At 54.8% G+C, this 57,671-nt stretch carries 48 protein-coding genes and 3 pseudogenes (2 of these 51 only partly in view); 19 read left to right on the forward strand and 32 right to left on the reverse strand.

The window, feature by feature from the left end:
- The 10 genes from ACMZ66_RS13595 to repA form a co-directional block, all read right to left on the reverse strand.
- A protein-coding gene (locus ACMZ66_RS13595; RefSeq protein WP_416937784.1) for a strawberry notch-like NTP hydrolase domain-containing protein crosses the window boundary here: on the reverse strand, window positions 1–3,448 show its 5' portion. The gene continues 818 nt to the left of window position 1, outside the view; only the first 3,448 of its 4,266 coding nucleotides appear in the window; the start codon lies at window positions 3,446–3,448; its stop codon lies off the left edge, out of view.
- A 119-nt stretch (window positions 3,449–3,567) separates the two neighbouring features.
- A complete protein-coding gene (locus ACMZ66_RS13600; protein ID WP_416937786.1) occupies window positions 3,568–4,224 on the reverse strand; it encodes a DUF6927 domain-containing protein in 657 nt (218 codons plus the stop codon).
- Entirely contained in the window at window positions 4,224–4,817 is a 594-nt protein-coding gene (locus ACMZ66_RS13605) for a hypothetical protein (protein WP_416937788.1), read from the reverse strand. The genes ACMZ66_RS13600 and ACMZ66_RS13605 overlap by 1 nt, the downstream gene beginning before the upstream one ends.
- Window positions 4,818–4,924: 107 nt before the next feature.
- The gene (locus ACMZ66_RS13610) at window positions 4,925–6,904 is read right to left on the reverse strand and encodes a ParB/RepB/Spo0J family partition protein (RefSeq protein ID WP_416937789.1); all 1,980 of its coding nucleotides are present in this window, start codon (window positions 6,902–6,904) and stop codon (window positions 4,925–4,927) included.
- Window positions 6,905–7,060: 156 nt separating this feature from the next.
- Entirely contained in the window at window positions 7,061–7,450 is a 390-nt protein-coding gene (locus ACMZ66_RS13615) for a DUF3768 domain-containing protein (protein ID WP_416937791.1), read from the reverse strand.
- A 90-nt stretch (window positions 7,451–7,540) separates the two neighbouring features.
- On the reverse strand, window positions 7,541–8,473 hold the full coding sequence (locus ACMZ66_RS13620) for an ArdC family protein (RefSeq protein WP_416937793.1): 933 nt from the start codon (window positions 8,471–8,473) through the stop codon (window positions 7,541–7,543).
- 41 nt (window positions 8,474–8,514) lie between these two features.
- Window positions 8,515–8,985, reverse strand: coding sequence for a hypothetical protein (locus ACMZ66_RS13625; RefSeq protein WP_416937795.1), 471 nt, complete (start codon window positions 8,983–8,985; stop codon window positions 8,515–8,517).
- A 148-nt stretch (window positions 8,986–9,133) separates the two neighbouring features.
- The gene (locus tag ACMZ66_RS13630; RefSeq protein WP_416937797.1) at window positions 9,134–10,213 is read right to left on the reverse strand and encodes a helix-turn-helix domain-containing protein; all 1,080 of its coding nucleotides are present in this window, start codon (window positions 10,211–10,213) and stop codon (window positions 9,134–9,136) included.
- A gap of 124 nt (window positions 10,214–10,337) precedes the next feature.
- Window positions 10,338–11,333, reverse strand: a complete 996-nt coding sequence (repB, locus tag ACMZ66_RS13635) for a plasmid partitioning protein RepB (RefSeq protein ID WP_416937799.1) — start codon at window positions 11,331–11,333, stop codon at window positions 10,338–10,340.
- On the reverse strand, window positions 11,333–12,517 hold the full coding sequence (gene repA, locus ACMZ66_RS13640) for a plasmid partitioning protein RepA (protein WP_416937801.1): 1,185 nt from the start codon (window positions 12,515–12,517) through the stop codon (window positions 11,333–11,335). Before repA ends, repB begins: the two co-directional genes overlap by 1 nt.
- 1,245 nt (window positions 12,518–13,762) lie before the next feature.
- Here repA and ACMZ66_RS13645 point away from each other — a divergent pair.
- Window positions 13,763–15,598, forward strand: a complete 1,836-nt coding sequence (locus ACMZ66_RS13645) for a type II toxin-antitoxin system HipA family toxin (protein WP_416937802.1) — start codon at window positions 13,763–13,765, stop codon at window positions 15,596–15,598.
- 195 nt (window positions 15,599–15,793) lie between these two features.
- On the opposite strand, the gene ACMZ66_RS13650 is transcribed toward ACMZ66_RS13645, so the two are convergent.
- Together ACMZ66_RS13650 and ACMZ66_RS13655 are read right to left on the reverse strand one after the other, a co-directional pair.
- Entirely contained in the window at window positions 15,794–16,687 is an 894-nt protein-coding gene (locus tag ACMZ66_RS13650) for a helix-turn-helix domain-containing protein (protein WP_416937804.1), read from the reverse strand.
- A 63-nt stretch (window positions 16,688–16,750) separates the two neighbouring features.
- Entirely contained in the window at window positions 16,751–17,638 is an 888-nt protein-coding gene (locus ACMZ66_RS13655; protein WP_416937806.1) for a helix-turn-helix domain-containing protein, read from the reverse strand.
- A gap of 156 nt (window positions 17,639–17,794) precedes the next feature.
- Between ACMZ66_RS13655 and ACMZ66_RS13660 the strand changes: the two genes are divergently transcribed.
- The 11 genes and pseudogenes from ACMZ66_RS13660 to ACMZ66_RS13710 all read left to right on the forward strand — a co-directional run bounded on the left by ACMZ66_RS13660 (window position 17,795) and on the right by ACMZ66_RS13710 (window position 30,759).
- Window positions 17,795–19,801: an ABC transporter substrate-binding protein gene (locus ACMZ66_RS13660; RefSeq protein WP_416937808.1), complete on the forward strand. Its 2,007-nt coding sequence runs from the start codon at window positions 17,795–17,797 to the stop codon at window positions 19,799–19,801.
- Window positions 19,802–19,868: 67 nt separating this feature from the next.
- On the forward strand, window positions 19,869–20,894 hold the full coding sequence (locus tag ACMZ66_RS13665; RefSeq protein WP_416937810.1) for an ABC transporter permease: 1,026 nt from the start codon (window positions 19,869–19,871) through the stop codon (window positions 20,892–20,894).
- Between the two features lies 1 nt (window position 20,895).
- A complete protein-coding gene (locus ACMZ66_RS13670; protein ID WP_416937811.1) occupies window positions 20,896–22,020 on the forward strand; it encodes an ABC transporter permease in 1,125 nt (374 codons plus the stop codon).
- Entirely contained in the window at window positions 22,013–23,626 is a 1,614-nt protein-coding gene (locus ACMZ66_RS13675; RefSeq protein ID WP_416937813.1) for an ABC transporter ATP-binding protein, read from the forward strand. The genes ACMZ66_RS13670 and ACMZ66_RS13675 overlap by 8 nt, the downstream gene beginning before the upstream one ends.
- Before the next feature lie 88 nt (window positions 23,627–23,714).
- Window positions 23,715–25,091, forward strand: coding sequence for an alpha-glucosidase/alpha-galactosidase (locus tag ACMZ66_RS13680; protein WP_416937815.1), 1,377 nt, complete (start codon window positions 23,715–23,717; stop codon window positions 25,089–25,091).
- A complete protein-coding gene (locus tag ACMZ66_RS13685; RefSeq protein ID WP_416937817.1) occupies window positions 25,092–26,675 on the forward strand; it encodes a tryptophan 7-halogenase in 1,584 nt (527 codons plus the stop codon).
- A complete protein-coding gene (locus tag ACMZ66_RS13690; protein ID WP_416937819.1) occupies window positions 26,672–27,574 on the forward strand; it encodes a 2-dehydro-3-deoxygalactonokinase in 903 nt (300 codons plus the stop codon). The genes ACMZ66_RS13685 and ACMZ66_RS13690 overlap by 4 nt, the downstream gene beginning before the upstream one ends.
- Before the next feature lie 152 nt (window positions 27,575–27,726).
- Window positions 27,727–28,382 (forward strand): annotated as a pseudogene (locus ACMZ66_RS13695) (transposase); the annotation flags it as partial.
- 51 nt (window positions 28,383–28,433) lie between these two features.
- Window positions 28,434–29,563 (forward strand): IS3 family transposase gene (locus ACMZ66_RS13700; protein ID WP_416937821.1). Its coding sequence is split into 2 segments (ribosomal slippage): window positions 28,434–28,668 and window positions 28,668–29,563, totalling 1,131 coding nucleotides; the frame shifts between segments, so codons are not numbered across the junction.
- A gap of 35 nt (window positions 29,564–29,598) precedes the next feature.
- Window positions 29,599–30,120, forward strand: a pseudogene (locus ACMZ66_RS13705) (integrase core domain-containing protein); the annotation flags it as partial.
- 276 nt (window positions 30,121–30,396) lie between these two features.
- Complete coding sequence (locus ACMZ66_RS13710; RefSeq protein ID WP_416937877.1) at window positions 30,397–30,759, forward strand: TIR domain-containing protein; 363 nt, start codon at window positions 30,397–30,399, stop codon at window positions 30,757–30,759.
- 145 nt (window positions 30,760–30,904) lie between these two features.
- On the opposite strand, the gene ACMZ66_RS13715 is transcribed toward ACMZ66_RS13710, so the two are convergent.
- The 15 genes and pseudogenes from ACMZ66_RS13715 to ACMZ66_RS13785 all read right to left on the reverse strand — a co-directional run bounded on the left by ACMZ66_RS13715 (window position 30,905) and on the right by ACMZ66_RS13785 (window position 45,236).
- A complete protein-coding gene (locus ACMZ66_RS13715; RefSeq protein ID WP_416937823.1) occupies window positions 30,905–32,305 on the reverse strand; it encodes a S8 family peptidase in 1,401 nt (466 codons plus the stop codon).
- Window positions 32,302–33,297: a S8 family serine peptidase gene (locus ACMZ66_RS13720; RefSeq protein WP_416937825.1), complete on the reverse strand. Its 996-nt coding sequence runs from the start codon at window positions 33,295–33,297 to the stop codon at window positions 32,302–32,304. The genes ACMZ66_RS13715 and ACMZ66_RS13720 overlap by 4 nt, the downstream gene beginning before the upstream one ends.
- 115 nt (window positions 33,298–33,412) lie before the next feature.
- Window positions 33,413–34,390, reverse strand: a complete 978-nt coding sequence (locus ACMZ66_RS13725) for an AAA family ATPase (RefSeq protein WP_416937827.1) — start codon at window positions 34,388–34,390, stop codon at window positions 33,413–33,415.
- A 353-nt stretch (window positions 34,391–34,743) separates the two neighbouring features.
- Window positions 34,744–35,490: a hypothetical protein gene (locus ACMZ66_RS13730; protein WP_416937829.1), complete on the reverse strand. Its 747-nt coding sequence runs from the start codon at window positions 35,488–35,490 to the stop codon at window positions 34,744–34,746.
- Between the two features lie 149 nt (window positions 35,491–35,639).
- A complete protein-coding gene (locus ACMZ66_RS13735; RefSeq protein ID WP_416937831.1) occupies window positions 35,640–36,020 on the reverse strand; it encodes a carboxymuconolactone decarboxylase family protein in 381 nt (126 codons plus the stop codon).
- A 46-nt stretch (window positions 36,021–36,066) separates the two neighbouring features.
- Window positions 36,067–37,203 (reverse strand): serine hydrolase domain-containing protein, encoded by a 1,137-nt coding sequence (locus ACMZ66_RS13740; protein WP_416937833.1) that lies wholly within the window; start codon window positions 37,201–37,203, stop codon window positions 36,067–36,069.
- Window positions 37,200–38,366: an acetate--CoA ligase family protein gene (locus ACMZ66_RS13745; protein ID WP_416937879.1), complete on the reverse strand. Its 1,167-nt coding sequence runs from the start codon at window positions 38,364–38,366 to the stop codon at window positions 37,200–37,202. Before ACMZ66_RS13745 ends, ACMZ66_RS13740 begins: the two co-directional genes overlap by 4 nt.
- Before the next feature lie 126 nt (window positions 38,367–38,492).
- Window positions 38,493–39,292: pseudogene (locus ACMZ66_RS13750) on the reverse strand (CoA-binding protein); the annotation flags it as partial.
- Entirely contained in the window at window positions 39,289–39,546 is a 258-nt protein-coding gene (locus tag ACMZ66_RS13755) for an acyl-CoA dehydrogenase family protein (protein ID WP_416937835.1), read from the reverse strand. The gene ACMZ66_RS13755 and the pseudogene ACMZ66_RS13750, both read right to left, overlap by 4 nt.
- A gap of 7 nt (window positions 39,547–39,553) precedes the next feature.
- Window positions 39,554–40,444, reverse strand: coding sequence for an acyl-CoA dehydrogenase family protein (locus ACMZ66_RS13760; protein ID WP_416937837.1), 891 nt, complete (start codon window positions 40,442–40,444; stop codon window positions 39,554–39,556).
- 17 nt (window positions 40,445–40,461) lie between these two features.
- Window positions 40,462–41,313, reverse strand: coding sequence for an ABC transporter permease (locus ACMZ66_RS13765; RefSeq protein ID WP_416937839.1), 852 nt, complete (start codon window positions 41,311–41,313; stop codon window positions 40,462–40,464).
- Window positions 41,256–42,104: an ABC transporter permease gene (locus tag ACMZ66_RS13770; RefSeq protein WP_416937841.1), complete on the reverse strand. Its 849-nt coding sequence runs from the start codon at window positions 42,102–42,104 to the stop codon at window positions 41,256–41,258. Before ACMZ66_RS13770 ends, ACMZ66_RS13765 begins: the two co-directional genes overlap by 58 nt.
- A gap of 61 nt (window positions 42,105–42,165) precedes the next feature.
- Window positions 42,166–43,272, reverse strand: coding sequence for an extracellular solute-binding protein (locus ACMZ66_RS13775; protein WP_416937843.1), 1,107 nt, complete (start codon window positions 43,270–43,272; stop codon window positions 42,166–42,168).
- Between the two features lie 79 nt (window positions 43,273–43,351).
- Window positions 43,352–44,353, reverse strand: a complete 1,002-nt coding sequence (locus ACMZ66_RS13780; protein WP_416937845.1) for an ABC transporter ATP-binding protein — start codon at window positions 44,351–44,353, stop codon at window positions 43,352–43,354.
- A complete protein-coding gene (locus ACMZ66_RS13785; protein WP_416937847.1) occupies window positions 44,346–45,236 on the reverse strand; it encodes a 3-keto-5-aminohexanoate cleavage protein in 891 nt (296 codons plus the stop codon). The genes ACMZ66_RS13780 and ACMZ66_RS13785 overlap by 8 nt, the downstream gene beginning before the upstream one ends.
- Window positions 45,237–45,355: 119 nt before the next feature.
- Between ACMZ66_RS13785 and ACMZ66_RS13790 the strand changes: the two genes are divergently transcribed.
- Entirely contained in the window at window positions 45,356–46,426 is a 1,071-nt protein-coding gene (locus tag ACMZ66_RS13790; RefSeq protein ID WP_416937849.1) for a GlxA family transcriptional regulator, read from the forward strand.
- Here the strand turns inward: ACMZ66_RS13790 and ACMZ66_RS13795 are convergent.
- The 4 genes from ACMZ66_RS13795 to ACMZ66_RS13810 are packed head-to-tail and all read right to left on the reverse strand — an operon-like array spanning window position 46,408 to window position 50,762.
- Window positions 46,408–47,358: a 3-hydroxyacyl-CoA dehydrogenase NAD-binding domain-containing protein gene (locus tag ACMZ66_RS13795; RefSeq protein ID WP_416937851.1), complete on the reverse strand. Its 951-nt coding sequence runs from the start codon at window positions 47,356–47,358 to the stop codon at window positions 46,408–46,410. The genes ACMZ66_RS13790 and ACMZ66_RS13795 overlap by 19 nt on opposite strands.
- Window positions 47,355–48,158, reverse strand: coding sequence for a carnitinyl-CoA dehydratase (locus tag ACMZ66_RS13800; RefSeq protein ID WP_416937853.1), 804 nt, complete (start codon window positions 48,156–48,158; stop codon window positions 47,355–47,357). Before ACMZ66_RS13800 ends, ACMZ66_RS13795 begins: the two co-directional genes overlap by 4 nt.
- A 22-nt stretch (window positions 48,159–48,180) precedes the next feature.
- Window positions 48,181–49,218 carry an LLM class flavin-dependent oxidoreductase gene (locus ACMZ66_RS13805; protein WP_416937854.1) on the reverse strand — a complete coding sequence of 346 codons (1,038 nt, stop codon included), beginning with the start codon at window positions 49,216–49,218 and terminating at the stop codon, window positions 48,181–48,183.
- A gap of 32 nt (window positions 49,219–49,250) precedes the next feature.
- Window positions 49,251–50,762 (reverse strand): aldehyde dehydrogenase, encoded by a 1,512-nt coding sequence (locus ACMZ66_RS13810; RefSeq protein WP_416937856.1) that lies wholly within the window; start codon window positions 50,760–50,762, stop codon window positions 49,251–49,253.
- Between the two features lie 111 nt (window positions 50,763–50,873).
- On the opposite strand from ACMZ66_RS13810, the gene ACMZ66_RS13815 reads away from it, so the two are divergent.
- The 5 genes from ACMZ66_RS13815 to ACMZ66_RS13835 all read left to right on the forward strand — a co-directional run bounded on the left by ACMZ66_RS13815 (window position 50,874) and on the right by ACMZ66_RS13835 (window position 56,257).
- Window positions 50,874–51,275 (forward strand): RidA family protein, encoded by a 402-nt coding sequence (locus ACMZ66_RS13815; RefSeq protein WP_416937857.1) that lies wholly within the window; start codon window positions 50,874–50,876, stop codon window positions 51,273–51,275.
- Window positions 51,275–52,075, forward strand: a complete 801-nt coding sequence (locus ACMZ66_RS13820) for an alpha/beta fold hydrolase (protein ID WP_416937859.1) — start codon at window positions 51,275–51,277, stop codon at window positions 52,073–52,075. Before ACMZ66_RS13815 ends, ACMZ66_RS13820 begins: the two co-directional genes overlap by 1 nt.
- On the forward strand, window positions 52,072–54,177 hold the full coding sequence (locus ACMZ66_RS13825) for a CoA transferase (protein ID WP_416937861.1): 2,106 nt from the start codon (window positions 52,072–52,074) through the stop codon (window positions 54,175–54,177). Before ACMZ66_RS13820 ends, ACMZ66_RS13825 begins: the two co-directional genes overlap by 4 nt.
- A gap of 13 nt (window positions 54,178–54,190) precedes the next feature.
- On the forward strand, window positions 54,191–54,793 hold the full coding sequence (locus ACMZ66_RS13830; protein WP_416937862.1) for an amino acid synthesis family protein: 603 nt from the start codon (window positions 54,191–54,193) through the stop codon (window positions 54,791–54,793).
- A gap of 444 nt (window positions 54,794–55,237) precedes the next feature.
- Complete coding sequence (locus tag ACMZ66_RS13835) at window positions 55,238–56,257, forward strand: IS110 family transposase (protein WP_375573243.1); 1,020 nt, start codon at window positions 55,238–55,240, stop codon at window positions 56,255–56,257.
- A gap of 375 nt (window positions 56,258–56,632) precedes the next feature.
- Here the strand turns inward: ACMZ66_RS13835 and ACMZ66_RS13840 are convergent, their stop codons facing one another.
- Window positions 56,633–57,502: a LysR family transcriptional regulator gene (locus tag ACMZ66_RS13840; protein ID WP_068359294.1), complete on the reverse strand. Its 870-nt coding sequence runs from the start codon at window positions 57,500–57,502 to the stop codon at window positions 56,633–56,635.
- A gap of 93 nt (window positions 57,503–57,595) precedes the next feature.
- Between ACMZ66_RS13840 and ACMZ66_RS13845 the strand changes: the two genes are divergently transcribed.
- Window positions 57,596–57,671, forward strand: partial view of an acyl-CoA dehydrogenase family protein gene (locus ACMZ66_RS13845; protein WP_068359296.1) — the beginning only. Its footprint extends 1,574 nt past the window's final position; 76 of the gene's 1,650 nt are visible here — the first part of the coding sequence; its start codon is at window positions 57,596–57,598; its stop codon lies beyond the right edge, outside the window.

The following is a 57,671-nucleotide window of genomic DNA, read 5'->3' on the forward strand; positions in this document are numbered from 1 at the left end:
TCGTCTCGCCCCGCAGCGTTTCCACCCCGAGATCAAGCGTACCTGCATCCCTTGCACGCTCGGTCTGATCCGCGATCCGCTGCATAAACTCTGCAAAGAGCGCATTCTGCATATGGATCGGTAGTGCCAGCACCCGATTGAGGAACCGCTGGATCGGCGGCAGCTCTTCCAGCAGCACGCCGTCCTTGTCGATCAGCCGCAATGCCGTCCAATCGGTGAAGACCTCATAGCCCATCGCCTCCGCACGCCCTGCGGCAAGATCGGCGTAGTATCCGCGCAGCGCGGACCGCGCGATCGGGCTTTCAAGATTGTCCTCCTCGCGGAACATGCCTTGCGAGCCCGTCTCTCGCTGGCCTTTGGTGAGCGCGCCAAGCTGATCGAGACGTTTGCTGATGGTCGAGGTGAAGCGTTTTTCGCCATGAACGTCCGAGGTGCAGACTTGGAAGAACGGCGCGCTGACTTGAGCGGAGCGATGCGTCCGCCCAAGTCCTTGAATGGCCGCATCCGCGCGCCACCCGGGCTCTAGCAGGTAGTGCCGCCGCCGCTTCTGGTTCTTTGCCGTTTGTGCCGCATGATAGGATCGCCCTGTGCCACCCGCATCTGAGAAGATCAGGATGTTTTTCTCACCATCCATAAACGCCTGCGTCTCGGATGAATTGCTGCTCGGGCTGCGTTTTTCGATGAAGATCGCGCCATCGCTCGATTTGAGCGGGCGGATGGACCGACCTGTGACTTCTGCGACTGCCTCATCCCCGAACGCCCAGAGGATTTGATCCAGTGCCGCAGGGATCGGGGCCAGCGCCATCAGATCCATCATCGCCTCATCGCGTAAGGCTAAGGCTTCGCGAGAGACGACCAAGGACCCTGTTTCATCCCGCAGCGGTTCGGCCACGACATTGCCGTCAATCTCGACCAACTTCAGGGTGTGGATCGGGAATGCCTGTTCAAGGTAGCCGAGCACATAGTCGCGCGGCGTCAGCGCGCCCTCCACGAGTTCATCGTCAGGGTCCATCACCTCCAATCGCCGTTTCAGAAGGCTTTCGCCCGTCGAGACCACTTGGATAACGCATGCATAGCCGTCAGATAGGTCCTGCTGAATGGCGCTGACAATCGACGGGGCCTTCATGCCCATCAGCAGATGATTGAAGAAGCGCTGCTTTGTGCTCTCGAACCGCGACTTGGCGGATGCTTTTGCAGCAGAAGCATTCGTCTCACCCGAGGCATCATTGACGCCTGTCGCGGTCAGTGCGGCCTCTAAGTTGTGATGGATCGTGCGGAACGCGCCCGCATAGGCATCGTAGATCTCTGTTTGGGCAGGTGTCAGTGCATGTTCCAGCACATCGTATTCGACCCCGTCAAAGCTCAGCGCCCGCGCGGTATAGAACCCGAGCGTCTTGAGATCGCGGGCCACAACTTCCATGGCGGCCACACCGCCCGCCTCCATCGCTGAGACAAAGCTCTCGCGGCTGGGAAACGGATATTCCGGCCCTTGGCCCCAAAGCCCGAGCCGGGACGCATAGGCGAGATTGTGGACAGATGTGGCTCCCGTCGCCGAGACATAGAAGACGCGAGCGCGCGGAGTGGCCAATTGCAGGCGCAGCCCCGCAAGACCCTGCTGGGACGGTTTTGCCCCCCTGCCCTGCTCTGATCCAGCCGCATTTTGCATCGCGTGGGCCTCGTCAAAAGCGAGCACACCATCAAAGTCGTCTCCCATCCACGCGAGCAACTGATTTAGACGAGTGGTGCCGCATTTACCGGCGGACCTCAGCGTTGCGTAGGTTACGAACAAGATGCCGTCACACATGGTGACAGGCTGGTCGGGCTTCCATTTCGAGAGCGGCTGGATATCTGCGGGCGAGCCGCCGAGATCGGTCCAATCGCGCACGGCGTCCTCAATCAGCGTTGCGGATTTTGACACCCAAACGGCCTTGCGCCGCCCGCTGAGCCAATTGACCAGAATAAGGCCTGCGCACTCGCGGCCCTTACCGCAGCCGGTGCCGTCACCGAGAAAATATCCCAAGCGGTAGGCCCGTGCCTCCGCATCCTCATCACTGCGCAGCATCTTGGTCTGGTCGTCATCGATGGTGAACTTGCCGGGCAAATCACGCCCGTGGGCATCGTTGGCCATGATGATGGTTTCCAGCTGGGCCTCAGAGAGATGACCCTCTGCAATCAAGCGGTTCGGCAAGCGCAGCCCCTTGGCGGCCTGCAAGGACGGCACAGGTGGTGCGACCGACGCCATGGCAATGCTTTCAACCAGCGGCGTCGGGTGTTCCTGTGCACCAGCGATATCGATCCGCTGCGGACGATAGCGGGCGTATATCTCGGAAATGGGGGTGTTTTCGCGCGGCGTCTCGAGCGTGGTGAACGACAGCGGTGTCGCTGCGTGTTTGGGAGTTTTGGCGGCAGATGCCTTTGAGGCACCAGGCTTGCGCGCCTTGTGAGACGCAGCATGGATCAGAGGGCGCCCAACATGCGATGAGCGTGACACCGGCACCGGCGCTTCAATCGGGCGCGTCGCAGAGATCTGGTCCACGATGTTGACCGCTGCATCCAGATCATCAACGGAAGTGCGGATCATATCGCTGGCCTCATCGACCTTGTCAAAGACCATCAGCTGGGTATCCACGCTGGTGCCGAGCTTGCGATAGACATGGCCAGGGATGGTGAGGGCAAGCCGTGGGGTCAGAAGGCTCGTCGCACGCGCCCAATGTACTGCATCCCGCTCGGGGGTGAAGCCCATTGGCATGATCACAACAAGACGCCCGCCGGGTGTCAATCGTTTGGCGGCCCCAATGAGATGTTTGGCCGCAATGTGCTTGTCGCGAGAGCGATCCACCGAAGACGCAAACGGCGGGTTCATCAAGATGACGCTGGGGGCTGTTGTTGATGTCAGCAAATCATCGATATGTTCCGCGTCCTGTCCAGTCACCTGCGCGTCGAACACCACATCGAGCAGCCGCTGGCGGAATGGGTCAACCTCGTTGAGCATCAGCTTGGCCCCTGCCCACTTGGCAAACCCCGCCAACGAGCCGGTTCCCGCAGAGGGTTCCAACACAGTCTCACCGTTGCGGATCGCCGCCGCGCGGACAGCAAGGGCCGCGTAAGGCAGCGGGGTCGAGAACTGTTGCAGGCGGATCTGTTGCTCGGAACGCCGTGTTTCGGTCAAAAGCCGCATAGCTAGGTTCTTTGCGTAACATAGTGGGTTTAACCCGCTGGCGTCCGTTAGGATCGTTTGAACAGCAGCGGTCTGCATCATGTCGTAGGCCATACGCCAGTTCCATGCACCGCTGGCATCGCTGCCGCCAAAGGTGTCGCGCATGATCTTTGCGAGTAAGGAGCTGCGCAGAGGACCGTTCGAGATCTCGGCGGCGATCAGCGACAGGGCTGTTTTGAGCTGCGTATTGGCTGGGGCTTGATCGGAGTGCTTCTGGTTGGCGTGGGCCATGATTTCTGTCCTTTGTGATCCGGGTTGAGGTTCACAGGACAAAAAGCCCCCTCTACGCTTTGCAGCGCGGAGGAGGCCCCTAGGGCCAGAATACGGCGTGGAACGCGCTGTGGGGCCTCCTATGGCGTCTGCTGGCCAAAAAACTCCGCCAACACGGCACTGCCCTCAGCTATTTCGCGACTGATAAGGGTCGATCCCGCCAGTGACGCCTTTGAGAGCCGCACAAGGCTGCCGGTTTCCTCAATGCGGTAGCAGCGCCGTTTTTGCCGTCCGCGCCTGTAATGGGTTGCTGTGACGATCTGGCAAGTGCTGCCATCGCTGAGCGTCACAGGGGAGGCGAGTTTGATCTTGTCGCCCTCTGCGTAGTCAGGGATCGCTGCCCAGTCCCGACACCGCTGCCGCCAAGCGTGGGCGTAGCTGTCGGGGTCTTTCAACTCGGACAGGAGATTGAGAAGGCTCAGCGGCGCGCGGGATTTGCAAGGACCAGCGCTTTCCTCCATGTCCTTGTAGCCCCAGCACCCGTCGTCGTACCGCGTCAGGAATACAGCACCAAAAGTGAATGATCCGTCTTTGTCGATCACATATGTTCGATCCTCCAAAGGCGCTGCACCAAGGCTCTCAACTTTTGCTGCCGCATACCACGTCGAGCCAACCTTACTGGCTTTGGCCAGTGTCGTGCGGCGCGTATCTGTCTCGAAGGTGCAGAGACGCGTGATCTCTGCTTTCTCATCGGCGTAGGTCTGAACTCGCCGGTCGGTGTAAAAGAGCCATCCCATTATGCTGCCCTCCGGTCTTCGAGCTCCATGAGTGCATCGAGCGGCACGCGATACGGCTGCATGGCATCGAAGTCTTCGCAGTTGCCGCAGTTCTGAACAATTGCGAAGGTGTCGCAGGCGTCCTTGAGCACCACTCGGAAAGTGCCACCCAAGCCTGACGGAATCTCATAGGTGCCACCAATCAGGAAGTCTGAGGCGCGACGGACGAAGACACGGATAGAATGCCCATCGGTTGCCAGCCGAATGGCCCCCTGCCTGCGATCGATAAGTGTCTGCACATCATCCAAAATGTCGGTGTAAAACTGCCCAGTCAGATCGCGGAACGCCATTTGGCGCTGTGCACTCCAATCGCTGTCGCGAAACGGATTAATGCCGTTCGCAAAGGCAAAGCTGGGATCGGACTGCTCGGTGGTGACGATGCGCGTGGTTGATCCGTCAATGCCGTTGGAGCGTAGATGCACGCCGTTCCCAACGATGAGGATCAGGGCGGGCTTATCGACTGGCCCGTTCCAGTTGGGCAGAAAGGTTGAACACGAGCGCGCATGCGTGATTTGCGCCGCAACAGCGGACGCGGTGAACTTGAGAATAGCCATGGGGATGTCTTTCATAAACGGCGGTCTGAGCCGCATGTTTCTGGGAGTTGTTGGGCAGTGGGATGACCCGCGTCTGGTTGTTCCCAAGCGCGGGTCGCCTCGGTGGATCAGGCGGCTTTTGCTAGAACCGTCTCAGCTTGAGCGGTCTCTTCCGCATCGACACCCAAACTGACGCCACCAGACGTTTGCATCATCGGCGGACACCATGCAGCGACTGCCGCGTGCTGCGCTTCTGTGAGGGTTGCAAACGGTTCGGCGAAGAGCTTGTCGCAGAATGCAACGATCTCCTTCTTGCTCATGGAGGCCAATGTCACTGCCTCCTGCGCAAGGCCGAGTTCTTCACCAAGGATTTTGAGCAACCACGCTTTCTTGAACCGATTGAACAGTGCCGCGTTTGGCGTCCAGTGCGCACGCACGTCGGGCATGACCTCGATCTCGAAGTCATGCATCAGGCTGTCGCTCTGAGCGCTGCGGGCAAAGCACGATTGCGTGGTGCTGGCCGTGGCATAGGCGACCAGCTTGGCCTTCTCGCCCGCCTCAAGGGCACGGAACGATGCAAACTGATCTGCCGGAGACTTCGCCTCATCCGCCCAGGACAGATCGAGTGCGTCATGCGCCTCGGCCACCTGTTCCAGCGATGTGTTGTCGATCTCATCCATCTTGGCGTGGCTGCGATATTCCTTGCGCGCCTCTACCTTGACGGCGTGGGTTGCGCTCATGCCGCCAAGCACGTCAGTAATCAACTTGAACAGCGTCAGATCGAGCGTGGCTTCGGGATGCAACGTCATCGCCGCCCCGAGGGCCATTGCCCGTTCAGTCTTGAGGTCTTGGGTCAGCGAGGCGGGATAGACGATTGCGTCTGTGCCCTGCACCTCTGCATCGCCAGACGTGCCGCCGGCACTAGTTGTCTGCGCTGTCGCCTCGGGCTTGTCCTCTGGCCGTACCAGACCGACATGCAGGGTAATCTTGCCGTTTGACCAGGATGCGATGACACCGCCCTGCGCAAGATCGTCTGCACTGTAAGCCTCCTGCAGATCCCGCGCATCTTCCTCGAGCGCATCCACGCGATCGTAGAGGGCGTTGTAGGCATCGGTCTCGAGGGTCTCGTCCTCCATCTCAAGTTGGAGTTTCTCGAACTCCTCGGTGATCTCATCCACGCGCTTTTGACCAGCGGCGTCAGGCTCGACCGGACCGGGATAGACGCGGCCATATTCTGCCATCGTCGCATAGTCGTAGCGCACCAATGCCTCGGCCCACGCAAACCCCAGATCAGCTCTTGCTTCTTCAGCGGCCACGGTGAGTTTTTCGACCATGATCGTCTCGACCAAGGCGATGTCTTCCAGCACCGAATGCTCCTCGAGGAGATCGGCAGCGATGGGGCCGCCCCGCGCTTCGTAGTCCTCGCGCACGAAGGCCCCGATATCGTCGCTCACCTGCACACCGCGGGTTTTGAGCGCCTGACGCACGGTGTAAGCCTGCACATAGCTGTCATCGCCTGTTAGCGCCTCGAATACCTCAAGTTGCACGGCCTGGCTTGGATGGTCCGCAAAGGCCTTCATCGTATCGAGGGTGATCTTCTTGGCGCGTGCGGCTGCGCGGATGTCTGGATGGATGAGACCATAGCGCAAGCGACCCTTCACAGCGGCGATGGTCGTCCCGAAGGTCTTGGCGATGGTGTCTGGCGATTGCCCATCGACTTCCATCATACGCGCAAACGCCTCGAATTCGTCGATAGCGTTCATCGGGGCTTGGGTGATGTTTTCTGCGAGCGAGAGCGCTGTAGTCACATCGCAGTCGTCCGGCACCAAGCGGCATTCGATCTTGGTTTTCTTGGTGAAGCCCTTGGCGGTCCTGTCGGCGACCAGTTCGTTCAAGGCTGCGCGACGCCGCCCACCTGCTAACACGCCGAACTTGCCATCGATCTTTTGCACAAGCAGGGGTTGGATGATGCCCAGGACGCCGATGCTGGCGGTTAGGTGAGCGATCGCCTCGGACTCGTAGGTTTCAGGGGAATTGCTGCGCACATTGGCGGGGTGCGATGTGAGATCACCAATGGCGACCGAGATGGATTTGAGAGCATGTGTCATGTGATATCCTTTTGAGATGTTGTGCCGCCCCAAACATTCGGAACGGCCTGACCAATCCCCAAGGCGGGGATCACATGACAAAAGGCCCGCTTTCCCTTTGGAGGGGTCAGCAGGCCTTCAGTTTGTGTTTCGTTTACGAGGTCAGGCCGCCTGCCCCTACCAGTCGGATGCCATCATGATGGTTAGGACGCGAATGGTTGTTGCAGGGTTGTCAGGGGTCTCAGCGCCGTAGCGGAAATCGCTATCCGCCTCATAAAGATCGATCTTCCAAAAGACCTTTTGCCCGCGGATATCCACCGCACCAAAGTCATGCCAACTGTCTGGATCGTTCTCAAGCTCAAAGACGCCGAACTCACCTGTTGCTTTGACCGCCTCAGCCATGAAGCCATCCTCGGCCTCTGCAAGTGATCGGGTCACGTGCATCCGGCCTGCAATCGGCTGATCCGGTGCAATGCCGAGGCAGGCAAGTTTACGGAAGGCATCATTCTGCGCCGCGATTGCTGCGATGTCGGGACCTTCGGTTTGAGAGCGTGCGGAAGTGGTCATGGGCTTGTCCTTTCGAGGAAATTGAAAACACAAATCCCAAAGCTTGCTTTTACTTTTTGAGAGCCGCCTCCGGCGACAGCACCATACCTCTCAGGCTGCCTGATCGGTGACCCCTGCCCTGCCTGCTTCTGAGCGTGCAATGAGGTAATCGCAGGCCTTCTGGGCATCGGCCGCATGTTTGAAGATTGCCGTCTTGTCAGAGCGCAGGACACGCAACCAGTGATACAAATACGACGCGTTTAGCTCGAGCGTATGAGCGGTGAACCCAAGCTCCTGCCCCAGAAAGCAGGACGTCAACTCGGCCACGATCTCTTCGCGGGAATAGGCTGTGTTGCCTAAGCGGCTGAGACCGTAGTCTCGGTTCAAGCGATGGGGCGCCTTGGTGGCATGAGCAAGCTCGTGCGCCCAGACCCCGTAAAAGTTCAGCGGGTCCTTGAAGCGCTCGATGCTTGGCATGAACACTTTATCGACGGGCGGATTGTAGCGCGCCTCGGTCCCACCAAAGACCGTCGTAATATCGATGGCATCAAAGAATGCCTGCATATGCGGGATTAGCGCAGATGGCGCATGATCGGGGACCGGACAGGCATCCGGGTGGTATGCCTCCGGTAAGCCCTCGATTTGATCTGCATTGAACACGCGATATGATTTCTGGAAACGAAAGACGCGGGCTTCATCGGTATTGCCATCGTTGGCATCCTGCTCATCATCTGACCGCGTTCGACTCTGGCCATAGTAAACAACAACAGACGAGCGTTCGCCCTTCCGGATTTTTGCTCCAAGAGTGTTCGCCTGCGGCACGGTCATCCAGAACGGAGAGGTATAACCGGCCATCACCGTGCGCATGGTCAGCAGGAAGTTATTCACGCCTTGATAGGGCTCGCTGTTGTGGCGCAATGGACGCGCGCTGCCACCGGCGGTCCACGGTTTGCGCCATGGGAGAACACCCCGTTCGATGATGCGGATAAGTTCATTGGTGATGGCTTCTGATGCGTCGAATTTGGGCGTGCGGGAACGGGCCATGGCTGGCCTCCTTTCGGTTGGGATTGATTTGGAAGGTTGGGTTAGGTCGCGCGACCTGCGCGCGGGTCGTTGACGATACGAGCGCCAAGGCGTTCGACTGCGCCGATATATATCAGGAGCGATATACGGCTGGAGGATGTCCAAGGCTCTGGATCGATCTGGCCGTCCATTGTGACCTTCGGCAGGTTTGCGAGAGCGCTGATGTCGCGGACGGGGTGGCAGTCGATCAGAGGCGTTCCAAGCCGGACAGCCAAGCTGGCGAGCGGGAACCGTTCAACGGGAGCATAGAGCGAGACTGTTGTCAGGCCCAGGTGAAGAATGGTCCCTCCCCCACCAAAGCTGACATAGGCATTGGGGTTGTTGAGGGCGGCCCGGAGATACCCAATATCGCGGAGGATGGTTTTGCGTTCTAGCTGACGCGCCTCATCATGGTCACCAGTTCTTCTTAGCTCTCGATGTCGCCACCACGACCGCGCCTCTGTGCGCAGCACGCGCAATACTTCTGTTTGCATGAGAGGTTCCTTGTCAGGACAGACAGACCGGAAACCGACCCGGACCCGTCAGGAACACCCCACAAGGGTTCCATCAGATAGTCCCAAAACAAGAAGGAAACTTTCACTTTCCCACAGCACTACTAACCAAAACAGTGTCTAACGGCCCCTACAAACTCTTTCTTCTTCTCATGGGCTGGAGCAATGTGTCCCAGGCCAAAGTCCCATTGGTAAGTCCTTGCAGTAAGTGGAATGCATAGCCACGAGGTTTCTTAATGCTTTCTATGCGCTCTAATAAGTAACCTAGGGTCATAAACGTTTTTGCTGGACCAAGTTTTTTAATATCGAACCAAAGGTTACCTAGGTCGAGATGGCTTGCGATATCGCTCATTCGACGTTCACAATCTGTTTGGCTACGTGCTGTTCTCAGTTCAGCGCAGAGTCTAGGGTATGCGCGTTCCATCTCGTCTGGCCCAACTTCAATCCTAAATAAATCTTCTTCTTTAACTGACTGATTCAAATGAGGTTCTTTGTGCCCCTCATTTTTTGGGGCTGTGTCCCTCAAATTGTCTGTCTGATCAGGAGCAACTTCTTCAATGTGAGAGGTAATATTCTTCAACAAGGCCATTAGAGCTTCTTCGGGCGAACGCCTGCGCAGGAGGTTTCGAGCAGTGTTGAATAAGGCTTCAAGATCTGGGCGGGCCGGGAGATACCTCTTGAGGCTTGCCAGCGCGATTGCACACTTGTCTCGTAAGATTGATAGATTAGCAGCGCGTTCTTTATGCGTTTGATTTATTTGAACAAATTCAGAATATCGCGCTGATAGCGGCATCAAAGAAAGTCCTGTGGCGAGCACTATACGGCCACTTGTGTCCCGTCGAGCCCATCTTTTGCCGTTGGCGCTGGAGCGGCGCGACAGGAGGCCAAGAGAGACGAGTTTGGTGATGTGCCGTTCTACGGTTTGAACACTAACATGGGTCCGCTTTGCCAAGGCAACGTTGGATGCAAAGCAGATATGCCCGTCATCTTGTGCGGCAGAAATATGATCGCCCTTGATGAAGGAGATCATGGCACGCAGGAGGGAAATTGATGTCCCCTTGAGCCCCAAGGGCTCTCGGATGTCTTCTATGACCTGCAAGAGTGACCACTTTGACGGGGCAATATCTCGCTGCCCCGCCGAATATACTGGCGAGTGGGCTCCATTTGGAGCCAGTCCTGTCATTGTTTTCATGATTTTGTCGGCAGACAAAAAATTCCCGTGCGCTCGGAAGCGTTTTTTCTTGTTCGATGATTCGGGGACTGCTACCGTTTAGGTGTCTAGTCTAACGGCGCTTACGCGCTGCAGCCCTCGAAGCTCCGGCTTCGGGGGTTTTCTATTCGCCGTCCTCCTTTCTGCTTTGGCCTCGGGTGTCATCCTGCGAGTTTACAGCTGTAAACTCCTTATAGGATTTGGTGATGATGTCTTCGAGATGGCGGTCGAGCCATGCCCCGAAGGCGGCATCCTTGCCAGTCTTTTTAACGGCAAGGGTGACGGAAGAATTGCTAGATTTGATCGTAACGCCTGGTGCGGGCGTGACCGCCCTGCCCTCTTTTGGGCGTGCACCGCGTCGGGCGATCTCTGCCAAGAGCCGCTCGAGGCGATCATCTGATGAGAGATCAGGATCCAGTTTCGAGAGAATTGCAAATGCAGCGCTTGCGGTAACCTTCTTCGCGATGAAGGCGTCTGCAAGCGCCGTCCACTTCGGACGGCCTGACTTTTGGGCAGCGCCGATGGCGTCGCCGACATCGTCTGGAACATTCTCAGTGACTTTGGTGAGATGGGACAATCCGGGCGCTGACAAGCTCAAGACTTGCCGCACCGTCTTTGTGTTGTGCCCTGCAACCTGAATAACGGCTGCGAAGCGCGCTTTTTCATAAAACGACAGATTGCGGCGTGCAGCATTCTCGAGGCCTTTGGCAAGTAAGGCTGAAGCGTCATCAAGGTCTTCGACATTGGCGCGAACCTTCAGTCCCAACTCACGACAAGCCTTGAGGCGGCGGCGGCCATAAATGATCTCGTATCGCCCGTCGCTACTCGAGCGGCGTACAAGGATGGGCACCTGTTGGCCTCCCTCTTCGATGCTGGTCTTGAGGGCTTCGAACCCGTCCCCCTCTTCATCCGAGTTTACAGCTGTAAACCCGTCAAGACGGTCTTTCGGACCCCATTCATCAATCAGCTTTGGATCAATCTCGCGGATGGCGGATAGAGAGCCTTGTAGAGCACCAAGTGCCGGAGCGCTGGTATTTGGTTTGCGCTCAGAGGTGCGTGGACCGGAATCTGCAATCGTCTTGGCGATGCCGGAGAGACCTTGAAGGGATTTACGGGCCATTAGCTACGCCCCCATGATTGGTGGATCATTGCTTCAACCTCTTTGCCGATCGCATCCATTGAGTTTTTCGCGCGATCATAGGTTGCGCGGGTCATTTCTGATTTCACGACCTCGTAGATCGATTGTTTGAGCATGGTCGCGTCGCTGATCGCAGTGCTTTTGAGGGCGGTCGCGCCCATGACGCGATCTTGAAAGAGCGCGCGCATAAAGGACGTGAGCTGTTGTGATGGGACGTCTGTCGGCTCATCGCGTGTGATCAGGAACTTGAAGTGATCGTATTGCAATTCCGCGCCTGCTTCTTCGATGACGCCCATATAAGCACCCGCCAGTTCCAAGAACTGTGCGGTTGAGGAGACGTCGAGCATGGATGGCGTGAGGGGTACAATCAAAGAGGTCGCTGCCGCCATGCCAGAAATCGTCAGGAAGCCAAGCTGAGGCGGGCTGTCCATTAAGACGACATCATACTGGTCTTCGACTTGAGCGAGCGCACTTCTTATTCGTGTGAAAAACGGCTGATCAGGGCTCGAGTTTACTGCTGATTCCGTTTCAAACTCTGACAGGAGCAAGCGGGAAGGGGCGAGAGACAGCCCTGGAAAATAGGTTTCAACGATTGTGTCGGCAAAGGGCACGGGATCGTCGTACCTAATGGCATCATAGACAGTTAGTCCGTCAAATTCGATCTCTGGGCTGATTCCGCACATGGATGTCAGTGAGCCTTGGGGGTCTAGATCAACAGCCAAGACCTTATAGCCTTGCAGTGCGAGGAAATGGGCCAAATGGATTGTCGTGGTACTCTTACTCGAGCCGCCCTTGAAGTTCATCAACTGCCAGATTTGTAGCTTATCTCCATCCCTCCGGCCGGGAAGATAACGACCCTTTTTGCGGGAGGTTTGTTCGAGGATCTGGCGGGCATTCCAGATGTCGCGCGCGGTATAGTAGCGACGTCCAGCGCGGATCTCTTGAGGCTCGGGCAGGGTGCCTTCACCGTGCACTTTGCGCATGAATTGACCCGATACACCCAAGAGTTCGGCGGCCTCGGGCGCGCTGAACAGGCGTAGGGATTTCGTGTTGTCGGGTGCGAAGGCCGACAACAAATGTTCGCGGATCGCCGTGGTGAGGCGCTCTGAAATATCGGTTGCCAGCTCCGACGGTCGGTTGGTAACGATTGGTGTCACGGGAATCATGTGGTTGCCCCAAATTGCTCAATATGGCTTTTTTCGCGCCACTTGGGGATAAAAGCTGCGATTCACAGCCTTAAGTCAATGCTTTTTTGCCTATTTAGTGTCTAATGTGCCGTCATCCGCTATATGGTGCAGCGTAGTGGATCAGTTTACAGCTGTAAACTTTGAGCGTATTTGGCTGGTTTCTCCACTTTTCCGCGAACGACTTTATCGTTGATTGGGGTTGCTATTGTACCCGGCTCGCGAAACTGGGGTAAGTAACCCGTATGATTTAGATGGTCGTATCGGAATAGGGCGGGGGGACTGCTTCGCATGCCGGTGGTCCGCGAGAGTGAAGAGGTGACGGTCCAAATTGCTCCGTTGATGGATCATCTTTCTAATTGTGAGTTCCTTTAGGTAGCGCAAAGGATCGTATCCCGAATGGGCGGAGACGCTGATTTTGCGGCTTCGGGCGCAGCCAAGAGCCTGGTCAGCGCCTAAGCGCTGATGTGCCAGTATCCGTGACTGAAGAGTCTGATCGAATCTCTTGCGGTAGCGGAATCATCAGAGACCTGTTCGCGTTTGGGGTGAAACCGGCTCGGATGAGGAGCCGTTGGGTCCGGAAGCAATCGCTCGGTCCGTGTAGTTGCCTTCTCACAATCGGAGTGTTCGGCGCAGAAAAGCGTGATCAGCGGGGAAAGCAGATTCGGAATTGGCCTTCCAAATGCCAGAGTTGCGCAGGTGCGCACGGATTTTAGATTGAGCCGAATTCTGTTGAGAGTGCTTTTCTGGTCCGGCGCGCGCTCCATTCTATTGCGGCGGGGTAGGGGGCGACTGTAGAGATGTCGGTGGCAGTTGAGCTGATCGACCGGTGCTGCTCCCAGACACAAGCTCGACCCGGCCCTTTGTTTCCGCTTATCAAGTGGTACGCTGTAGCTGATGGTTCGTGAGTTCTGGAAAGCTGCAAGAGATCCAATTTTAATGCAATCACGGCATTCTCTGCCTCTTTGGTTTGGGGCGGTTGGCCTTGATATCTTTTTCCAACTCATTTTTGACGGGCCTTCAGCAAGGTACGCGTAGCAAAATTGAACGACCACAACATGGTCTTGGTTGCGGCCTTTGTGCGCGCGGCTACGTATGAGGCCTCTTCGGAGTGGCGCTTCCGACCTAACTTTCGCGCATGTCATGTGCGGGATAGTTGGAATTTCTTGACGGGTGCCATAAAAAAATCTAACTATCTCGTATCTCAAGTGCGCGAAAGTTAGAATATTGCTCTATCTCATTGGCGAAAACCTCGACAAGGACCGTGCTCACTACCAAGCTGAGACAGGAAAACTTGTTCAACTTATGCGAGGCATCTATGCCGACGCCGACGCAGACATAGATGCAATTGTTCTGCGGAATGCGGTGCGGATTGCGCATTATCTTTATCCAAAGGCGTATCTCTCGGCAGCCAGCGCCACTCTGCTCGCACCTACGCGAGACGGTCGCTTATTCATAAGCGGGAAACGAAATCAGCGTACTCGGATCAGGTCTCTGGAGATCATCCAGAACGTAGCGCCAGATCAGCCAGCGGTCGCGACTGCCATTGTCGATGATGGGGCAGGGGAGTTCAAAGTCGCCGTCTCGTCGATGCGGCAGCGATTTCTTGAAGCCTTTCGGCAACGCAGCGAGCACGCCAGCGCGATTGATGAAGGGATGCGGACCGAGATCGCCGCGCGTCTTATTGAAGAATACGGCAGCCCGTCTGCCGCGGCGGATGCGGTTTGGGCGCTAGCGCGCGAAAACAAATGGTATCGCGAGGGGGAGCATACAGAGCGATATTTGTTGCGTTCTGCTGTTGCGGTGGATGTTCGCAACGAAGCAGCACTGACGTTCTCGGTTGCTTGGCATGGGCAAATCGTCGGTCAGCTGGGTCATGACGGTTTTGAATGGCGATGGCAGCCGCAAGACAATTTCGACTTGCCGCTCGTGCAACAGCGGGTTCCTGGCAGGCTACCCCCCTTCATCCTCTCACTGTTGCCTGAGGGATGGCTCGAGAAGGTTCTCAAAGACAATGACGAGCGTGCGGTTCTGCGCTCGGGCAAACGATATATGTCCAACATTACGATCAGCGAAGACGCAGCCGAGCTCGCATCGCTCCCCGTAGACATGCTATCCGTGTCGTTGTCCCGATATGCCCGCGACGGTTTGTTTACCGGAAACTATGCGGGTCCGGGGCGCGGAAAGCTTGAAGCAGATTTCGAGGCCGGGCTGGCGCGCCTTTATGAGCGGGCGGACACACCGCGCCTGTCTGGCGTTCAGATCAAGGCGCCAATGTATTTGGCGCGGGATGGCCAATTGTCGCCGAGCGCGGGCTTGCCGTTCACTCACATTTTGAAACCGGCGGGAACTAGCGGATTTCAGGCGCTTCCCGTGATTGAGTATCTTGCCATGACTCTTGGCCGTGCTTCAGGGTTGGAGACACCTGACATCGCTTTGGTAGCAATGCCGGATGACATGCCCCCTGCCTTACTGGTCGAGCGTTTCGATATTCGCACATCGCCAGAGGATGAACGCCGCTTTGCTTTGGAGGATCTTTGTTCGGTCCTCGATCTGCCCCCCGATGCGAAGTATGATGGAACAATTGAGAGGATAACGCGTGCTGTTCGACCGCTGTCGACATCTGCCGGGGAAGATCTTCTGTTGGTCATCAAGCGCGCCTTATTCGCTTGGTTGATCGGCGACGGCGATATGCACCTGAAGAATTTAGCGCTCCTAAAGATTGCCGGTCCTGTTGCGGATCGCTTCAGCACAATCCGCCTCGCGCCGCTCTATGATGCGGTCACGACCAGGGTCTTCCCGAGCCTTGAACATGATCGCATGGCCCTGAAGCAGAACGGCAAAGATGACCGGTTGCGGCGTCGTGATTTCATGCAGGTTGCGGCGATTGCCGGTTTAGCTGCAACCGGCGTAGGCGAAGAGATTGATCATTTCTTGCAGGGCTTCGCTGAAGCCATAGACGGCGTTTCTCTGCCTGATCTTCCTGGTGTGGACCGTGATATCGAGGAGCGGGCAGAGGCTATGATTGCCCTTTGCAGAGAGCGGGTTGCGGCATTCACCTAAGTATAGCGGCTTTGTACTTCTGTAGAGCAAGGTGAGAGCGCTGAATTTAAAAGGGAAACTGTACTTCTACCTAAGCGATAGTGATTGCATCGCAAATCACGCAATCTAGTGTGTTCCGAAAGAGGGTTTCGTTAATGTCATCAATGTAGATTTTTGATCAAAAACTGCTTCGAACCAGAGTGAATTTTTAACGTCCTATGCTGATGAACTTTGCCGATCGTTTGTTCTGAAACCAGCGGGCGAGTTGCCGGTTTGACTTTGAAAAGCTGCATAAAAAGTTGATTGAGACCCGAACCCACAGTCCAGCGCAATAGTGAGTATTTTTTTGTCCGTTTCAGCCAGGAGCACTTGTGCCTGAAAGACCCGCATGTCCGTTATATACTCCTTGATTGTCCGCTTTAGGATTTTCTTGAACAAAGACATGGCCGTGTTTTGTGTGGTTTCAGCGGCAGCTGCCACGTCTGAAAGAGATATCTGACTGGCGAAATGTTCAGCTATAAACTGAAGCATCTTTGCGACTTGGTCGATGGCGTCGCCACCAAATGATAGATCACTCTTTGCTTCTTGCGGCTTTAGTAAAACATTCCACCCATCTATCGCGAGGCGGTGTATGCGTGCCTGTAGCTCGAGAACGTGTAACCTTTGCCACTCTGGTTCAGTTTTCTCGATTTCTTTCGACCATCTAGCTGCCATTTCGTTATCACCTGCGATCTCTGACTTACTCGAAACAACTTCTCCTTGAAGGACCGCTTTTACAAAATCCTTTGGAAGAGGCCATCGGAGAAACTCGGCTAAATCAACGTATGCATTAGTGATTTTCCCTTGACCCTCGATCTTCAGAGGGCAGTGGGGTCGGGCGGCCCAAAATACACAAAAATGGCCTCGTTTCAAAAGAAACTTTTCACCTGAAAATGAGTACGTCATGTCGCAGTCGGTCAAGAAGTTTATTTCGATTGAAGGATGAAAGTGAAACGGATCGTCCAAGCGGTTTGGTGTGATATGTTCTAGCACGACAAACTGTTTGCGATGGTCGAACGCGATGGAGGCATAAGCTGCAATATCTGTTCCCCGCTTGCTATGATCTGTCATGCCAAGTTTCCTGAAGTTGCTACTAGGCACTTATTTGATGTCAAAACTTCTACTTCGATAGGGTTAGGTTTCATCAAAATGTCCCTTTCGAAAGGCGGCAGGCGAGTTCTTGGTTTGAGATTGAAACGCATCATAAAATGCAGACAAGGACCCGAACCCGCAGTCCATTGCGACTGTCACAATCCTACGGTCAGTTTCAGCCAACAGCATTTTAGCATGATGAATACGTACATCGGTGATGTGTTGTTTGATCGTTCGACCAAACACGCTTTTGAACAAGGAGATGGCGTAGTTGACAGAGATCTCTCCAGCTTCCGCGACCTGACCTACAGTCAGGCTATCGGAAAAATTCCTGCCAACAAAAAGTATCATTTTTTCAAATTGAAGAATGGCGTTGCCGCCCAAGATCTTTGTTGGAGGGACCGACATTGGTTCGAGCAATATGTTCCAGCCCTCTAGCGCAAGTCGGTATAATCGCGACTCTATTTCAAGTGCATGTAAGCTCTGGCGGCCATCAGTGACATCAACCTTTTCGATGGCCCAGCGTTCGGTTAAAAACTGGTCACTCGCTGTCTGAGATTTGTTGCAGATCACACCGCCCCCGAGAAGCACATTCCGAAACTCTGGGGGCAATGGCCAACGCAGAAACTCCGAAAGTGATATCTGCGCATTCGTGATAAGCCCTTTGCCTGAAACCGATTTGGTTCGGTGGGGGTGAGCAGCCCAAAAGACACAAAGCCTGTTTCTTTCTACGAAAACTTTCTTCCCTGAAAAGGAATAGGTCATGTCGCAGTCAGTTAAATAATTGACCTCAATTGTTGGGTGAAAGTGATAGGGCTGGGCCTCCGGTGATGGCGCATGATGTTGGAGATAAATCTCATGTTCATCTTTTGCCGTTGGGCCAGTTGCAAACTCCGGCTCCAAAGATCGTTGAGTTGCCCTGCGCTTCATAAAGTAGCTCCTATCGTGCCTGCAATGATAGCAACGGCCCGATGGATCACGCAACAGTTCGATGAGATACAGGAACAAAACCCCGCAAAGCCGGAAGAACAGAGCCGACTTCCTGATCATCTTGGGAGTTATAAAATTCCATGGGAGGAAACTAAATTGAACTATTCTCACTTAACGCGAGGACTACTGATGTCGTCCGCCGCAGCCATATCTATGGCGGGTCAAGTCGTTGCTGAAGGATTTCCGCAAGAGACTAGCCTGTCTGGGTTGGAGTATGAACTCATCGGGCGCGAAGATATCTACACATACGGCGCGCTTGAAAGTTACTCCGAAGCACCCTTCCTGACTGAGTTGGTCGCTACAGGAGCACTTCCACCTCTCGCAGATCGCCTTCCTGCAGAGCCAATTATTTTTAAAACGGGCGTCATGGTTGATGGCGTTGGCGAATATGGCGGTGTTTTCCGTCATGTTATTGGCGGTCGGCCAGAAGGCTGGAACTGGGCTGCGGGTCAACACCAAGGCTGGGGCGGCATCAATATGGCGATCCAGGAATGTCTCGTCCGTCAGGGTCCACGGTGGCAGATACGAGGTGAAGATCAATCAGGCCCATTGCCTAACCTTGCCCGTTCTTGGACATGGAACGCGGACGCGACAGAAGTGACGATGAACCTCATCGAAGGCGCTAAATGGTCTGATGGTGATATGTTCGATACCGAGGACGTGCGCTTCTGGTGGGAAGATAACGTACAAGATGCCAACGTTACATCTCGTATGGCCGCAGGCTCGTTCGGTGGTGCGGATACTACAATGGAAGTGATTGACGACTTTACGTTCAAATTCACTTTTTCATCACCACAAAGCGAAACGGTGCTTGAGAGCCTAGCCTACATCCAAGGGTGCCCAGGCCCGAGCCACGTTTTGAAAAAGTCACATCCAACATACAATTCCAATTCTACATACGAAGCTTACACAGGTGCTCTTCCGGCTGACGAACTGTCGCCCGTCGTTCTTGGCGCTTGGGTTCCCGTCGTTCACAGACCCGACGAGTTAGTGGTTTTGCGCCGCAATCCGTTCTACTTCAAGGTTGACGAAAGTGGTCAACAACTACCGTATTTCAATGAAATGCACTTCCGTCTGTCAACTTGGGGTGATCGTACAACTCAAACGGTTGCTGGAACTGGTGACTTTTCCAATATGGAAGATCCGGCGAACTTCGTTGAAGCACTGAGGCAATCGCAATCAGATGATAGCCCAGTGCGTGCTGCCTTTGGACCCCGTGTTCTTGGTTGGCGGATGGATCTCAACTACGACGTAAACACAGCTGAAGACGAATATGGCCAAGCACTACGTGCCATCTTCCGCGAAACCGATTTCCGTTTGGGTCTAAGCCATGCGCTTGATCGTGACGCAATTGGTCAAGCAGTTGCACGTGGACCGTTTGCACACCCGTACACTGGTGGATTCCAAACAGGATCACCGTACTTCGATGCTGCAAACACTGCGTATCAAGAGTTTGATCAAGACATCGCGAATGCTCTTTTCGATGGTCTTGGTTTGATTGACACCGACGGCAATGGCGTTCGCAACCTTCCGGGTGGCGAGGATATTGTGCTCGACGTTCTGTCCAATGCCAACCGCGGCGAAGACCGTAAACAGCTTGATGCTATGGCATCGCAATTGGCTGAAGTTGGCATTCGTGTTCAGCCGCGTCCGATTGACGAAACGAACTTTGACACAGTTGAAGCAAGTGGGGCATTTGATGCAAAGTTCGGGCGCATCAATTTCATCCTACCAACGTTTGAAACGTGCCGGTCATTGCCAGCAGGCGATGCATGTCCTATCTTCAACCAATCCGGAGACCGGATGCCGTTTGAGCAAGGCATTGCTGATGCTTACGAAGCATTTGTAAGCTCTGACAACCCAGCTGACAAAGCGGAAGCGGCACAAACAATGCAAACTTTGTTGACTGAAAACGCCTACTCTATTGGTACAGTTCAGTTCCCAGCTGCATTGTTGATCAACAAGCGCATTCGCAATGCTCATCCGGGAACACCAGTGTTCATGTACGAATGGGCCGAGGACGCCGTAATCCGCGAACGTTTGTGGACTGCTGCTGACCAACAAGAAGCGGAACTTTTCCCTGGCACAGTCGCCGAATACTAATTCTGCCTGTACTTTAAACTTGGGCGCGGCCTGAGAGGGCCGCGCCTTCTTACACTTTGGGGGAATTATGGGCTTCTTATTATTTATCGGGCGACGAGTGGTAATATCCATTCCTCTGCTGATCGCTATCTCTATAGCCTCATTTGCCATTATCGTAGCTGTACCCGGTGACTACGTAGATTCTTGGATCGGCCAAACAATGGCTCAAACCGGCCAGACGCGCGCGGAGTTGATGCCGCGTGCTGACGCTCTGAGAGCCGAGCTTGGATTGGACCAACCGCTGCCAGTACAATACTGGATTTGGATCAAAAATATTGTTCTCAGTGGAGATTTTGGTCAGTCCTTTGCCCAAAGCCGTCCCGTGTCCGAAGTTATTGGAACGCGTCTTCCCAGAAGTATGGCCATTGCGATCGTCAGCCTTGTACTTGGCCAAACGCTTGGTGTTCTCCTTGGTATTTATGCCGCAGTGAACCAGTATCGTTGGGGCGATACCGTCGCCACCGTGGTCGCCTTTATGGGCATAGTCATTCCTAAATTTATCATTGCCTTGATCATGTTGTACCTGCTCGCATTCGTTTGGCACTCACCCTACCTAGGTTCGTTTTATTCCCCCGAATTCCTTGTTCAAGAAAGCATGTCTTTGGCAAAGCTGTGGGACTTATTCCTTCACGTATGGCCAATACTGCTGATCTCTGTTTGGGCTGGCATGGCTTACACAACACGCATGATGCGCGGTAACCTTCTTGACGTCATGAACGCTCAATACATTGAGACAGCGCGGGCCAAGGGATTGTCGCGCCGAAAGGTGCTTTTTAAGCACGCCGTTCCAAATGCGCTGCACCCTGTTGTCATGAACATGGGGGGACGATTTGATTATATGATCAAGGGTGAGCTTGAAATTGCCATTGTATTGGGTGTGCCAACACTTGGGCCGCTGATCCTGAGTTCTGTTGCTCAGCGAGATATGTATGTCGTTTCTGCAATCTTTCTCCTCGTCGCAGTTTTGCTCGTTGTCGGTAACCTACTTGCAGACATTGTGCTTGCTTTGATTGATCCACGTGTGCGTCGCGCCACCGTTTCGGGGGGAAAATAGGATGTCAGATATTTCTCCGACTCATGATTTGAATGCTGAAGCTGTTTCCGAGCATTCTTTGTCTTATTGGCAACTTGTTCGAAAGAGATTTCGGCGCAATCGCTATGGTATGTTCGGACTCATTGGGTGTTTAATCGTTATTACGCTTGGGGTCTTCTCAGGGTTCTTTGCACCTTACGAGTCGGCAACAAAGGATCGCAGCGCGATCTATTCACCTCCGCAAGCTGTGCATTTCTTTGCCCCTGAAGGCGGGCTCGCCCGGCCATATGTGTTGGGCTTCGAAGAAATTATGGACCCGAACACCTTCGAAATCACGTTTGAACCTTCAGTCGATAAGCGTGTTCCGATTCAGTTTTTTGTCAAAGCTGAGCCTTGGAGCGTCCTTGGAATCACCTTTGAAACTCGGCTTTTCGGTGGTGCGAATGGGGAATCTGTTCATTTGATTGGCACTGACGGTGTTGGCCGCGATGTCCTATCGCGGATGATTCATGGGAGTCGCATTACGCTCATGATGGGTTTCATGGTGATGTCAGCAGCTTTGGTGATTGGCACCGTGGTAGGCGTTTCATCGGGTTACTTTGGTGGAGTTTTTGATCTTGTTGCGCAGCGCGTCATCGAGTTTGTTAAATCCTTTCCTGATCTACCGCTTTATTTGGCACTCGTAGCCATTTTACCTCGACGAGCAGATCCGATGACGATCTTTATATTGTTCGCATCAATTTTGGTTTTGCTTCAATGGGCGAACCTAGCCCGCGAACTACGCGGCAAAGTGATATCTATTCGGTCTGTGGAATACGTCCGGGCGGCCGTCGCAGTAGGTGCGAGTGACAAGCGGATCATGCTTCGTCACATTATCCCTAACGTGTCATCTCATATGATCGTTTGGGCGACGTATACCCTGCCCGAAGTGATCTTATTGGAGAGTTTCCTTTCCTTTTTGGGAGTCGGTGTGCAGGCCCCGATGGTGTCATGGGGTGTGATGCTGAACCAAGTACGGGATTTTCAGTCACTCGCTTCGGCTCCGTGGCTCATGGCTCCGGTCGGAATAATCATTTTATCCGTGCTTGCTTTTAATGCCCTTGGCGATGGCCTGCGCGACGCAATGGATCCATATTCAAATGACTAAAGATGACATTTTAGAAGTCAGAGACGTTCAGGTCTCGTTTCGCACCGCACTTGGAACAACCCATGCCGTAAAAAACGTCAGCTATTCTGTCGCACGTGGGGAAACGCTTGCTGTAGTGGGGGAGTCCGGTTCGGGAAAATCAGTGACGGCTCGTGCTGTTATGGGAATGCTTGCGCCAAACGCGATTGTGGGAGAGCAAGCAAAGATATTCTTCGATGGTGAAGATATCTCTGAGTGGCCTGAAATCAAGCTGCAGGAAATTCGCGGTGACCGCATATCGATGATCTTCCAAGAACCTCTGACCAGCCTCAATCCCGTCCACCGGATTGGGGATCAGGTGGCAGAGATTATCTCGACACATCGGCCCATGAAGAAAGCCGATTTGAAAGATGAGGTCATACGCCTTCTAACGGAAGTTCAGTTACCTGAACCTGCTTCACGCTATTCGCAATATCCCCATGAGATGTCAGGTGGTCAACGGCAGCGCGTCATGATTGCGATGGCGTTGGCCAATAATCCCGATCTTCTGATAGCAGATGAACCAACGACTGCTTTGGACGTTACTGTCCAAGCTGAGATTCTTGGCCTGTTAAGGGATCTGCAGAAGAAGCATGGCATGGCTGTTGTGTTGATCACGCACGATCTCACTGTCGTGGAAAACGTTTCTGACAAAGTGGTTGTGATGCGTCGCGGTGAGGTTGTTGAACGCGGCGCAACCGCCGAAGTCTTTAAGAATCCACAGCACGAATATACGCGTCACCTGATCAACTCAGAACCCAAGGGCCTTCCAGATCCCGTTGATGGCAACGCCGAGGTCGTCATGAGGGGAGACAAGCTACGCATATCTTTTCACCTCAAAGAGGGCAGTTTTTTCAGACCAAAGAAAAGAGAATTAGTAGCAGTCAATGACGTTTCTGCGCTTATTCGTCGAGGAGAAACCCTTGGAGTTGTTGGGGAAAGCGGATCGGGGAAAACGACATTTGGGATGTCACTTATACGGTTGGGCGAGTCGCAGCAGGGTGAGATATACTTTAAAGATGACCGCATCGATGGCTTAAGCCGCAAAGAGATGCGCCCCTATCGTCCCAAGATTCAAGTTGTTTTCCAAGATCCTTTTTCCTCACTGAATCCTAGAATGATTGTGAGACAAATCCTTGAAGAAGGCTTGGTCGTTAATGGTCTTGGCGATACGCGAGACGAGCGTGATCAGATGGTGCGTCAAGCGCTCGATGATGTGCAAATGCCGCAAAGCTGTTTGGATAGGTTCCCCCATGAATTTTCTGGGGGACAACGCCAACGTATCGCAATCGCTAGGGCAATTGTGCTGAAACCAGAGTTTATTCTTCTGGATGAACCAACCTCAGCCCTAGATTTGTCGATCCAGGCACAAATCATCGACCTGTTGAGAGATCTAAGGCGCAAGCATGGGCTCAGCTACTTGTTCATTAGTCATGATCTGAAAGTTGTGAAGGCTCTGTGTCACAACACGATCGTTATGCAACACGGCAAAGTGGTTGAATTGGGCCCGACGGATCAAGTGCTCAACAGGCCTGAGACTGAATATACACAACGATTGGTAAAGGCTGCGTTTGACGTAATTGCGTGAGATTCAGGAGCTTAGCCTTGGAAACAAGGAAGCTTAAAAATTCGGAAATTCGTATCGTTGTTCAAACGATATTCAATGAGGTTTGAAGATGTCTAAATCACCCAAAATTGCCTTCATCGGTGCCGGTTCAACTATCTTTATGAAGCATATCATCGGTGATGTATTGCAACGCGACGCTATGAGTGGAGCGCATGTTGCACTTGTGGACATCGATCCAGTGCGGCTTGCTCAGTCGGTTAAGATTGCAGATCGGATGGTCACTACGCTCGATGTGCCAGCAAAAATTACGTCTCACTTGAAGCAGCGTGAAGCGCTTGACGGTGCTGATTTTGTGATCGTTACTTTTCAGATCGGTGGCTATGACCCTTGCACCATAACCGACTTTGAAATCCCTAAGAAATTTGGCCTTGAGCAAACCATAGCCGATACTCTTGGGATCGGTGGGATCATGCGAGGCGTCCGTACTGTACCGCATCTTTGGTCAATCTGTGATGACATGATGGACCTGTGCCCAGAAGCGACGCTCCTTCAATACGTTAACCCAATGTCGATCAATATTTGGGCGATTACTGAGAAGTACCCCGAGATAAAAGTCGTCGGCCTTTGCCATTCAATTCAGCATACGGTTAAGGCTCTTGCGACGGATCTGGGTCTTGAAGAGAGTGAAATTCGTTTCGACTGCTCTGGTATCAACCACATAGCGTTCTTCTCGAAATTTGAGCAGATCATGGAAGATGGCAGTTACCGTGATCTGTACCCTGCGCTTCAGGCTGGCTATGCGGAGGGGCGGTTCCCGACCGATGAGAGCATGGAAATGCCTCGTTGCAAGAATTTCGTGCGGTACGAAATGATGAAGCGCCTTGGCTACTTTGTGACTGAAAGCTCAGAGCACTTTGCCGAATATGTGCCGTGGTTTATCAAGAAAGGCCGCGAAGACCTCATTGAAAAATTTCAGATCCCTATCGATGAGTACCCGAAGCGTTGTATTGAACAAGCTGCTGGGTGGGACCAACAGGCAAAAGACCTTGAGGGCGGGGCACCCATGGATCTTGAGCCAAGCAATGAATTTGCGTCTGACATCATCGAGTCCATTTGGACAGGAAAGCCGTCAGTCATCTATGGAAATGTTGCGAACAAGGGCATGATCGAAAATCTGCCGGATGGTTGTGCAGTTGAGGTCGCATGTCTTGTCGACCGCAACGGTGTTCAGCCGGTCGCAGTTGGTAAAGTCGAGCCACACCTAGCTGCAATTATGCAATCTCATGTTTCGGTACACGGTCTGGTTGTTGATGCGTTGATGACCGAAAACCCAGATCGCATTTACCATGCTGCGATCATGGACCCGCATACAGCGGCCGAGCTTGATCTCGAACAAATAGAGCAAATGGTCAATGAAATGAGAGCGGCTCATGGTGAATGGCTTCCAAAATGGGCGCAGTTGCCAGCTGTCTCGAAAGAGGTCTAGTTGCCGCAACAAGGCGGCCATATTGCCATTGTAGGTGGAGGGACTGCGGGTTGGCTCGCAGCCCTCGTGCTTAAGAATGGTTATGAACAACAGGCTCTTCGAAACTCAGCACACACTGTTCCAAAGATATCAGTTGTAGAGTCGCCAAATATCCCAACGGTTGGGGTAGGAGAGGGGTCTACGTCGATCTTTAGGCAGGTTCTTTTAGATCTCGGCATTGACGAAGCAGAGTTCCTTAAAGAGACAGGTGCCACCTTCAAGTTTGGTATCCATCACAAAGGGTGGCGGAAGGATCGCGGTGATTACTATGGGCCGATTGATGATCCCAATCAGTTGTTTCCTGCTCCAAGCGGGGCCAAAGGATCTTGGATTCACACAGCACGGATAGCATCTCAAAAACCAGTTGAAGATATACACCTGTTTACACATCTAATGCGCGGCCAAAAGTCGCCGTATATGATGAGTAAGACTGGTAAGATGGTTCATATTAGCCAGTTCCACTATGCCTATCATTTTGATCAGGCCAAGTTAGGCAAGTATCTTGCTCGCAAGGCGGTGGGTGTCGAGCATATTCTGGCAGAAGTATCTGGGTTAGAACGCAACTCGGAAACAGGCGATGTCACCGCATTGAAGCTCCTCGATGCGGAACCTCTGAATGTCGATTTTGTCATCGATTGCACAGGGTTTCGCCGCGAGATCATCAGTGAGCTCGGTGGCAAGTGGCATTCATATGGTGATTTCTTACCGTTGAACCGAGCCATGCCGTTCTGGTTAGATCACGACCCAGAACAAGACATTCCTTCATGTACGTTAGCGCATGCACAGTCGTCTGGATGGATGTGGGGGATTCCGACCCGCGATCGAATGGGTTGCGGATACGTCTATTCAGGCTCTCACATCACCGATGATCAAGCCCAGCGAGAAATTGAAACGACTCTTGGCCATAAAATTGAACCACGAGGCGTACTTACAATCGATCCAGGTCGCCAAGAAAAGGCATGGATATCCAACTGCGTATCTATTGGTTTGTCCCAGAGCTTTCTAGAACCTCTGGAGGCAACTTCCATCCATGGATCGCTTGTTCAGCTTATTTTATTGAGCCAAACTAAGGCGAGCAACCTTACAAGAGGTGCGTACGGGCTCGCACGTGAGCTGTACAACGATACAGTCGCTGGACAGGTTGATGACTTCGCACAGTTCATAAACTTGCACTACGCGGGTGGTCGCGAAGACAGCCCTTTTTGGCGTGAAATGACAGAAAAAGGCATCACTAGGAGTGTGCGGGAACGATTGTCGGTTTGGGCTAATGAGCCAGTGAACCGCGGTCACTTTCCCAACTTTCCCGCGAACCTTCCTCATGTAGAAGAACAACTTCATTTGCCGGTTTTGGCAGGCTTGGGAATTCTGCCTCGCGGACCATCCAAAGCTGAGATGGATGCTTTTCCAAAGGTGAGAGCACATGCGCGAAAGACACTTCTTCGCGCTGTTCCAGAATTCAAAAGTGCTGCCAGCAAAGCGATGGGACATCGGGCCTATCTTGATTGGGTTCACGCGGGCTCAAAAATTACAGGGATAACGTTATGATTTCATGGATAGGGGTTGACTGGGGAACGACAAACCTGCGTGCGTTCGCAATAGATGACAATGGCCTCGCAATGGAAGAGAAGAGCTCTCCAAAGGGTATGTCCAGTTTGAAGCCCGAAGAGTTCGAAGCAACTCTTGTTGAACTTATTGACGATTGGTTGGACAATGAACGTTGTATCCCCGTCTTCGCTTGCGGCATGGTTGGAGCACGTCAAGGTTGGGTTGAGGCTCAATATAGGGCTGTCCCATGCACCCCAGTTTCCAGTTCTCAACTGACTAATGTAAAAACAACTGATCGCCGGATCGACGTTAAGATACTTCCAGGCCTTTGCCAGTCATCGCCTGCTGATGTTATGCGCGGCGAAGAAACACAGATCGCTGGCTTTTTGGCTCACAATCCAAAGTTCGATGGCTCAATTTGTTTACCGGGAACTCATTCGAAATGGGTCCGCGTAAAGAACGGGAATGTAGTCTCTTTTCGGACGTTTATGACGGGGGAGATGTTTGCGCTTTTGTCGGAGCAGTCAGTACTTCGCCACTCAGTTTCTGAGGTGGGGACTGATGTCGGCGAGTTTCTTAAGGCAGTTTCTATAGCGAGCGAAGATCCCAACAGTACAACCGAAACCATGTTTAGCATTCGTGCAGGTTCCCTATTGGCTGATGTCGAACCTACATCTGCTCGTGCAAATCTGTCCGGAATGCTTGTCGGTCAAGAGCTTGGCGTAGCAAAAAAATTCTGGGACGGGTTGCCTGTCATTGTGGTCGGTGCTCAAGACCTTTCAAAATTGTATGTTCGCGCGCTCAAACAACTTAGTGTCAAAGTTACGGTTGAGAGCGGAAATACTGCAGTTTTGGACGGTTTAATGCGCGTTGCTTCTGAAGAAATTGCGACTGCATAGCCATCCCACACTAATCCGAATTCGTGAGATGCCGGAATTTTTTGTGGTTTTTTACGAAGACTGCCGGGAGGCGAACATTGATAGTGACCTGCCCCCCGAAACTTCCCTCGTTCTGATGTAGAGTTTGCTCAACCTTTTGAAGGAGCAAACAGATGCGAAAGAGCCGTTTCACGGAGGCCCAAATCATTGGGATGATCAAAGAGCAGGAAGCCGGAATGCCAACGGCGGAGGTGTGCCGCAAGCATGGCCTCAGCCAGGGCACGTTCTACAAATTCAAGTCGAAGTATGGCGGCATGGAGGTGTCGGATGCCACCAAGCTGAAGTCGTTGGTGGATGAGAATGCGAAGCTCAAGCGGCTTCTGGCGGACACGATGCTGGATAACGTTGTTCTGAAGGACTTGCTGGGAAAGAACTGACGACACCGGCCGAGCGGCGGGATGCAGCGTTCAGAGCGATGCGGGATCACGACATCTCGCAGCGCCGGGCGTGCAGGCTCGTTGGTGTCGATCCTAAAACCGTCAGGCGCGACCGTCCGCCTGACAATCCTGACATACGCAAAGAGATGAAGGCCATCGCGCATAAGCGCCGCCGGTTTGGTTATCGGCGGATCGGCGTGATGCTGGAGCGCAAGGGAATGATCATGAACCACAAGAAGCTCTATCGGCTTTATACGGATGAGAAGCTGGGCGTCAGGCGGCGAAGAGGCCGCAAACGGGCCCGTGGTTCGCGGACACCGATGCCGGAGGCTCTGAGACCTGGTGAACGCTGGTCGCTGGACTTCCTGTCGGACACGTTTTGGACCTGTCGCGGTTTGGTGCCGCTCCTTTGATAGCATAATGTGCAGCAAAGGAGACGAACTATGGGCACAGGAAGAACGGATGAATTTCGCAAAGATGCGGTGCGAATTGCACTCACCAGCGGGCTAACACGGCGTCAGGTTGCCGACGATCTTGGTGTTGGGCTTTCGACCCTGAACAAATGGGTGACGGCTCACCGCGACACGGATGTGGTATCGCCCGAGGATCGCGAGCTTGCGCGGGAGAACGAACGACTTCGGCGCGAGAACCGCATCCTCAAGGAGGAGAGGGATATCCTAAAAAAAGCCACCCAGTTCTTCGCGAGCCAAAAGCCATGAGGTTTCGGTTTGTCGAAGAACAGCGTGGGGCCTTCCCGATCGACCGGCTGTGCCAGGTTTTGAATGTCAGCTCGCGTGGCTTGCGGGCTTTCCGGAACCGTCCCGCCAGCCGCAGGCAACGCACTGATTTGGTCGTTCTGGCCCACATCAAGGAACAGTCGCGTCTGAGCTTGGGCAGCTACGGCCGCCCACGAATGACCGAAGAACTGAAGGAGGTTGGTGTCGATGTCGGACACCGGCGCGTCGGTCGCCTGATGCGCGAAAACGGGATCACCGTTGAAAGAACGCGCAAGTTCAAGGCGACCACGGACAGCAATCACACGTTCAACATCGCCCCGAACCTGCTGGATCGCGACTTCAAAGCAGATCAGCCGAACCAGAAATGGGCGGGCGACATCAGCTACATCTGGACCCGAGAGGGTTGGCTGTATCTGGCAGTGATCCTCGATCTGCATTCCCGGCGTATCATTGGTTGGGCTGTCAGCAATCGCATGAAGCGTGACCTGGCGATCCGGGCCCTGAAAATGGCCATCGCTTTCCGAGCGCCACCCAAATGCTGCATCTTCCACAGCGATCGCGGCAGCCAATACTGTTCGCATGACTACCAGAAGATCCTACGCCAGCACGGCTTCCGGGTCTCCATGAGCGGCAAAGGTAATTGTTATGACAATGCGGCCGTCGAGACATTCTTCAAAACCATCAAGGCCGAGCTGATCTGGCGGCGGTCATGGGCAACCAGGCGGCAAGCTGAGATGGCAATCTTCGAATACATCAATGGCTTCTATAATCCGCGGCGGCGGCACTCAGCACTGGGCTGGAAAAGCCCGGTCGCCTTCGAACGGAAAGTGGCTTAAACGAGCACTTGGAGCGGCACAAATACGCGACAGGTCCATTTGGGGCATCGCGCCGGTTCCGCATCCTGGCGGTGAACGATGATTGCTGCCGAGAAAACCTTTGCCTGATGGCAGATACAAGCATCTCGGGCGCAAGGGTGGCACGGGAGCTGGATGCACTGGTCCGTGTCTACGGAAAGCCTGCCAGCATTGTCAGCGAAAACGGGACAGAGTTCACCAGTCGCGCGATCCTAAAATGGGCCAACGACAATGGCGTGGACTGGCATTACATCGACCCGGGTAAGCCGCAGCAGAATGCCTTCATCGAATCATTCAACGGCAGCCTGCGCGACGAGCTCTTGAATGAGGAGATGTTCGACAGTTTGGACGATGCCAGGCGCAAACTGGCGCTTTGGCGATACGACTACAACCATGTCAGACCGCACTCATCGCTCGGAAATCAAACGCCCGCAGAAGCGCGCCGGACGCTTGAGCAACTTGACGGCTCCGCGCCCGGCGCGCTTGCCCAAACCAACGACGACGATTATGAAAACCAGACCCGCAGACTCTCGTTATGAATGAGGGAGCCTCGGGGGGCAGGTCAATAGTTATCACATCGTAAAAGGGTGTCCTCCCGCCAGTTTACTGGATGCGATCAGGACGAAGCCGCCAGTTGATCTTGTTGATTGACTGGTTGTTTCGTCAGTTTGTCGTGAACTGTTCGCCTCAATCGATCCGAAGGTTGAAGAACGTATCTCGAGAAAGTTGCCCGTCACAAAGCCAGGAGCAGTCATGCAGACTTCGGTCACTCTAAAAGATGTCGCGAGAGCTGCGGGTGTATCAGTATCAAAAGTATCGGCGCTTCTGCGGCAGGTTTTACCGATCGGTCGCTATGGGAGGACGCCAAAAAGAGCGAGACGCGCATCAAAAAAATGATTGACGACGCGCTCAAAGGAACATCGGTTACAGTTGTTTGCATTACCCACGGTATCAGCAACAGAGAATGGATAAATTACGAAATGGACCAGTCCCTTGAGCGGGGAAATGGGCTTGTCGGCATCCAATTACATCACCTTACTGATCCAAGCTTTCCTGATGATCGTGTTGGCGCAGCGCCTACCCAAATCGCGAAGAATGGCTTTAAGACCTACAAGTATTCAAACAAAGAAAACCTAGCGAAGCACATCGAAGAAGCTGCTAAATTGGCGGGTCGTTAGCGGTGCAATCAAGATCACGCATGAGAGCTTCGATTGCCCAATCTCCTTATGTTGTTGAGCTTAGCGCATGCGGTAAGTGATCATATACGCGATTTCGGTTGATGAAGAACCACTATTTGCTTTCGCACTCGCAAATCAACTGGCGCTAAAGACCAATGTCGATATCCAATTCTGTCCCGACCTTTAGCGTCCCGTCGATTATGGCCGAGATATCTGTATGGAATGTCACATCCTGATCATCGGTCTTGAGCGAAACCACGAGGGCATATCTTGCCTGCTTATTACAAACTTTCGTATCGGCACGGCCACGCCACCACCCGCCGACTGGTTTGATGCAAACAAGGTCGCGCGTTAACAGGTGTGCGGCTGGCCCTGACCATTCATCGCAATGCAAAGATCCACAAGATACAGCGTCCGGGCCAAACCGCCACTTGCCATCATCACTGCTTGGAGGTGGCTTATCGAACTTGTCGCTGCGTTCGGCCATGTTCACGCGCTTCTTGAAGTTTTTGGCGGACTCGTTGCGCCGCCTGAGATCAAAGCGCAGACCAAAGGACTGGTACCGGTAAGGGTCCAAAGTGGAAAGGGCACCGGGGTTAGGCTCAACGAAATAAGACAAAGTGATTTTAAGTTTCACCTCTTGGTCCCCAAGCTGTTCCAACGCAGCTACCGGCCATGGCAGATCGTAATAGTGGCAGTCGAAAAAGCTGCGCCCACCTCTTGAAGTGTAGGGTTGGATTTCGGATTGAGCGACAAGCGCAAGGTGGTTCTCGGCAGATGCGGACGCACGCTCAAATGTAGGCACGCCGTATCCATAATGACGAAGTAGAGCTGCCGCGTCGGTTTTACCAAGAGGATCAAGCGCATAGCGCATTTTGTCGGTCCATTCCGCGCCATGAACCATCAATGCCCGGATCGTCTCAGGCCAGTAAGCGCTGTGCGCTGCCATGAGCCGCGCGGACAGTCGTGCAGCTTCGGCCGTCGCAGCACTTGTTGCGCGAAACGCAACGAGGGGATTGCCGTCAACATCGGGCCCTGAGGTGAGCACTGACAGAGAATTCGTGTCCACGACGGTTTGCGCCATCGGATCAACTGCTCTGTTCCCAGCTTCCATGACGATATCGGGTTTGTAGGGCGCACGTCCTTTTGTCCAAAGGGTGGATGTGCGCGTAAAGGGGCTTAGATCTCCAGCATCTGCCATAGGGGTGTGGTCAGAAAGGTCTGGTTCCTGAATATCGATCTTGTCGGTGTAGCCGCCCACGACCAGAGCGTTCCATGCTTGGGCTGGATCCTCAATCGGCAATACATCACGTGGTTGCACATCCCGCATCATGATTGGATTTGGTGCGTTTCCGGCAGAGATGACAAACAGGCGTTTAGGCGCATCGGTACCGTCAAATGTGACACCTGCTGCTTCTTGGTCTATCGCGGCGCTCCAGGTGGTTGGTTGTGCACCGGACACACCTTCATTTGTGACAGCCATGCAGAAAACACGCCGTCGTTGCGGATTATTGATCTCGGCAATGCTGACAGCCGATTTTGTCACCGACCCGTAGAACCGCTCTTCGGTTGGATCTGCTCCTGGGGAGGTAGTATCTTGACAGATTCCAACCTGTGCGAAAGCGTATAGGGCAGGGTGGCAGCAAGACGGTAGGTCAAATCACCATGCAGCGCGAGCCCGGCCATTTGGGTGCCATGTCCCGGAAATGGCCCTGAATCGTCCACACCCCACACGCGCACAACGCTGTCCAGCTCGTCTGGTGCAAGGGCTGGTTCGATAAGGTGGTGTGCGCGGTTGACGCCAGTATCAAACAAACAGATGCTAGGCGCGTCCGTACCCGGCCAGGTGACGCGTTCGGCGAGATCTTGGGTCCATTCGATTTGCTCGTCCCGATCCAGGGTGTCGAGAAAGAACGATGGGTTATCCGTGGCGCGTCGCAACTCCATGATGGCAAAGCGCGCAAATAGCATGATCTCAATCGTCGCCCTATTTGCATAAATGGGGACGACGATGTGTTCGGGGAACTCCAGCCGATGCTCCGCTGCGGCACATCTTGCATCTAGGGTCTCAGCCAGATGTTCGAGATCAGGCTCCGCTGATTTCGTGCACCAAACCTCCCACCAGATGAACTGCGCGGGGTCTGTAGGCAGAAATTGCGGATCATCAGTCCAGAATGTCTCTAGCCGGGCTTGTCGGAAGCTTTCGATGGGTTCGACAAAGCTCTTTTGTGGTGGGTTGTCAGTTGTCTCCGACAAGGGCCCCGTGTGGTAGTCTTCCAGGATTTGCGCGAGAGCGGGTCGTGCGTCGTCAGGGACGAAGAGACCGACGATGCGGCTTTCTGATTCGTCAAGATTTGCCGCGAGAGGTTTGACACCGCTAGTCTTACGCTCAAGCTTGTCTGCCGAAGCCCCACGTTGCAATTCAACTTCCAGAAAAGCTCCTTTGACAGGCTCCACGCGTGGGTCAACGGGGCGATCGGCATCGAATGCGCTAAAGGCAGATTGCAGGTCGCCACGTAAACGTTCCCCGTGTGCCACGCGGTCCCGTGGCTGTTTGCCACCCGGAAAGCGGTCATTTGTAGATTTATACGCCGTACGAGATCTGCGACCGATCAAATCGATATGGGGTAACGAATACCTTGTCGTCATGGTTTTACGAAAGCGCCTTGTTCGGGCGGAATGCGTCACGCATCGCGCGGCGTTCTTTAAGGCGGTTGGTCAGGTCTTGCGTCGTTACAACATTTCGCTCGTCCAAGATTGCAGATTTTACGGCGTCCTCAACGGCCCGCGCGATCTCAGACTGGCTGAACCCTTGCGCGTCAGCTAGGATTTGCTTCCAAGCGAGACGCGGGTACTTCATCGGGCGCAGATTATCTTTAATAATTGCGCGCACTTCGTCGTCGGATGGCGGTTGGAATTCGAGAACAAGGTCGAACCGCCGCAGCAGGGCTGGATCGAGCAATTCGGGATAGTTCGTCGCCCCAACAATCGGGCTGTCAGTTGCGTTTGGCTCTTCCATGAACTGGAGAAATGAGTTCAGGACGCGCCGCATTTCGGCCACGTCGTTGCTAGCCCCACGGTGGCCACCCACTGCATCAAATTCGTCAAAAAGATAGACTCCCCGATGGCGCGCAGTCTCATCAAACGCCAGACGCAGCTTTGCGGCCGTCTCGCCCATGTAGCGCGTGATCAAGCTTTCCAATCGGATGACGAACAATGGCAGATGAAGAGCGCCCGCCAGCGCTTCGGCCGTCATTGTCTTTCCTGACCCCGGAGGCCCTACAAGCAAGGCACGCCTGCTCGGGGTCTTGCCATGTTCGCGAAGCCAATCGCGTTTGCTTTGCTGGCGAACAAAATCATCAAGGCGTCCCCGGAGTGTTGCGTTTAACGTGACATGGTCCAGATCAAAACGCGGCGCGCGGAGCTCAATTAGATCGGCGAGATCTCCTCGGGGTGTCGCGAAAGGGACAGCGACGCTGGGGCCACGGGAAACATTTTCACGCGCTTTCTCAACGGCGGATCTCAACTGCTCTGCGGTTGTTCTGTGACCGGAACGGGCCTCGGAAGCCGCGATCTGCAACGCTATTGCATAAAACTGCTCATCATCGCCATCCGCGCGGCTTTCAAGCATGGCGAGGATTTGCTTGGTGTTTGACATGCGCGTCCCTCCCTTTTTCAAAAGCACCCGCGAAAGGCGCATTTCAGCGTAATTTTATGTGTTCGTACCATGTATTTCTAACTTGTTGTCGCAAAAACTGGTGCTCTTGTCGATTGAAATGATCCGCCTCGGCAGCCGCTCGCATTCCAAACATGATCTGTGTCATAATCGAAATGATCATGTGTAGGTGCTGAACTACAAAATAACGGGAAAGTGAGGAAAGGCTGCGCGCCGACAATAACATTTATTGCACTATCGATCTAAGGCTGGACATCAAACTTGCAGCATTGCTCTTAGCAATATGTTACATAATAACCTACAAACCGTCAGTAATTGACCTGTTCGAAGCCGTAGTTTCCTTCGTAATCACGCCAATCAACGAAGACCGATCGATGGTAAATGCTCGGGCAATTGTATCCCCATCTTTCAAGGCCAGTATGTGCCTCGGGTAGAGCTGCTGGAGCAGACCGAGCCCATGAAAAATCACCTTGGGTTCCATAGGTACCGAGGTAAATGGTAGCAGATCGGTTGCAATCTCCGTCACGGCCAGACTTGTTTTGGCGTGCGTATCGGACATCATAGACGCGGATTGAGCGTACAAAGTTGAATTCGGGCCCACTGATGTCGATGTCAGCGCGGTCTTGGACCAACTGGAGCACAAATCCTTCCGGAAGCAGGTGAGACTTTAGTCCGGCAAGATTTAAAATGGCATTTTCAGAAGACAGAGGTTCGGTTGCAGGCGACAAAAGCGGTCGCGGTCGATCCTGACTAGTGAACAAAATATCGTAAAAACGATCTCGATTATCCGACGGGGTAACCGGATCATAGGATGCGCCCATCGGGCACCGCCAAATCTGCAATGGCGGTTCAACGGGCCAAGGCGTGATCCGGCGGATGAATTCGGCGCGTGCACGGGCACATGGAACTGATGTTGGCCAGCCGCCAGAGAGGCACAGTAATATTGCGCAGTCGATCTGATACGTTTGAGCCTGAACACGATTGGCAAGGCCCACAGACGAACCAACAAGTGCAAGTACGGCGACAATTGAGTATTTTCGAAATGTGCGAAGCATGTGAAGCATCCTATCGAGTAGGGTGTAAGCAGCATGACTCCGTTAGTATATTATTGCAACATTAAATATATTATTGATAAAATACGCATAATCTATCTTATGTTAAATAATCAGCATTCCAATTAGAAAACGCCCTGCGCCGCATTCCATCATCCCTCTTCGATCACCCTGCGCGCAACGCGAAAACACTCCAGCGCCTGTGGCACACCGCAATAAATACCGATTACGTGGATGATCGCTCGAATTTCATCGATACTGACGCCATTGCTGATCGCACCTCGACAATGGATTTCCCATTCGGTCATTTTCCCCAAGGCGCCGATCATTGACAGGTTCATCATGGATCTCGTCTTTGCATCAATGACATCGTCACCCCAGCCAAAACCCCAGCACCACGCGGTCATCGCTTCTTGGAAGGGCCGGGTGAAATCATCCGCCGCCGCGAGGTTTTTCTCAACATATTCAGCGCCCAGCGTGGCTTTGCGTTGCTCAAGCCCTTTCAGGAACAGGTCTTCATCAAATGCGCTCATCTCTTCGCCTCTCTATTTCGTTGTTAATATCGGCCCTATGGGCGCATCATTGGTCGCACAGCTCTCGCAGGGTTTGGGCAACAAGGCCCATATAGGCATCGTCATAACCTGCTTCGTTTTCCAAGACACTGAGAAAGGCGCAGGACGTCCCCGACAGCGTGTCGACCATCAGAAACTGCCCGCCGTAACCAGCATGCCCAACAAATCGCCCGTCTGTCATCAGGTGGTTTGAATACCGAAGCCAGTCCTTTGGAGGGGTGAGTTTGGGGGCATCGCGCGACAGGCTATGGGCGATGAAAGCTTCATTCGCAAAGGGTTTACCCAGTATGTCGCTTCCTGCCCGCGCAAACAACAATCCAAATCGCGCAAGGTCACGCGCACTCAGGCAGCCCCCGCCGGAAAAGGCGGGAAAACCGTCAGGGCTGCGGCTGATGTGAAACGCGCCCTCATATCCGACGGCATCGGCGATATCTTCGATATGCAGCGCCAAGGGCCGTGGCGAAACCGCGGCCGCAATGCGGGTCAGGACGTCGGTATTGGCAGATTTATATGCGGCGTATTCTTGCGGGACCGGCGGGGTAAAACCCGTGATCGCGTTGGTGAAATCGACCAAAGTGGTCTCTGCCAGATCATCTGCGGGCAACCGCCAGCCCAAGGCGACTTCCTCAGTATAACAATCCGACTGCGGGTCACTGTAGTCCTCGGAAAAATCGTTGCTGACGGCCATATCCAACAGCGATTGTACCGTGGCTTGCGCATACCCTGTTCCGATGTCTGGCAGATAGTCTGCAACCTTGGCCTCTAGCGACATAAGACCCTGTTCCAGAAGTTGCCCGACAATCAGATGGATGTGCAGCTTGGAGACAGATTGAATGGAATGCGGTGTCGTTGTTGTGAAGTCATCCGCCGCCGCTTCCATCACGATACGGTTGCCCTGAATGCAGCAGAGCGACGAGAATGCAAGATGGTTCAACAGGTGTTGCAAGCGCGCTGGCTGATCGGGCAGCCTTCCCTTTGGCGGTTCCAACACCAAAACATTGCGCGACCGCACCATTAGCGTGCGGCGAAACAGATGGTGCGCATTGTGAAACCCGTGACGGCGATGTGCAGGCTGGTTCCAGCGTTGTTTGTTGTCTGCACTCACGGTCAGATCGGGGTTCGGAATGATCCGCGCGCCGCTCATGATGCAACCATGCGGTGCAGCAATGCATCTACCGCGCAGACATGGTCGGAATAGACAAACAGTGGGTTGATCTCAATCTCGGCAATGGTGTCACGCTCTTGCAGGTAAGCTTGGCAAAGGGTGTGGATTTGCGCCGCGATTTTGGAAAGGTCTGCCTTTGGCCGGCCCCTGAACCCCGCAAGTAACATTGCGACGCGCAAGCTTTGCAAAGCGTCCTCAATCTCATCAGGGGATGCGGGTAAAAGCAGGGTCACCGCGTCACCTACCAACTCAACCAGAACGCCACCGCTGCCCAACACCAATGCAGCGCCAAACTGCGGATCACTGCGCAAGGTGACGATAAGTTCGGCCAAAGGCGGCAGCGACATGGCTTCGACTAAAAACTGGTCTGTGACGGCTTTGGAGCTGTGACTTGCAACATCTGCGGACATTTGTGTTGCGGCGGCACGCACTGCTTCGGCGGAACCGAGGCTTAGTGCGACCGCCCCCGCTTCGGTCTTATGCGACAAAAGCGAGCTCATCATCTTGAGCGCCACAGGAAAGCCAATTTCGCACGCAGCCTCTGCGACCTTTTCGCCAGACACGGTCTTGCCCTTTGGCACCGCAACGCCTTTGCCGGACAGCCAGTCTTTGCCCTGGTCTTCGGTCAGCATTTCCAGCGGACCGAATTGCCCCGCAGGCAGCAACGTTGCTGGCATCCGCAAGGAAATGCGCGCACGGGCCTTTGCCCAAGTGGCCGCCTGAGCAATCGCATTCAACGCCTCATGTATCCCCTGCATCGGGGCTAACTCCTCAGCGATCAGGAACTGACGGGTCTCAACGTCCATATTCTCAGGCAAAGTCGCACAAATCGCGGCAGGCAGGCCCTGTTCTTTGGCCGCCCGCCCAAAGGCGGCTGCATCCTGTTGATAGTATCCTTTGGAGGCATCCAGCCCTGCAGCGGGATAATCCTGAACAAGGACAGCGGCATCCGCATTTACTGCTGCGATGGCCTGCGCAAAGACGGGATAGGTCAAATCACCCTGCCCCCAGATCGGCGTGGTATAATCCAACGGGTTCGACACAGTCGCGATCTCGGGCAACAACGCGATCAGTGCGGCTTCCTGCACAGGATCAACCGGCGGAAACTCCAACCCGATCTTTTCGGCGTAATCCGCCAGCATCGTGGCACCCCCACCTGAGCAGGTGAATCCCGCCACATTCCGCCCCTTGGGGGCACCGACCACGCATAGAAACTTGAGCGTCTCGAGAAATTGCGAGGGGTTCGTCACGCTGATGACACCGGTACGCGCGAACAGCGCCTCGTAAAGCTCGGTCGCGCCTGACAATGATCCGGTATGACTAACGGTCAATGCCGACCCGATTTCGGAACTGCCGGTCTTGAGCGCTACAACGGGAATGCCCTTGGACAATGCCTTGAGTGCAGCGCGTTCAAAACGGGGATGTCTTGCAACCCTTCGATGTGCAGACCAATGGCCCGCACCGCAGGGTCATCGGCAAAGACATCCAGAAAGTCCTCTTGGCCCAGCACCGCCTGATTGCCCGCAGACACCATATAGGCCAGCGGCAAGGAGCGTTGGCTCATGGTGATGTCCGATGAAAACATGCCCGATTGCGTGATGATCGCCGCCCCATATCCAGGGGACCAGCCGCCGTGTTCGAACGACCAAAGGGCGGCATTGTCGATGTAGTTGATAACCCCGTAGCAATTGGGCCCGATCAGCGCCATGTCACCTGTGGCATCAATCAGCGCTTGTTCGGCGGCCGTATCGCCAGTTTCCTTGAACCCCGCCGAGAAACACACAACCCCTCCTGCGCCCATCTGCTCGAGGGTTTGCAACGCCCCAACCACACCGTCCGCCGGAATTGCGAGGTAGACCGCATCGGGGGCCTCGGGCAGATCATTGATCGAGGCAACACATGGCAGCCCATCAAGCTCAGTCCTCTTGGGGTTCACGGCCCACATTTGTCCGGCAAAGCCACGCCTGCGCGCTTCGTTGATCGCAATAGTTGCATCGCGCCCGCCGACAAAAGCGATGTGGCGCGGCCTCAACAGGCGTTGGAAATTTGCGCGGCGTTCAGGGGTCATGCACCAAGCGGCCGCAAGATGGAGCGTGTAATGATGTGACGCTGGATTTCGCTTGTGCCGTCCCAGATACGCTCTAGCCTGCTATCGCGCCAGAAGCGTTGGATCGGCATTTCCTCCATCAACCCCATACCGCCAAAGATTTGCACCGCATCATCAGCAATCTTGCCCAGCATTTCCGCGCAATAGACTTTGACCATCGCCGCATCGGCATCACTCATCACACCTTTTTCAGCGCGGGCAACAGCGTCATTCACCAGCAGATCAGCAGCGCGCAGATTTCATCGCGCCATCCGCCAAACGAAAGCCCGTGGCCTGAAACGTGCCAATCGGCTTGCCAAATTGCTTACGCGTTGCCGCCCAATCGGTCGCCATCTCCAAAATGCGCTCAGCCTTGCCACAACAGGTAGCACCAACCCAGATGCGCCCCATCCCAAGCCACTTGCCGGACAGCTCCAGCCCATGCCCCTCTTGGCCCAAGACTTGCTCGGGCCCGAGGCGCACATTATCGAAATGCAACTCAAACGTCTTGTAGCCGCGATAGCTGACGCAGCGCGTGCCTTCGCGGCAGTCAAACCCAGCCATGCCGACGTCCACCAGAAACGCGGTCACCCGTTTGCGCGGCCCACGAGGCGTTTCATCGACCCCCGTTGCGGCAAAAACAATTGCGAAATCAGGCATGCAGGGGCCAGAGATAAAATGCTTGGAACCATTGAGGATCCAATCATCCCCCTCGCGGCGTGCATTGGTTTTCATACCCATCACATCCGATCCCGCGTCGGGTTCGGTCAGGGCAAACAATTCACGCTTTTCACCACGAACGGCAGGGAAAAGGTAACGCTCGCGTTGCTCTGCATCGCAGGCCATGAGCAGCTCGGTGGGTCGCGCCGCCCAGCTTTGCAGGGCATGGCTGGTCTTGCCATACTCCCGTTCAATGAGCGCCATTTGCGAGATACCCAAACCGCCGCCACCAACCTCTTCGGGTAAGTTGCAGGCATACAGACCCAGCTCTTTGGATTTTGCTTCAATCGCGCGCCCAATCTCTTCGGGGACATAGCCCAGACGGTCTACTTCGTCCTCATAAGGGAACATTTCGCTTTCGACAAAGCGGCGGACCGTGTTGATCAACAGGTCGCTTTCAACGGATGTTTCCATGTTCATAAGGTCCTCGCTTAAGATGCGCTATTGTTGGCGTTTCTGCGCGATTGGATCGCAAAGATCACAAAGGCGATGAAGGTGATGGCGATCAACACTACAGCGGCGGCTGCCACGGTAGGATCAGTGTTTTCACGGATGCCGTTCCACATGCGGCGCGGCAGGGTGTAGACGCTGAATTTCGAGATGAAAAGTGTCACGACAATCTCGTCCCAGCTGAGGATGAAGGCAAAGAGCGCGCCCGCAAACACCCCCGGTTTGATGGAGGGCAGGATCACCCGGCGCATGGTCGTCCAATTCGAAGCGCCAAGGTTTTTTGACGCCTGTTCGAGCTTGGGATCAAAGGTGGCCAGCGATGCGCTGACCGTGATCAGCACCATGGGGGCGGCAAGGATCGTATGGGCAAGGATCAGTCCCGCATAGCTGTCCAGCAGGCCCAGCGGTATCCAAAGGCGGTAGAACGCCATGGCCGAAATGATCTGTGGAATGATCAGCGGCAGCAGCAGAAAAGCGCGCACCAACTCGCTGTATTTAGATGACACCCGCCACAAGCCGATGGCGCAAAGCGTGCCAAGCGTTGTGGCCAACACCGACGTGGAGATAGCGATGACACCGCTTTGGAAAAAGCTCGACAGCCATTCTTCGCTTGTGAACAGTTTTTCAAAATGGCGCAGGGAGAATTCACCCTTTGGCATCGACAAAAACCGTTTTGGCGTCAGGGAAACGGGAATAGCGATCAGCGCAGGTGTCACCAGAAACAACAGCAGAACCCAAGCGCCCACACGGTTGAAAAGCGAGAACAGCCCGACCTTCATCGCCCTGCCCCCCCGAACACAGTGCTGAGTTTCATAAACCGCGACATGATCCACAGCATCGCCAGCACGCCAAACAGCATGCAGGCGGCCAGCATCGCAGCCGTCCCCCATTTCAGCGTCACCAGAAGCTGGACCGAAATATATTCAGCCACCATCAACACTTTGCCGCCGCCGAGCACGGCGGGTGTCACGTAAAACCCAAGGCTCAGGATGAACACCAACAAGGTGGAGGCTACCACCCCCGGCGTCGTCAGCGGCAGGTAAATCCGCCAAAATGTCTGGCTGCCCGATGCGCCCAGATTGCGCGAGGCATCCATCACGCGGCTGTCAATCGCCTGCATTGACACCAACAAAGGCAGCACCGCATAGGGGATCATGTAGTGGATCATGCCGATCAGCACGCCAAGTTCATTGCGCATAAACGCTATCGGTTCGGCAATCAGCCCGATGTCCTCAAGTGCAACGTTCACCAGCCCTTTGCGCCCCAGCAGCATCAACCATGAAAAGGTCCGCACAAGGATGGAAATCCAAAAGGACACAAGCAGCAACGTCAGCATATAATTCTTCTGGCGCTGGTGGCAGTGCACCATAGCGTAGGCAATCGAATAGCCCAGCGTGACGCTGAACATCGTCGTGATGATACAGATGCGAACCGTGGTCCAAAGAATGCGAACCAACGCATCGCTTTCGCCCAGCTTGGCATAGTTGCCAAACCCCGGTTCAGGGTCTGTGACACTGAGCCAAAGGATGTTCAGGATCGGACCCAAATAGAGGGCCACCACCAGCACCAACAAAGGCGCGATGATCAACCAGCCGGGATGTATGTGTTTGCGCAGGGCGTGCATTTGGGGTTCGTTTCAAAAAGGCCGCCCAACACCGAAGTGTCGGGCGGCAGGTCAGGAAGAATTAGCTTATCGCGTCGAGGAATGCGTTTACTGCATCACCGCCATTTTTGCCCCACCAATCGGGATCGTTATAGACGATCCTGTCGATATTCTTGGCAGATGTGATCGCATAATCCTGCTGATCTTCGGGGATTTCGCCAAAGGCCGCTGGGTTGGACGGCGTCATGCCAAGGCAATCAAGCAGAGCCAGTTGTGCTGGCACCTCCTGCGCGGTTGCGATGAACTGCATGACGGCGGCACCCGCCGGATTTCCCTTCGGCACAATGTAAGCACCCGGCATCGCCATGGCCTGATTGTTGACCAGTTTGTAACGCCCGTCAGTGTCATTCTCAATGTTCCGGCCCCGGTTTTGCCAGATCATCCCCATGGAGACTTCACCATTGACGCACATCGAATGTGCTTCAGATCCTGAGCCCCAATAGAGGCTGTCGTCTTTGATGGATTTAATCTTGGCAAGTGCACGGTCCATATCGAGGGGATAGAGCGCATCACCGGCCACACCGTCCGCCATCAACGCGGCCTCAAGTGATCCGTTGGCCCATTTATAAAGCGAGCGCATGCCGGGGAACTTGGCAGTGTCAAAGAAATCAGCCCAGCTTTGCGGTGGGTTATCGCCGTAGGCTTCGGTGTCGTAGACAAAAGCATAGCCATACAGGATGACCGAAACGCCATATTCAAGCGCATAACCGGGCAGGGTTTTGTCCTTGGAGACAACGGAATAATCAATCGGCTCAAGGTGTCCTGTTGGCCCAAGCGATACCGCGTTGAACAGGTCCGCGTCTGCCACGTCTGCGGTGACATTACCGCTGTCGACCATCTCTTTGATCTTGCCTTCCAGCGGGCCGGAGGTGTCGAACTTCAGTCCCTTGCCGGTGGACGCAGTGAACGCGTCACCAATGGCCGAACCGTGGCATTCCTCGGACTGACCACCCCAGTTCCACATAACCACGTGGTCTGCCGCAGCTTCGGCATCACCCGCCATTACAGCACTGAGTGCCACGCCAGACGCCCCGCAAAGGGCGAGGAATGTACGGCGATCCATGCGCCCTTCTTTGTAGGCAAGAGCACCATCGGTGAGCATTTCTTTCATGAACTGTTTGTCTTGCATTTTTAGTCCTCCTTATTGGTGCGCCGGAGTGTTTCCGGCTATTGTGTTGTGACGCCTTTTCGGCGCTCTGTTTTGAACTCTAAGTATCCTTTAATGCGACGGCGGCATCATCCTGCCAGAGCAGATCAACGACCGCGCCTTCGCTCAGCGTTTCCTGATTGCGCCAGACGTCGATATCGACTTCGATTTCGTCACCCTTAACGGTGTCGACAATGATCCGCTGCATGGAGCCGAAATAGGTGATGGTGCGGATAGTCCCACTGGTGCGGGCATCCACGCCACCTTGCCCCAAACGTAGGTCGATTTTTTCCGGCCGCAGCGCGTACATCTTGCCGCCTTGCGTGATGAAATTTGATTTCCCCAGAAAGCTGGCCGCAAACTTGGTGGCAGGGCGTTCGTACAATTCTTTGGGTGTGCCCACCTGCTCAACAGCACCGTCGCGCATGATCACAATGCGATCCGACATCGACAGCGCTTCTTCTTGGTCGTGGGTGACGTAGATAAATGTCGTGCCGACCCGTTTGTGAATGTCCTTGAGCTGTTCTTGCACCTCGACCCGCAGCTTTTTGTCCAACGCGCCAAGGGGTTCATCCAGCAACAGAACAGGCGGTGCAAAACACAAGGCCCGCGCCAAAGCGACGCGTTGTTGCTGGCCGCCCGAAAGTTGCGTTGGTTTGCGGTCAGCGAAATCCTGCAACTGCACCAGCTCCAGCATCTCATCGACACGGGCTTTGATCTCGGAGGCGGGGCGTTTGCGCACGCTCAACGCATAGCCAATGTTGTCGCGCACTGACATGTGCGGGAACAACGCATAACCCTGAAACACCATGCCGAAGTTGCGTTTTTCGGCGGGCACCTGCGCGATGGAGGCACCATCCAGCGCGATGTCGCCATTGGTGATGTCCAAGAACCCCGCGATCATCATCAGCAACGTTGTCTTGCCTGACCCCGAAGGGCCAAGCAGCGTCAAAAATTCGCCCTTTTCGATGTCCAGCGTGACACCGTCGACCGCTTGAAACGTCCCGAACATCTTGGTCACATCACGGATTTGTAGGCTTCCGGTTTTGGAGGGATCAGTCATCCGCGCCCCTCAGGCCCAACTTATTGCGCGCTTCCTGCGGTGTGACGATCCGACCGCCCATGCGTTCGATAATCTCGCGCGCACGGGTAACAAGCTGCCCGTTCGTCGCCAGCACTCCACGATCAAGATAGATGTTGTCCTCAAGGCCAACCCGCACATTGCCACCCAAGGCTACAGCAGCTGCCATCATTGGCATCTGGCCACGGCTGATCCCGAAACTGGCCCAGCTTGCGCCCTGCGGCAGTTGCGCTTTCATTGCGGCCATCGTCTCAACCGTCTGGTCCGCACCCCATGGGATGCCAAGGCACAATTGGAACATCGGCGGCGCGTTGATCAGCCCTTCTTCCACCATCGCCTTGGCAAAGCGGATATGGCCCAAGTCAAATACTTCCAATTCAGGCTTCACACCCCATTCCTGCACCAGCGCCGCCATTTTGCGCAAGCTAGGCGGGGTCGAGATATAAATCATATCGGTGTCGGAAAAATTCAGCGTGCCGCAATCCAGCGAACAAATCTCGGGCATGCATTCTTTGACATGGGCAAGCCGCTCTTCAGGGCCGATCATATCAGTGCCGGGGCCGGGCATCGCAGGGTCACTAGCGTCAGATATCCAATCGCCACCCATCCCAGCTGTGATGTTGATCACCACATCTGTGCCGCTGTCTCGTATACGGTCGACGATTTCCTTGAACAATTTCGGATCGCGCGACCCCTGCCCCGTTTCAGGATCACGGGCATGGATATGCGCAATAGAAGCGCCCGCTTTGGCCGCTTCGATCGCCGCATCTGCGACCTCTTTGGGTGTGACCGGGACATGTGGGCTTTTGCCGGTGGTATCCCCGGCCCCGGTGACCGCGCAGGTCAAGACGACGTCGTAGTTCATTCAAACAGGCTCCCCTTTTCCTCAGCTTGGCGCGCAGAGGTGCAAGATTTTTGTCGATTATTCGCCATATATTTTGCTATAGTGACGAAAAATTGCACCCCATCAAAAGGCAGTTACCCGTGGAAATCGATATCTCGCCCAAATTGGCACCTGCGCAAATTCACGTGGTCTTTATAGTTGTGCCAAGGTTCAACATCACCACGTTGATCACGATGATCGAGACGTTGCGAATCGCGAACTATCTCGCGCCTGTGCCTATCTTTTCGTGGGAAATCGCCTCCTTTGATGGCGCTAAAATTACCGCTAGCAACGGAATGACCACGACGGTCGAAGCTGCGGACGACACGTTGCAACCCGCCAAGTTTGCATTTGTTCTAGGCAGTTGGGGCACCGAACACTATGCGAACAAACTCCTCATAGCTTGGCTGCGCAAACGTGCCCGTACCGGCACCCGCGTCTGCGGGGTCGAGTTGGGTTGCTACATCGTTGCCCGCGCCGGTTTGTTGGACGGAAAGCCTGCGACGATCCACTGGTCATGGCTGAATGGGTTCCGCGAGACGTTCGACCGTATCGATGTGCGCGAGGGATTGTTTACGCTTGATAGCAAAGTGATGACCTGCGCGGGAGGATTGGCGGGCGTGGATCTGATGCTGCGCTTGATTGAGGAGCTTCAGGGCAGCAGTTTTTCCGGCGAGATTGCCGACCAGATGTTACACCACCCGATCCGCAATGCCGCAACGCCGCAACGAAGTACAATGGGGCGCAGCACAGAAACGATGTTGCCGCTGGTGCGCGAAGCGATGACATTGATCGAGAACAACATCGAAGAACCGCTGACCGTACCTGCAATCGCGAGCCTACTGGAGGTGTCACAGCGCCAGTTGGAGCGGCAGTTCAAAAAACATGTGGGGTGTACGGTAGTGCAATTCGGGTTGCTCAGGAGGCTGCAAAATGCGCGGCTTTTGCTGATCTCAACCCAGCTCAGCATCCGCCAGATCGCGACCGCCTCGGGCTTCAACACCCTGTCACATTTCGCCTATTCCTTCGGCAAGTTCTTTGACCGCCGCCCGTCCGACTATCGTGAGGCTTGGCCGGAAAACGAGCCTGCGCCCAGCTGGCCCGGTTCGCTTTCGGATTTTCTCAATACGCTCAATGGCAAGCAAGACAAAAATCAGGTGGACCGCGCCTGACGAAGCGCGTTTAACACGCCAACAATTTCGCGATCGCGCTGTGCGGCCATGTCCTCGAAATGGCGGTCCCCCGCAACAGCATTGCAGCCCTCTACCATCCGGTCGCGCAATTCTTTGGTCAATTCGGGGGCTTCCAGACGGGTCCAAGGCAGTTTCAACGCAGGGCCAAACTGATCCAGATTGGTCGCCATGCCGCCCGCGCCGCAGGCCACGTGAAACGCCATACATTGCCCTTGGGACACCATGCGCGGGGCGGGACCATTCATCAGCGCGATGTCGATGTCCTCCGGCGTGGCTTCGCCATTCGCCACCATATGCAGGGCCTCGCGCCAGAGCGCTTCTTGCAGGCGGGTGGCCACGAAACCGGGGATTTCTTTTTTCATCATCAGCGGCGCTTTGCCCGCGATTTTATAGAATTCACCGGCCCATGCCACCGCTTCGGGCGCGGTCTTTTTCCCGCCCACAATCTCGACCAATGGCAAGAGATACGGCGGGTTGAACGGGTGGCCGATCACCGTGCGTTCGGGCGTTGGGCAATCGGCCTGAATATCGCTCATCATCAGGCCCGATGTCGACGATCCGATCACAACCGACGGCGGCAGGATCGCTCCCATCTGCGCATAGAGCGCCTGTTTGATCTCCAACCGTTCTGGCCCGCTTTCCTGCACAAACTCGGCACCCTTCAGCGCCTGTTCCAGATCAGTGACAATGCGCAACCGGTCCAGCGATGCGCCTTCTGCTAATCCCAATTCAGTCAGACTGATCCAAGCAGTTTTGAGGATCGACATGAAAGCGTCGGTCTCGGCTACATTATGCAGATATGCGGTTACGTCATAGCCACGTGCCAGAAAATGCGCGGTCCAACCGCCGCCAATGGGGCCCGCGCCCAGACTGGTCACACGCGTCACGGAGTGAGGATCAGGATACATCATTCACCTTTGAAATTCGGTTCGCGTTTTTCCATGAAGGCCGCAACGCCTTCTTTGGCATCCGCAGATTTCAACATCTTGCGGTAGACTGGCATCGGGTCCGTGCGCATTTTGTGAAATGCTTGTTCCAGCGGCACACATTCTATTTCGCGCTGCACTTCCTTGACGGTTTGCATAGCCAAAGGGGCGGACCATGCGATCGACGCCGCCCATTCACGCGCGGCATCCATCAGCTGTTCTTTGGGCACAACCTTGTTGACCAGCCCGTAATGCGCAGCCTCAGTAGCCGACATACGACGCCCTAACAAAAACATCTCCATCGCGATGTTATGTGGGATGCGGCGTGGCAGGCGCTGCAAGGCGCCTGCATCCGGCACAATCCCCAAGGGCATTTCAGGAAGGCCGAATTCCACATGATCCGCCGCGATCAGCAAATCGCAGCCCATCGCCATTTCGAACCCTCCGCCAATCGCCAACCCGTTAATGGCGGCAATCACCGGTTTGTTCAGCGCCCAGTTTTCTGTCAATCCGGTGAAGCCGCCAAAGCCGTATTCATCGGCCTCCCACCAGTTATCAAGGCTCATCTCGCCATCATTCAGCGCCTTAAGGTCCCATCCCGCTGAAAAGATCTTGTCTCCGCCGCCTGTCAGAATAGCGCAGCGCAGGTCTTTGTCTTCATGCAATTCCTGAAAAGCAGCGGCCAAGGCCTGCGAGGTTGACACGTCTATTGCGTTCACCTTGCCGCGTTCCAGCGTCACTTCAAGCACATGGCCGTCGCGATGTGTCGTTACACCTGTCGACATAAGGGTGTCTCCTTCTTCAAATTCAGGACTTAAATTCTGGCATGACTTCTTTACAGAACATCCGCAGCGAGCGTTTTTGCGCATCATGGCTTAGCCCCATCGAGGCGTAGTAGATGAACTCGTTCACCCCCAAGGCCTGATACTTTTTCAACTTTTGGATGACCGTGTCGGGGGAGCCGAACATCAGGTTTTCCTCCAGCATCGCGGGGTCATATTGCTCGCGGCCTTCCAATTCGTCCAACGGCAGCGCAGCAGGAAAACCGTTGACCACATTGCCCGCGTTACGAAACAGGTTTTCGAATTGGCTGAGCAACCTGCGGATGGCTTTCAGCCCCTCTTGGCGGTCAGCCTCGTTGTCGTAAAGGCACGCATGGCGCATCAATGCAAAGCGCGGGATCCAGCCATTGTCGGCTTTCACAATCGCCTCGTTCAGCTGCTGCATGTAAAGCTCGGCTTCGGCAAAAGGACGGGTTAGCGGCCAGCAATTGACATGACATTTCTCGCGCATGGCATAGTCGTATGTAATGGGCGAGCGGGCCGAGACCCAAACAGGCACATCCGGCTGCACCGGTTTGGGTACCGACGTCGATGTCGGGAAGTTCCAGAATTCGCCCTCATGGGCATAATCACCACCCCAAAGCGCGCGCACCGCTGGCAGCATTTCTTGCATATAGCGCCAGGCATCTGACTGTTTCAGCCCCGGTTTCATCCGGTCAAATTCCCGCTGGTACGCGCCCGATCCAATACCAAACTCCAGCCGTCCACCGCTGATCAGATCAACAAACGCCGCCTCGCCTGCCAGATTGATCGGATGCCAATAGGCCGCTGTCGCCACCGCAGTGCCCAACCGGATGCTGCTGGTTTCGGTGGACCACCACGTCAGCAATTGAAAGGGATTGGGCGCAATCGTCATCTCAAGCGCGTGATGTTCGGCGGACCAAACGATGTCAAACCCGCCCTCTTCGGCAATCTGCACCATCTCAAGCGTATGGCGGGCGACGTCTTGCATATCAAGACTGTCGTCGATCCGCTCCATGTTCACAGCCAGTTGGAATTTCATCTTAATTCTCCTTCATCGGGTCTTGGGTCGCCTTAGCGCATCACAAACGGGTTCGAGATTGGTTCATCCGAGGTATTCACCCAGATCGTCTTGGGGCGGGTGTAATCATAGATCGCCTGAAACCCGCTTTCGCGGCCATAGCCCGACCCCTTGACGCCCCCAAATTCCGCAATTGGAGACACCACCCGGTAGGTGTTCACCCAGACAATGCCCGCCTGAACGGCATTGGCCATGCGCAGCGAACGCGCAGAGTTTTGCGTAAAGATGCCCGCCGCCAACCCATGTTCGGAATTGTTGGCCAGCTCCAGCACCTCTTCTTCCGTCTTGAAACGCTGCACCGACAGAACAGGCCCAAACAATTCGGTATCCACGATCCGCAAATCCTGACGAGGGCAATCAATGATCGTGGGTTCGTAAAACAAGCCACCCATGCCATCCGGTTGCTTGCCCCCCGCAAGGATTGTTGCGCCCTGCTCTTGTGCATGGGTCACCTCGCGCTGGATATTCTCCAACTGGCCTTGCGTGCACAGCGGGCCCATCTGAGTTTCCTCCGCCAGCGGATCGCCGATCACAATCTGGCGGGTCAGCGCTGTCATCTTCTCCAGAAATTCATCTGCGATATCTTCGTGCAGATATAGTCGCGACCCCGCGACACAGCTTTGCCCCGTCGCCCCGAATATCCCCGCGATCGAGGCGTTGACCGCGCTTTCGATATTGGCATCATCAAAAACAATGAACGGGGATTTCCCGCCCAGCTCCAACGACACTTCGGCAAAGTTGCGTTTCACGTTTTCGAGCACATGCCGCGCAGCATTTGGCCCGCCGGTAAACGACACACGCGCCACCAAAGGGTGCCCCGTCAATGCGCGACCACAAGGTTCACCATGCCCCGTGACAATGTTCACAACACCCGGTGGTATGCCTGCTTCTTCAATCAGTTTTCCAAATTCCAGCATTGCGGCACTTGCGTGTTCCGACGCCTTGAGCACCACGGTATTGCCCGCCGCCAAGGCCGGCCCCAGTTTGACCGCCACCAAAAACAGTTGCGAGTTCCACGGCACCACCGCGGCCACCACGCCCAGCGGTTCACGCTTGGTGAACACAAACATGTCGGGCTTGTCGATGGGCAGGGTCTCGCCACTGACCTTGTCGGCGCAACCGGCGAAAAAGTGGAAAAACTCGGCGATGTACTTGGCCTGCCAGCGGGTTTCCTTGAGCATCTTGCCGGTATCAAGAGATTCCGTACGCCCCAAACCCTCTGACTGATCCGCCAGCAAATCGCCCAGCTTGCGCAGGCATTTGCCGCGCTCCGTCGGCGTCATCTTTGCCCATGGCCCTTCGGTAAAGGCATGATGCGCAGTTTCCACGGCGCGGTTAACATCGGCCTCTGTCGCCTCTGGCACACGGCTCCATATCTCGCCAGTGGTGGGGTTTACGCTGTCAAACGTACCGCCATCAGAGGCATCCACCCAATCGCCATTGATCAGCATTTGATAACTTTTGATGTCGCCCATTGCGCAAACCCTCCCTGATTTGATTCCCATTCAAGGCTGGTTTCGCACTTAGGGCACGGGAAAAAACGACACCACTTGTCGAAAAATCCGAAACGCTCTTTTTGGGATCGGGGCACGGTGTGGTGAAAGGAGGACCGCAAGATGGTCGACAAAAAGCAAGTCATTGGAGGCCCACTTGAAATTGGCGGGCGGATCCTATCGCTGTCACGTGCCATTCGGGCGGGCGATTTTGTCTTTCTGACCGGGCAAATTCCGATGCGTGATCGGGTGCCCATGACAGACGGCAGTGTACAGGATCAAACCCGTGCTGTGCTGGATGACATCACCGCAACACTGGCCGAGGCAGGCTGCACCCGTGATGATGTGGTCAAGGCGATGGTCTGGCTGCGCGACCGCGCCGATTTTCCAGGTTTCAACGAAGTCTACGGTGAGTACTTTCCAGTTGAGCCGCCAACACGCTCCGCCGTTGTAAGCGACCTGCTGGTCGATGCACGGGTCGAAGTAGAGGTCATGGCCTACAAGCCATTGGGACATGACACGTGATGAAGGTCGCACCAGACGGCACGCACTACGAACTATCGGGTCCGGTAGACGCGCCAGTTGTCGTATTAATCCACGGTCTGGGTTTGAACCAAGAATGCTGGCAATGGACAACACCTGCCCTCACGGACAGCCACCGCGTATTGACCTATGATCTTTATGGCCACGGCCGCTCCGCTGCGCCGCCTGAAACGCCAAGCCTGTCGTTGTTTTCAAATCAATTGACCCGTTTGCTGGAGCACTGCAACATCGATCGCGCTGTAATCGGTGGCTTTTCTTTGGGCGGTATGATCGCGCGCCGCTTTGCGCAAGATACACCCGACAGGGCGCAGGTTTTGATCATTCTTCATTCGCCGCACAAACGCAGTGGTGCCGCGCAGGATGCCATCCTGAAACGGGTGGATCAGGCCCGCGAAATGGGGCCAAGCTCCACCGTCGAAGCTGCGCTTGAGAGGTGGTTTACCGAACCTTTCCGCGCCGCTAATCCTGCGATGATGGAGACTGTGCGCGGCTGGGTAACTGCCAATTCAAAGCCGATCTACCACACGATTTACCGTGTTCTGGCAACCGGCATTGACGAGATTGTGGCCCCTGACCCTGCGATCTCTTGCCCCGCTCTGGTCATTACAGGCGACGAAGACTATGGGAATGGCCCTGAAATGACCCACGCTATCGCTGCTGAAATTCAGGGTGCCAAAGCGGTCATTTTGAAAGGTCTGCGCCACATGGCTTTGGCCGAAAATCCTGATGCGGTGAACACGCCGATACGCGCGTTTCTTGAAACGTTGAACGGTGCACCGTGAGCACCCAAATCCTCAAAGGTTTGCGCGTGCTGGACCTCAGCCGCATGTTGTCCGGCCCCTATTGCACAATGCATCTGGCCGACCACGGCGCAGAAGTGATCAAGATCGAGGGCGGCAGCGGGGATACCAGCCGCGGCAATGGCCCCTTCCGCGAGGACGACCCTAACCACGACTGGGCGGGATATTTTGTCAGCCTCAACCGTGGCAAAATGAGTGTCCAACTTGATCTGAAATCCGAGGACGGCAAAGCCAGCTTTCGAAAACTCGCGGCAACCGCTGATGTAATTGTTGAAAACTTCCGACCCGGTGTGATGGACCGTCTGGGCCTTTCATACGAGACACTCTCGGCGGATAATCCCAAACTGGTTTATGCCGCGATCCGTGGCTTTGGCGATCCACGCTCAGGGGCCAGCCCTTACAGCGATTGGCCGTCTTACGATGTCGTGGCCCAAGCAATGGGCGGGTTGATGGCAATGACTGGCCCTGATGACACCACACCAACTAAAACCGGCCCCGGCGTTGGCGATATTTTCGCAGGCATGATGATGGCGTTTGGCATCATGGCCGCCCTGCGCGAGGCCGAGGCGACAGGCAAGGGTCAATTCGTCGATGTCGCCATGTATGACGCGATGATCTCGCTCTGTGAACGCATGGTCTACTTGCATGACATAACAGGTGTTGTGCCCGGACCCGAAGGCAACGGCCATCCATTCCTCGCGCCCTTCGGACTGTTCCCTTCCAAGGACGGTCACATCGCACTTGGCATTGTCGATGATGCGTTTTGGCAGCGCTTGGCGGTACTTATGGACCAGCCTGACTTGGGCGGGGATCCGCGCTTTGCCACCCGCGCCGCGCGGTCTGCACATGCTGATGAGCTAACCGCTTTGGTGGCCCGTTGGAGTAGTATTCATAGCAAGGCCGAGCTCACAAACCTGTTGGGCGGCGAAGTGCCTTTTGGGCCGATGAACACGATCGCTGACATTGCACGTGATCCACATGTTGCGGCACGTGGCATGCTGGCCAAGGTCGCCGCTGCGGGCCAAGACCCGTGGACCATCGCCGCCAATCCTTTGCGTTTCGGGGCGCATGGTCACGGCCCGCTGTCCGCCCCTCCGGCACTTGGTGCGGATGACAGCTTATTGGACACCCTTGCGGCGCCCAAAGACATGGATCCAGACGCCAAACGCGCATTGCGAAACGCCTTTGGTAGCTTTGCCACAGGAGTTACCGTTGTCACGACGCGCCAGCCGGACGGCACACCGCGCGGGTTCACGGCCAATTCGTTCACCTCGGTTTCGCTTGATCCGCCGCTTTTGTTGGTCTGTATCGCCAAAGCGGCGCTGTCTTGCGATACTTTTGCGCAGGCTGATCACTTTGCGGTCAACATTCTGGCGGATGACCAAAAGGAGGTTTCGGGACTGTTTGCATCACAATCAGTCGATAAGTTTGATCTCGCAGAGTGGCATACCGACGCGCAAGATATCCCCTTGATCGATGGAACATTGGCAAGCTTCAGCTGCGTGCGACATCGATTGGTGGATGCCGGCGACCATCTGATCCTTATCGGCAAAGTGCTGGAATTTGAGACATCCGAGGGCACGCCCCTGGGATACTATAAAGGTGGCTATTTCGAGATCGGGCTGGACGATGCATTGGCCGATGCCGCCGCATCAGCGGGTAGTGTTTTATTGAGCGCCGTTTTAGCGCGCAATGACCAGTTGCTGCTGTGCCAAAATACCACTGGTCAAACATCCCTGCCCGCTGCGCCGCCAAAGACAAAGTCTGTTGAGGGGCTGTCCCAACATTTGAGTGACCTTGGTCTAAAGTCCGAGCTTGACCATCTTTACGCCGTTTACCAGAGTTCAAAGGACGAGATCCAACGCATCATTTATCACGGGATCGTTGCAGGGGACGCGCCTGCGGGCATGCGATATTTTGATCTGACCGCTCTGCCTCTTGAACAGGTAAGTGACGACGCGGAGCGCTCTTTGCTGCGCCGATACGTTCAAGAAAATCAATACGGTGCCTTTGGCATCTATCACGGAACCGAGGTTGAAGGTGTGGTCCATGCCGTCACTGGACGCCGCAACTATCATATCTGACAGGAGAACACATATGCTGCCCGAACTGCGAAAAATAGTCACTTTCGACGAAGACATCCATACCGAAGGTGGCCGCGCCTCAGACCCTGTTTTGCGCATGATCGGGGTGGCCGCTGTGGTAACTAACCCATGGGCGGGTCGCGGATTTGTCGAAGATTTATCCCCCGAGATCACCCGCATGGCACCGGTTTTGGGATCGCTGCTGACAGATCGCCTGATCGCACTTGCCGGATCAGGTGACGCAATCGAAGCCTATGGCAAGGCCTGCATCGCGGGAACCAGCTGCGAGGTAGAACACGCTTCAGCCCTAATCCACACTTTGCAGTTCGGCAATTTCTATCGCGAGGCTGTGGGCGCAAAGAGCTATCTTGGATTTACCAACACCCGAGGGCCAGCAAACACCCAGATCCAGATCCCCTTGATGGATAAACACGATACCGGTCGCCGGTCCCACTATCTGACGGTGCAGTTCTCAATCTACGACGCTCCTGCTGTTGACGAATTGGTTGTCGCATTGGGTGCCGCCACGCGCGGGCGTCCGCATCACCGGATCGGGGATCGGTATTCTGATCTGGCTGCGATGGGCCGCGAGGTCGAGAACCCTGCAGGTGTGTAGGACCTAGGTTTGGGGCCGCATGCGCTGATGGACTGTTCTAAGCTGGCCATTAAGGCGGTTAACATATGCGCCATTATCAGATTCGAGATCGCAAATGCCGCGGTACCAATGGGAGACAATTGTGCGTTTAAAAGTCCCCTAACCTGCCGCTCACGGCCCTTGCAGACCTTGGCCATGTGATCTCGATGCTGCGATCGCAGCCCGCATAGCCGACATTCGCTGCAAGAGCGAAGTTTGAGAACTACTGAACTTACAGTTCGCGGACAAAGCCGCCTTATGCAGATGCAGCTAGTGCTAACGCGGCATTTGCTTGCATTTGCAGTACTCATATCGTTGGGGCGCGGCGGATGTCGTCAGACCGGATGAGGTGGGTGGCTCCTGCTCCACCGGCATCGAATGTGCCAAAGTGCAGTTATCATCAACTGCTAGGACAGGAGCCACCCAATGACAGTTAAGACAGTCGGCCTAGATTTGGCCAAGGATGTTTTTCAAGTTCACGGTATTTCAGAAAGTGGGCGCGTGATCTTCAACAAGGCAATCAAGCGTGCGAAGCTTTTGGCGTTCTTTGAGACGCTGCCACCTTGTACGGTCGGAATGGAGGCCTGTGGATCAGCCCATCACTGGGGTCGCACGTTGCGCAAGTTTGGTCATGACGTCAGGCTAATGCCAGCAAACTATGTGAAGCCTTATGTCAAACGTGGAAAGACAGATGCAGTAGACGCGGAGGCTATTTGCGAAGCTGTCAGGCGCCCGACCATGCGTTTCGTTGAGATCAAAACTGAGGATCAGCAGGCTGTTTTATCGATCCATCGTACCCGCGACTTGGCTGTCCGGCAGCGCACCCAGTTGGCAAATATGATCCGTAGTCTCTTACGCGAGTTCGGACACATTCTGCCCATTGGGATCGAAGCAGTTACGGCTTTTGCAAAGCGCCACTTGGACGGTGATCATCCTGACATGCCGGAGATCGCGAACGGGATGCTGGGCATACAGTGCTACCAATTCATCGGCCTGAACGAACGTATCTCTGGCTATTCAAAGATGATCGAACAGCATGCCCTGCTAAATGCTGATGCGCGCAGATTGATGCGCATGCCAGGAATTGGGCCAATAACGGCATCGGCCATTGTCGCGACGATCGGGGACGCAAAACAATTCCGCACCGGGCGCGATCTAGCGGCTTGGCTGGGGCTGACTCCGCTCAACAAATCCAGTGGCGGCAAAGAGCGATTGGGCAAGATCACAAAGGCTGGCGACCGCTACATTCGCAAGCTGCTGGTCGTGGGCATGACGTCTCGCGCCGTGATGGCGAAACGTTCGCCAGAGAAGGTTGATCTGTGGACAGCCAAGATCATTGCCGACAAACCATTCCGGCTGGCAACAGTCGCGATGGCAAACAAGGCAGCGCGTTCCATCTGGGCGATGCTCACCAAGAAACAGGAATATCGGCAGCCAGCGTTCTAACCGCGCTGACTGTCTACGAGATGCAAGACGTTGAAGTGATGATGCGGAATTAAGTCAACCAAGAGCAAGGACACTCCGGGAATGGCTGCGGCCCTCTTCAGAGGCCGATAACCCGATTGGAACCTCGCTCGCGGAATTCATCAGGGCCAGTGGAGGCAATGCCAAAACACAAACAGGCCGGACAGACGACAGTACTGACGAAAATGAACGCAAACATCGACAGAAAACGCTTGCAATGCAGGAGCCACCCACAGAGGTCATTCGCGAGGTTTGTTTTTCTGCAAAGTGATCCGACGACTGCTTTCGTAGTGCCATACCTGGTCCGACAGGGATTAAACTCTCGGAGTTTTCTCAGCCATGGCATTCATTCAGGTTTCAAAAGTCCTGCGCCCTTATCCAGTCTCTGAAGAGTTCTGCGGCTGCCGAAATGTTCCCCTTTGTTGGCAGCGAGATACAGTAAGCGAAGTTTGTCAGCGCAAGATCCGAGATCCAGACGAGATGACCGCTTTCGATCTCTGGCTCTGCAAACGCATCCTGCATCCCCAATCCATTTCCAGCAATGACCGCCTGAAGGCGGCTGTTGGCGTCCGGCAGCGAAAGTGCGTTCTTTCTCGGCGCGAATGTCAGTCCCGCGATGTCATGCCAGTCGCGCCAGGCTGCCATGCCGGATGCATCCGGCAAGAGGGGGATTTCCCGAACGGCATTTTCAAGGCCAAGTGCTTCGACGCGGGCTGCGGTTTCCGGGCTGGCCAAAGGCCTGGTGTTGGATTTGAACAGCACTTCAACGTCCATGTCCTCGGCCGAAGGATCGCACCAGAAGATCGACAGATCGAGAGCGCGGTTCTGCAGATCGGCCCTGGTATTGATCGGTTCGACCTTGAGCGAAATGTCGGGATTGGCGCGGGTGAAGTCGGACAGCCTCGGGCCGAGCCACCGCGCGATGAACCAGCTGTGGGCGCCCACGCACAGTGGTTCTTCAACGGTTGATCTTATCTCGTCCATCACGGTCTCGATATGGCTCAGGTGCCGTGCCGCTGCGTCTTTCAGGCGTGTGCCTTCCGCCGTCAGGCGGATATGAGTGTGGCGGCGCTCGAACAGGCGCACGCCCAATTCGTCCTCCAGCTTTGCGATCTGGTAGCTCACCGCGCCCTTGGACATGTTCAAGGCATCCCCTGCCGCCGTGAAGCTCATTCGCTCGGCAACGGTGCGAAATATGTTGAGGCTGTCAAAGGATCGAAATCGCATGATTCTGTTTAATTGAGCTGAACACAGAGATCAAGAAATTGGGTTTGCCGCTGACCGGTTTGGACATCTACTCTCACTGCAGGGAGAGACATCATGACACCACGCGATCCGATTTCGCATTTGCCGACCCACCAAGTCATCAACATGCCGCCCCACATGGGCGATCAGG

The sequence above is a fragment of the Thalassospira sp. genome (assembly GCF_048059015.1).
In the GTDB taxonomy this organism is placed as follows: domain Bacteria; phylum Pseudomonadota; class Alphaproteobacteria; order Rhodospirillales; family Thalassospiraceae; genus Thalassospira.

Bases quoted from the DNA above. Each gene is read 5' to 3' on its own strand.
- ACMZ66_RS13600 (WP_416937786.1), bottom strand. From the start codon at position 4,224: ATGGGATGGCTCTTTTACACCGACCGGCGAGTTCAGACCTACGCCGAT.
- ACMZ66_RS13605 (WP_416937788.1), bottom strand. From the start codon at position 4,817: ATGGCTATTCTCAAGTTCACCGCGTCCGCTGTTGCGGCGCAAATCACG.
- ACMZ66_RS13610 (WP_416937789.1), bottom strand. From the start codon at position 6,904: ATGACACATGCTCTCAAATCCATCTCGGTCGCCATTGGTGATCTCACA.
- ACMZ66_RS13615 (WP_416937791.1), bottom strand. From the start codon at position 7,450: ATGACCACTTCCGCACGCTCTCAAACCGAAGGTCCCGACATCGCAGCA.
- ACMZ66_RS13620 (WP_416937793.1), bottom strand. From the start codon at position 8,473: ATGGCCCGTTCCCGCACGCCCAAATTCGACGCATCAGAAGCCATCACC.
- ACMZ66_RS13625 (WP_416937795.1), bottom strand. From the start codon at position 8,985: ATGCAAACAGAAGTATTGCGCGTGCTGCGCACAGAGGCGCGGTCGTGG.
- repB (WP_416937799.1), bottom strand. From the start codon at position 11,333: ATGGCCCGTAAATCCCTTCAAGGTCTCTCCGGCATCGCCAAGACGATT.
- repA (WP_416937801.1), bottom strand. From the start codon at position 12,517: ATGATTCCCGTGACACCAATCGTTACCAACCGACCGTCGGAGCTGGCA.
- ACMZ66_RS13650 (WP_416937804.1), bottom strand. From the start codon at position 16,687: ATGACAGATCATAGCAAGCGGGGAACAGATATTGCAGCTTATGCCTCC.
- ACMZ66_RS13655 (WP_416937806.1), bottom strand. From the start codon at position 17,638: ATGAAGCGCAGGGCAACTCAACGATCTTTGGAGCCGGAGTTTGCAACT.
- ACMZ66_RS13665 (WP_416937810.1), top strand. From the start codon at position 19,869: ATGGGCTTCTTATTATTTATCGGGCGACGAGTGGTAATATCCATTCCT.
- ACMZ66_RS13670 (WP_416937811.1), top strand. From the start codon at position 20,896: ATGTCAGATATTTCTCCGACTCATGATTTGAATGCTGAAGCTGTTTCC.
- ACMZ66_RS13675 (WP_416937813.1), top strand. From the start codon at position 22,013: ATGACTAAAGATGACATTTTAGAAGTCAGAGACGTTCAGGTCTCGTTT.
- ACMZ66_RS13680 (WP_416937815.1), top strand. From the start codon at position 23,715: ATGTCTAAATCACCCAAAATTGCCTTCATCGGTGCCGGTTCAACTATC.
- ACMZ66_RS13690 (WP_416937819.1), top strand. From the start codon at position 26,672: ATGATTTCATGGATAGGGGTTGACTGGGGAACGACAAACCTGCGTGCG.
- ACMZ66_RS13725 (WP_416937827.1), bottom strand. From the start codon at position 34,390: ATGCTTGAAAGCCGCGCGGATGGCGATGATGAGCAGTTTTATGCAATA.
- ACMZ66_RS13730 (WP_416937829.1), bottom strand. From the start codon at position 35,490: ATGCTTCGCACATTTCGAAAATACTCAATTGTCGCCGTACTTGCACTT.
- ACMZ66_RS13735 (WP_416937831.1), bottom strand. From the start codon at position 36,020: ATGAGCGCATTTGATGAAGACCTGTTCCTGAAAGGGCTTGAGCAACGC.
- ACMZ66_RS13740 (WP_416937833.1), bottom strand. From the start codon at position 37,203: ATGAGCGGCGCGCGGATCATTCCGAACCCCGATCTGACCGTGAGTGCA.
- ACMZ66_RS13745 (WP_416937879.1), bottom strand. From the start codon at position 38,366: ATGCTGGCGGATTACGCCGAAAAGATCGGGTTGGAGTTTCCGCCGGTT.
- ACMZ66_RS13760 (WP_416937837.1), bottom strand. From the start codon at position 40,444: ATGGAAACATCCGTTGAAAGCGACCTGTTGATCAACACGGTCCGCCGC.
- ACMZ66_RS13770 (WP_416937841.1), bottom strand. From the start codon at position 42,104: ATGCACGCCCTGCGCAAACACATACATCCCGGCTGGTTGATCATCGCG.
- ACMZ66_RS13775 (WP_416937843.1), bottom strand. From the start codon at position 43,272: ATGCAAGACAAACAGTTCATGAAAGAAATGCTCACCGATGGTGCTCTT.
- ACMZ66_RS13780 (WP_416937845.1), bottom strand. From the start codon at position 44,353: ATGACTGATCCCTCCAAAACCGGAAGCCTACAAATCCGTGATGTGACC.
- ACMZ66_RS13785 (WP_416937847.1), bottom strand. From the start codon at position 45,236: ATGAACTACGACGTCGTCTTGACCTGCGCGGTCACCGGGGCCGGGGAT.
- ACMZ66_RS13795 (WP_416937851.1), bottom strand. From the start codon at position 47,358: ATGATGTATCCTGATCCTCACTCCGTGACGCGTGTGACCAGTCTGGGC.
- ACMZ66_RS13800 (WP_416937853.1), bottom strand. From the start codon at position 48,158: ATGTCGACAGGTGTAACGACACATCGCGACGGCCATGTGCTTGAAGTG.
- ACMZ66_RS13805 (WP_416937854.1), bottom strand. From the start codon at position 49,218: ATGAAATTCCAACTGGCTGTGAACATGGAGCGGATCGACGACAGTCTT.
- ACMZ66_RS13810 (WP_416937856.1), bottom strand. From the start codon at position 50,762: ATGGGAATCAAATCAGGGAGGGTTTGCGCAATGGGCGACATCAAAAGT.
- ACMZ66_RS13815 (WP_416937857.1), top strand. From the start codon at position 50,874: ATGGTCGACAAAAAGCAAGTCATTGGAGGCCCACTTGAAATTGGCGGG.
- ACMZ66_RS13820 (WP_416937859.1), top strand. From the start codon at position 51,275: ATGAAGGTCGCACCAGACGGCACGCACTACGAACTATCGGGTCCGGTA.
- ACMZ66_RS13830 (WP_416937862.1), top strand. From the start codon at position 54,191: ATGCTGCCCGAACTGCGAAAAATAGTCACTTTCGACGAAGACATCCAT.
- ACMZ66_RS13835 (WP_375573243.1), top strand. From the start codon at position 55,238: ATGACAGTTAAGACAGTCGGCCTAGATTTGGCCAAGGATGTTTTTCAA.
- ACMZ66_RS13840 (WP_068359294.1), bottom strand. From the start codon at position 57,502: ATGCGATTTCGATCCTTTGACAGCCTCAACATATTTCGCACCGTTGCC.